Raw genomic sequence first — 55,537 nt, 5'->3', positions numbered from 1 at the left:
ATGCTGACGGAGAGCAGGATCGGGTAGACGATGATCACGGCCATCAGCAGCACCGCGGGCGCCAGCAGCAGGTAGCCGAACTTGGCACGGTGTCGCGGGGCGCTGAAATCGATGGTCGCGAACAGCCCGCCCGACGATCTGCCGCGATGGGGGGTGGTGGTGTCGGTCATGTGTCCATTTGCCCTTGTCTGGCCGGATGCGGCCGGATCTGGCCGGGCCCCGCGCGGGGGCCCGCACCGGTTGGCGGTCAGGTCAGTCCTTGATGCGCGTGACCTGCTCCTGCAGGCGCGCGGCGGCCTCTGCCGGGTCAAGATCCTGCAGGATCATCTGCTGGGCAACCTTGTAGAAGATCTTGACGACCTCGTTGTTCTCCAGCTCGAGCCCCTTGGGCAGGCGGTCGACATTGGCCGCCGCGGCATCCTCGGCCGCCTGCGCCAGCACTTCGAAGGACGGGTTGTCGGCCTTCAGCTGGGTATAGTCCACGCCCGGACGCGGCGCCGGGGTCTTGGACCACGACGCGAAGCGCTGCTGGTACTTGGGCGAGGCGGTCAGCGCGATGAAATCCCAGACCAGTTCCTTCTTCTCGTCCGACATCTCGGCCGACATGCCCAGCACGTTCGAGGTGCCGCCCAGCGGCGGCGAGAAGGGCGAGTTGGTGATCGCGAGGTTCTTCTGCACTTCCGGCGCGGCGCTGCGGAAGGTGTTGTTGATCCAGCCGCCATCGACGGTCATGGCCAGCCGGCCTTCCAGCAGCAGCTGGCGCACATCGGCCGAGCTCAGCTCTTTCGGGGTCAGGCCTTCGGTGAAGAGCTGCTTGTAGCGGGCCAGCCCCTCGATCACCTCGGGCCGGTCGAAGGCGGGCTCGCCATCCACGGTCCAGCTGCCGCCGGCATCCAGCACGAAGTTCAGCGCTTCCTGCATGACGCTGGCCGCGTCGTCGAAGGGCAGCGCGATGCCGTACTGGTCGATGATGCCGTCGCCGTCGGTGTCCTTCTTCAGCGCGCGCGCCGCTTCGAGGTAGCTGTCCCAGTCGGTCGGGATCTCGACGCCGGCCTCCTGGAAGATCCGTTCGTTATGCGCCAGCACGAAACCGGTATAGAGCAGCATGATGCAGACGGTGTCGCCGTTCCATTCGCAGGTGGACTGGCCGGCCCAGCCCTCGAGATCCAGGCCGGACTGCTCGATCCACGGGTCCAGCGGCTCCATCCAGCCTTCGTTGGCGAAGGGCTGGAACTCGAACGCGGCCAGGTGCACGATGTCGGGCGGGTTGCCGCCGGCGAACATGGTGAACATCGTGTCGGCATATTCGGCCCGCGCCACGCGGGACATGTTGATGGTCACGCCGGGATGGGTGTCCTCGAACTCGGCGATGATCTCGTTCCACCAATCGCCATAGCCCGGCTCGTCCTTCATCCAGCTGACGAAGGTCAGCTCCTCGGCGGCGGCCGGCAGGGCGGTCAGCAGGGTGCTGGCGGCCAGCATGGCGCCGATTGCGGTATTCCTCAGGGTTTTCATGGGGTCTCCTCCTCTTGAGACTTGAAGCGTCAGCAATGGTGTCAGATGGGCCATGCCGTCCGCATTGGGTGCGACGCCGTGGCCCGGGGTCTCGGGCACGTGGAAATGACCGTCCTCGCAGCGCGCCGCCCCCTCCAGCAGCGTGGCATTGGCGGGGTAGATCGTGTGCTGGAACTCATGTGCCTCGGCGCCGGCGGCCAGCGCGGCGCGGAAGCTGGCATTGGCGAAGATGCCCATCCCGATGGTCGCATGCGGCATGATCGCGGCGCCGGCCTCGCGCGCCAGCCCGGCGATGCGCATGAATTGGGTGATGCCGGTATGGCCCATCTCGGGCTGCACGATCCGCGCGGCCGCGCGACGGGGCAGGTAATCCCATGTCGTGCGCCATTCCTCTCCCAGCGCCAGCGAGCAGGCGATGCCCTGGCCGACCTCGATCTGGGCGGCGATGTCCTCGGCCGCGACCGGGGCCTCGATGAACCACGGATCAAAGGGCGCGATCTCCTGCCCCAGTGCGATGGCTGCCTCTGCCGTGCGCGTCCAGTGCACGTCGACGGCGATCTTCTGTACCTCGCCAAGGCCGCCGCGCAGGCTCTCGAACTCGCCGCGCACGTCGCCGCCGTCGCTGTGGCTGACCGGGATCTTGACCATGTCGAAACCCTTGGCCTGCCAGCCTTGGGCGAGTTCCAGCCGCGCCTGTTTGGTCGGCTCCGGCAGGCCCGAGACATAGGCAGGCACCTGCCCCGCCCCGGGCGTGCCCAGCGTCGCCTGCAGGCTTTCGCCACGGCTGCGCGCATGAAGATCCCAAAGCGCGATATCCAGCGCGGCCAGCGTGTCGGCCAGGTAGCCGCCCCAATAGCCGCGGACGCGCTGCAACTCGTACAGCTTGTCCCAGACCGCGTCGGGGCGCGCCGGGTCGAGCATCATCAGGTAGGGGCCCAGCAGATCCTCGATCAGCGCGGCGACGATCCCCGGCGCCACAAGGCCATAGGTCTCGCCCCAGCCGGTGGCACCGCTGCTGTCGGTCAGCCGCAGCACGACCGAGCGGTCCATGCGCGGATAGACCGTACCGTTGAATTTCCGCACGATGTGATGGCTGCCAAGCGCGAATTCACCGGCGCCGAGATTGCCGAGATAGCTCTCGCCCCGGCTGCGCTCGAAGGCAAAGACCTCGATCCGTGCGATGCGCTCATGCATCGGCCATCTCCGGCACCTGCACCGTGCGCTCGTAGAGCTCCAGAGCCAGCTCCTTCAGCTCGGCATCCATCTCGGGCAGCGGCTCGCGCACGTCGTCGCACTCGATCAGGCCGCGGCTCTTCAGGATCAGCTTGGTCAGCCGCATCCGGTAGGGCGCCTGGATCAGCAGCAGCGGCAGCGAGCGTTCGTAGAGGCGCAGCGCTTCCTTGCGGTCATGCGCGACATAGGCGCGATAGAGCGCCACGTGCAGCTCCAGCAGCTCGATGGCGGGCATGGTCGCGATCGCGCCGCGGTCCAGCTCTTCCAGCAGGTAGCGCGCCCCGCCGCCACCGATCACACCATCCAGATCCGGGCCGCAGCCGGCCACCAGCCTTGAGACCTTGGGCCCCGAGGGGATGCCCTCTTCCTTGACATAGCGGATCGCGGGCACCTCGGCGGCCAGCTTCAGCATCTCCTCGGCGCTCAGGTCTGCGCCGCGCGGCTTGAACAGGTTCTGCAGGATGATCGGACGGTCCGGCCCCAGCGCCTCGGCGATGCGGGCGAACCACGTGCCGGCCTGATCCGCCATCGCGGGCACGGCCATCGCCATGATGCCGTCGGCGCCATGCTCGACCGCCATGCGCGTGATCTCGACCATCTCGGCGGGGTCGGCAGAATTCACCCCCGCGATGACCGGCACCCGGCCGGCGGCCAGTCGCGTCACCAGGCCCAGGCAGCTGCGCCGCTCGTCGGCGCTCAGGAACAGGTCTTCGCTTGCCACGCCGGGATAGACCAGCGCCGCGGCCCCGGCCTCGATCGCGTGGACGGTGACCCGTTTCAGCGACGGCTCGTCGGCTTGGCCGTCGGCGCCGAACGGCGTCGGAACGATCGGCAGGATGCCCTTCAGGGGTCTATTCATCGTTTGTCCCATTATGTGCAACTAACGTTTCATAGTTGAAACATAAGATCAGGCGCCGTAGCCTGTCAACGCGTTTTCACAGGACAGGAGCCGGCACATGTCACGCATCGCCTTCATCGCGGTTGATTGGGGAAGCACCGCCTTCCGGGCCTGGGCGCTGGATCACGGCGGCGCCGTGCTGGCCACGCGCACCGGGCCGGACGGGTTGAAATCCATTGAGAACAGGGCATTTTCTGAGGTTCTCGACCGCCATTGCGGCGACTGGTGCGCCGCCGCGCCGGAGGCCCCCGTGCTCATGCAAGGCATGGTGGGCGCGCGCGGCGGCTGGGTCGAGGCGGCCTATGCCCCCTGCCCCGCGCGGTTCGGGCAACTGACGGCACAGGCCACGCGGTTCGAGGCGGATGGTCGGACCATCGTGATTCTCCCCGGCGCCACGGTGGCCGACGACAGCGGCGGTCATGACGTGATGCGCGGCGAGGAGGTGCAGATCTTCGGCGCGGCCGAGCTGACCGGGCGCGGGACCGCCCAGATCTGCATCCCCGGCACCCATTGCAAATGGGCCGAGCTGCGTGACGGCGTCCTGACCGGTTTCCGCACCTTCGTGACCGGCGAGATGTACCAGTTGCTGCTGCAACACTCGCTGGTGGGCGCCCTTTCCGAGGGCACGGACCTGCGGGACGGTGCCTTTCGCCGCGGGCTGGACCGGGGGGCCGCGCTGCCCCTCTCGCACGCGGTCTTCGCCGCGCGGGCCAGCACCCTGACCGGCAACATGGCGCCGGCCGAGGTGGCCTCGTTCCTGTCGGGCGTGCTGATCGGCGCGGAATGGGCCGCGCAGGACCAACCCCGGGACGTGCTGCTAATGGCCAGCGGCGTCCTGGCCGATCGTTACGCCGCCGCGCTGACGCATTTCGGCACGCCCTTCGAGAGCGTGGATGCGGACGCGGCGACGCTGGCCGGGCTGACCCGCGCGGCCCGCAGCCCCTGGCCCGAGCGGGTGGCGGCGTGACCGAAGCACCCGCGCTGACCCTCAACCATGTCGCCCTTGCCGCCCCCGACCCCGGGCGGAGCATGGCGTTCTACGCCGCCTTCGGCTTTCGTCCGGGGTTCCGACGCACCGATGACGCGGGGCGCATTGCCCTGCAGCAGATGTGGCGCGGCACCGTCTTCGTCGAACTGCTCGCAGACCGGACAGACCCCGCGCCGGGTCATTTCGGCCTGCACTGCCCTGACCTCGAAGCGGTGCTGGACCACCTCGCAGCGCAGGGCATCGCACCGCTTTACCCGCCCCGGCGCGGCCAGTCCGGCGTGCTCTGGACCTTCTTCGAGGATCCCGCCGGCAACCTGGTGGAGGTCACGGCCCCTTGCCCCGGCTGAGCCTCGATGACGGCCAGTCGCTTGCGCTGGTGGCGCTGTTCAGCGGCGTGGCCTCGGGCGTGGCGATCAAGGCGATCGGGCCGATGCCGCCGGGTCAGGCCATCGCGCTGCGCGCGGTGCCGGCCGTGCTGCTGATCGCGGCTTTTGTTGTGGTCCGGCGCAAGGGTCCGGCGCGGCTGGTCGGGCCACGGGGACTTGTCCGGGCCGGGCTGGACGCGGTGGCCGCGCTGACCTTCTCGCTGGCGATCTTCGAGCTGCCCCTGTCGCTTCTGGCCAGCATCCACGCCACCCTGCCGGTCCTGTCGGTGATCCTGTCGGGCGTGGTACTGAAGGAGCGTCTGCGCCCGGGCAACTGGGCGGCGCTGGCGCTGGCCTGCGCAGGCACGCTGCTGGTCCTGCAGCCGGGGCTGACCTTCTCGCCGCTGGGCATCGCCCTCGCGCTGGTCTCGACTCTGGCTTATGCGCTGCGCGACGTGACCACCCGGCAATTGCCGCGCCGGACCGACACGTTCCGCATCGCGCTGGTGTCGATGGTGCTGGTCGGCGCGGTATCGGCCCTTTTGCCCGCGGGCGGACGATGGGTGTGGCCAACCGCGTCCGATACGCTGCTGATCGGGCTGGCCGCGCTGGGGCTCGTCGGCGCCAATGTACTGATCATCGTCGCGCTGCGCTGGACCGAGCTCAGCCGCATCGCGCCCCTGCGCTATTCCAGCGTGCTCTGGTCGCTGGCCTTCGATGCCGCGCTTTGGGGCTACCTGCCCGATCCGCTGGCGGCCTGCGGCATCGCCCTGATCGTGGGCGCGGGGCTCCTTCAGCTTCACACCGCGTCCGACAACAGATTCAAGGACATGACATGAGTGCTCGACCCAATATCCTCTTCCTTCTGCCCGACCAGCTGCGACCGGATTTCCTTGGCTGTTACGGGGCGGAGTTCCTCAGGACCCCGGCCATCGACGCGTTGGCCGCACAGGGCACGCGCTGGCAGACCGCGATCTCGCCATCGCCGATCTGCGTGCCGGCCCGGGCGTCGATGCTGACCGGCCAGCACGCCCATGCCACCGGCATCATGCACAACCTGTGCTGGCTGCGCCCCGACCGGCACAAGATGGGCCTTCGCACCTGGCCCGAGATCCTGGCCACCGAGGGCTACCGGACCTCGGCGATCGGCAAGATGCATTTCTATCCGTGGGACCGCTCCGAAGGGTTCCAGCATCGCGTCATCGCCGAGGACAAGCGCCACATCCACGTGCGCGACGACTATCACCACGCGCTGGCGGCCGAGGGCTTTACCAAGCTGCACGGCAAGGAAATGGCGGGCTACCACGAGACCAAGGGCGCCTGCATCAACCCGCTGCCCGATCACCTGCAGCCCGACCGCTGGGTGGCGCAGCGCGCCGCCGATCACCTGCGCAGCCTGCGGGGCGACCAGCCCTTCGCCATGATGGTGGGCTTTCCCGGGCCGCATTGCCCCTATGATCCGCCGGCCGAGGCGCTGGACCGCGTCGACCCGTCCGCCCTGCCCGATCCGCTGCCCCGCACAGCCGAGAGCGAGACCCACATGGACGCGCATGTGGCAGCCTACAAGCGCGACTGGGCCGGGCTCGACTATTCCCGGCTGAGCGCGGCGCAGGTCCGGGCCATCCGGCATCACTATGCCGTTTCGGTCGAGCGGCTGGACGAGGACGTGGCCCTGCTGGTGGAGACCCTGCGTCAGACCGGTCGGCTGGAGAACACGATCATCGTCTTTGCCTCGGACCACGGCGATTACCTTGGCGATTTCGGGCTGATGGGTAAGGGGTTCTTCCACGAACCCTCGATCCGGGTGCCGCTGATCGTGGCCGATTTCCGCGCGCCGGCGGCGCGGGTCGAGACCGCGCCGGCCTCGCTGCTGGACCTGTTTCCGAGCTTCCTGCACTGGGCCGGGGCCGCGCCGGCGCCGCAGGCCCAGGGGCTCCGCCTATCCGAGCCTGACAGCGACCGCGCCATTGCGGGCGCCACATCCGGCGGCTTCATGCTGCGCACGCCGCGCTGGAAACTGGTGCGCTACGGCAACGGCACGCAGGCGCTGTTCGACCTCGAGGCCGATCCCGGTGAACAGGAGAACGTGATCGACGCCCACCCCGCGACCCGGGCCGAGCTGGACGCGGCCCTGACGCGCAGCCTGTTGCAGGGCTTTGCCACGGGCCATGCCGACAAGGCCGTGGCAGCGGCGAAATCTCCGCCCGAGGGGCCCTTTCACGACCCGTTCTGGCAACGCCCCTATCCCGCGCCGCCCGCGACGCAATAGGTGCCGGCGGGCTGGCCCGGCTCCTTAGATATTCTCGCTGCGGATGGCTTCGCAGACGGCGTCGGTGACCTCCTGTGTGGTGGCGGTGCCGTCCACATCGGGTGTCAGGATGCCGTCGGCGCAAACCTTTTCCACAGCGCGCATCAAGCGGGTGGCGGCGGCAGGTTCGCCGAGATGGTCCAACATCTGGCTGGCCGTCCAGAAGGTGGCGACCGGGTTCGCGATGCCCTTGCCGGTGATGTCGAAGGCCGAGCCATGGATCGGCTCGAACATCGAAGGATACCGTCGCTCGGGGTCGATATTGCCGGTGGGGGCCACGCCAAGGCTGCCCGCCAGCGCACCGGCGAGGTCGGACAGGATGTCGGCGTGAAGGTTGGTCGCGACGATGGTGTCGAGACTCTTGGGGTCCTTGACCATGCGCACGGTCATCGCGTCGACCAGCATCTTGTCCCAGGTCACGTCGGGAAAGTCCTTGGCCACCTCGGCGGCGATCTCGTCCCACATCACCATGCCGAACCGCTGGGCGTTGGATTTCGTGACCACCGTCAGGAGTTTCCGAGGCCGCGAGCGGGCCAGCTCGAACGCATAGCGCATGATGCGCGTGACGCCGGTGCGGGTGAAGATCGACACCTCGGTGCCCACTTCCTCGGGCATGCCCTGGTGGGCGCGCCCGCCATTGCCGGAATACTCCCCCTCGGAGTTCTCGCGCACGATGACCCAGTCGAGGTCACCCGGCCCGACACCGGCCAGCGGCGAGGTGATGCCCGGCAGGATCTTGGTCGGGCGCACATTGGCATACTGGTCGAAGCCCTGGCAGATCGGCAGGCGCAGGCCCCAGAGTGTCACGTGGTCGGGCACATCCGGCGCGCCCACCGCTCCGAAGAAGATCGCGTCAAAATCCTTGATCTGCTCGCGCCCGTCCTCGGGCATCAGCGCGCCGGTCGACTTGTAGCGCTCCGAGCCCCAGTCGAATTCGGCGACCTCGAAGGTGAAGCCGCCATCGCGGCGGGCCAGCACCTCGAGCGCCTGCAATCCTGCGGCGATCACCTCTGGGCCGATGCCGTCGGCCGGAATCGAGGCGATCCTGTAGCTCCGGGGGGCCTGCCTTGCCGCCGTGGCGTCTTTCGGGGTCGTCATGCTGTCTCCTCCTCGTGAACGCGCGGTCCCCGTTCGGGCCCGCGCCTGATCGCGTGCTGTCGGGCATCTCGCCTTTTCCCGGACCATATGCACCTTCGCACCAAAGGGGCGAGGGCCGTGTCAGCCATAAAGCCACCAGATCCCGGCGCAGGCCACGAGCCCGCAGACAAGGTTCATCGGCACCCCGATCCGCAGGAAATCGGCGAAACGGTAATTGCCGGCGCCATAGATCAACGTGTTCGTCTGGTAGCCGATCGGGGTCGCGAAGCTGGCCGAGGCGCCGAACATCACTGCCATGGTCAGCGCCCGGGGATCCATCCCGGTGCTGTCGGCAAGCCCGATGGCGATCGGCGTGTAGATGATCGCCACGGCATTGTTGGTGACCGTCTCGGTCAGGACCGAGGCCAGCAGGTAGACCGTCAACAGGGCAAGGAACGGCGGAAACCCCGCGATAGTGGGCGCCACCGCGTCCACCAGAATCGCGACGGCGCCAGTGTTCTGCAATCCCAAGCCAACGACGAGCATCGCGAAGATCAGCACGAGGATCGAGCCGTCGACAAGGCTCCAGGCCTCGTCGGAATCGATGCAGCGCGAGACGAGGATCGCCGCCACGGCGAGGATGGAGAGCGTGGCGATCTCGGAGATCCCGAGCGCTGCAAGCCCCACCACACCGGCCAGCGCGGCCAGCGCCAAGGGTGCGCGCCGGCGCCGGTAGGCGCGGCCCGTGGGGCGGCTGACAGAGACGAGCTGCGCCTCGTCCTCGAGCGCCTGGAAGGCGTTGCCCGGCCCCTCGAGCAGCAGCTTGTCGGCCGGGCGCAGGCGGAGCGCGCCCAGCTCGCTGCCCAGGCCCTGGCCGTGGCGACGCGCGCCCAGCACCCGCACGCCGTAGCGGCGCCCCAACCCCATGCGGCTGAGCGGCCGCCCGATATTGGACTTCCGCGGCGAGACCACGACCTCGACCGTGACAAGATCCTCCTTGGGCAGCTGCCGACCGCCGAGGCCCACCCGGAGACCGTCATCCTCGTGCATGGTCAGAAGCTCGGAGGTCGGCGCGCTGAAGATGACCCGATCGCCCTCTTCCAGCTCCAGCTCGGCCAAGGGGCCGCGCAGGGTCTTGTTGCCGCGCCGCACCGCGATCACGCTGACCTGGCTGCGCCCGAACGAGGCGGCCTCCTCCAGCGTCTTGCCGACATGCGTGTCCCCGGTGATCTCGGCCTCGGACAGGAAGGCCATCGTGCCGGTCATGCCCTCGGGCGCCTGTGCCCCGCGCGCGGGCAAAAACCATCGGCCTAGAAGCGCCAGCGTGGCACCGCCCGCCACCGCCACCATCAGCCCGACCGGCGTGATCTCGAAGATGCTGAACGGCGCGAGCCCCTGTTCCCGCGCCACGCCGTCCACCAGCAGGTTGGTCGAGGTGCCGATCAGCGTGCAGGACCCGCCCAGGATCGCGACATAGGAGAGCGGCATCAGCAGGCGGGTCGGCGCGGTGCCCATGGCCGAGGCCAGCCGCAGGATAACCGGGATCAGCACCAGCACGACGGCCGTGTTGTTGACGAAGCCCGAGGCAACGAGCGTCGCGCAGAGCACCAGGCCCAGGGCGAGGACCGGTCGTTCCTTGGCATGCGCCACCACCCGGTCCGAGAGCGCCTCGAGCACGCCGGTTCGCACCAGCGCCCCCGACAGCACGAACATCGCCCCGATCGTCAGCGGCGCCGGGTTGGAGAAGACCGACAGCAGCTCCTCGGTGCTGACGAACTCCAGCGCGACGAAGATCGCGGCGAGGCCCGCGGCGGGCACCTCGGGCGGGTAGCGTTCCAGAAGGAAGATCCCGAACAGCGCAACCAGCAATGCCAGCGAGATCGCCGCATCATATGTCTCGAAGAGTTCGAGCAATCCCGCCATGCATCCGTGCCCCTGCCCGATCCTGACTGCCGACCGAGCCTAGGCGGTTTTGCCCCGGACAGAAACCGGATCGCTTCGGACCGGCGCGCCGGTCCGCAGGGCCCATCTCAGGGGACCAAGGCCTCCAGCAAGCGCGCCGAGGACAGGCTCATCGCCTGCGGGACGATGTCGCTTTGCGTCCGGCCGGCACGCAGGCAGTCCTGCACATGCATCGCTTCGTGGGCGTAGCCGTTGCCGATGTAAGGCAGATGGATCTCTTCCGGCGACCCGCCCCCGGTCAGGACCAGCCGGTCCGGGCAGTGGAAATCCTGCGGGATGGCCAGCGTGCCCGCATCGCCCGTGACCAGAACCGAGACGGGCATTTCCGCCCGAAACCCGAAGGAGAGCTGCGAGACGGCATCGCCCTCGTGCCGCGCGGCGACCACGACCATTTCATCGACGCCCGTCGGGCCCGTGACGATCTCGGCCCGGCTGCTGGCGATCGGCCCGGCCAGAAGCTGCGCGACGGTGAAGGGGTAGACGCCAAGATCCAGCGTCGCGCCGCCGCCAAGCGCCGGGTCGAACAAGTTGGGAAAGTGCTGCGGGTCGCGCGCGCTGACAAATTGCGCCGACAGGTGACGGGGCGTGCCGATGGCGCCTTCGCCGATCAGCGCCTGCGCCCGCCGCATCGCCGGGAAGAAGGCGGTCCACATCGCCTCCATCAGGAAGAGGCCTGCGGCGCGGGCCGCCTCGATACAGTCCTGCGTGTCGGCGGCCGAGGTTGTCAGGGGCTTTTCGCAGAGAACATGCTTGCCCGCCGCCAGCGCGTCGAGGATGTTCTGCTTGTGCGCCGCATTGGGCGTGGCGACATAGACGATGTCGATATCGGGGTCGGCCAAAAGCGCCGCGTGAGAGGGGTAGGCGCGCGGCACCTCCCATGTGCTGGCGAACCGGTCTGCCGAGGCCTGGCTGCGCGAAGCGACGGCGAGCAGTTCGGCCTCCGGCACATGGCGCAGCGCGGCGGCCATCGACCCCGCGATGTTCCCGGTGGCAAGGATGCCCCAGCGGAATGCGGTCATGACTGGATGCCCTTCTGCGCAGCGACGAGGCTGGCCACCTGGTCCCGGTTCGCCGGTTTCATCTGCCTATCAGGGCGCCCGTCAAGGATGGCCTGCACGTCATGCAGGATCATGTCGCCGATCAACTGCCGCCCGCCGGGCACGGCGGCGGCGCGGTGCGGTGACAGGATGACATTCGGCGCGCGGCGCAGGGGGTCGTCGAGACGCAGCGGCTCGGTCGGGAAGACATCGGTGGCCAGCGTGATGTGGCCGGCCTCGGCGGCGGCGACCAGCGCCGGGAAATCCACGCACCAGGCGCGGCTGATGACGACGACCAGCGCGCCCTTCGGCAGTTGCGCGATCAGCTCGGCATTCAACAAGTTGCGGGTCTCTTCCGAGGGCACCGCGGCCATCACGACGACGCGGGAACGCCTGACCAGTGTTTCGAGATCGCAAAGCGCGACCCCCGGCCCGGCATCTTTCAGGAACGGATCGAAGGCCAGCACTTCCGGCGCGAAAGGCGCCATCAGGCGGGTGCATTCCCGCGCGATCTGGCCGAAGCCGATATAGCCGACCGTCGCACCGAACAGCGTGAAGTCGGTCTCTGGGCGGTCGTCCAGCCAATGCTCGGACCCTGTGCGGAAGGCCTCGTGCTCGCGCACCAGCCCGCGGCCGCCGGCCAGTGCCATGGCCAGCGTCATCTCGGCCACCGACTGGCGGAAGCCAGGGGCGCAGGACAGCACCTCGATGCCCTTGTCGAAACAGGCATCATAGGCGAGGCCCTCGTTGATCGCGCCGGCGACCTCCATCACCGCGCGCAGATTCCCGGCCCGGCCGATCTGCGCGGCCGAAAGCCTGGGGAAGGCAGCCACATGAAAGGCCGCCTCCTCGATCAGGTCATCGACGCGCGCGGGGTCCATCGGCCAGTTGCGGCCACCTTCGATCCGGCAAATGTCGGACAGCGCGTCGAAGGTTTCGGGGCGGAACAGCTCTTCCAGCTGGCGGAAGTGCTGATCCAGGATCATCAATGGTTTGTCCGTCATGCCGCCGTCTGGGCCGCCTCTTTTTCCTGGTCGCTGGCGGGCGCAAAGAGATGCGCCCTGTCATGGTCGAAATCGAGGTGGATGGTCTCACCAGGTTCGAACACCCGGTCCTCGCCCAGCGAGGCCAGCACGCGCTGCCCGTCGGACAGGCGGATATCGACCACCGTCTCGGTGCCCAGCCGTTCGGCCAGCGTCACCGTGCCCTGAAGGATCCCCCCCTCGGTCACGGGGCGCAGGTCCTGCGGGCGGAGGCCCAGCGTCGCGCGGGGTGTCTGACCCACGCCCTCACGCCAGACCGGGGCGGCGAACTCGGCCACGACAGACGAGCGTACCTTGGCCGAATTCGCATCCTGCGCCACGATGTCCACGTCTAGGAAGTTCATCGACGGCGCGCCGATGAAGCCCGCGACAAACAGGTTTTCCGGGCGGTGGTAGAGATCCATGGGCGCGCCCATCTGCTGCACGTAGCCGTCCTTGAGGACGACGATCTTGTCGGCCAGGGTCATCGCCTCGACCTGGTCATGGGTGACGTAGATCATCGTGGCATCCAGCGACTTGTGCAGCTTGCCGATCTCCATCCGCATATCCAGCCGCAGCGCGGCGTCGAGGTTGGACAGCGGCTCGTCGAAGAGGAAGACCTCGGGGTTGCGGGTGATGGCGCGGCCGATGGCGACACGCTGGCGCTGCCCGCCCGACAGCTGGCTGGGGCGGCGGTCGAGTAGGTGCTCCATCTGCAGGATGCGCGCGGCCTCGGCTACCTTAGCTTCCTTCTCGGCCTTGGGGGTCTTGGCGATGGTTAGCCCGAAGGCGATGTTCTCGCGCACCGTCATGTGCGGGAAGATCGCGTAGGACTGGAACACCATGGCGATGCCGCGCTCCGAGGCGGGCACCTCGTTCACCACCTTGCTGCCGATTTCCAGCGTGCCGCCGGTGATGTCCTCGAGCCCCGCGATCATCCGCAGCAGCGTGGACTTGCCGCAGCCCGAGGGGCCGACGAAGACGACGAACTCGCCGTTCTTGATGTCGATGTCGACGCCCTTGATGACCTGCACCTCGCCATAGCTCTTCTTGAGGCCCTTCAGCTTTACGTCAGCCATCGTCTCTCACTCCGCTGCTTGTCGTGTGGGGGCCACGTGCAGGTGGCCTTCGGCGTCGACGATCACCGGTTCGGGGTCCATGACAAGGCCCTGGAAACCGGTGCCGTCCGGGTGATCGGCAAAGCCCATGATGACCAGCCCGTCATCGGTGGACAGGATGCGCGAGGCATAGCGGCGGCAGGGCAGCGCGCCATCCAGAAAGCCCGGCGCGATGGACCATGGCCCGCGCGGGCTGTCCCCGACCAGGTAATGCGAACCGGTGACCGGCCCGCCCTCGGTGCCCTCGGCCTGCGCCTTGGAGAAATGCTGCGCGGCCGTGCAGAACAGGCAGTACCAGCGCCCGCCGGCCTCGAAGACCTGCGGCACCTCCAGCTGGCCATAACCACCGACGAAGACCGGCGGCTGCAGCGTCCAGGTTTGCAGGTCGGGCGAGGTGGCAAAGCCGATAGCACCCCCGGCATTGGCCTCGGCGATGCCCGAGGCGCGGGCGGTGAAATACATCAGCCAGCCGTCACCCTCGGGGTCGCGCATCACCCAGGGGTCGCGCATCGCCCGGTCGTGCCAGAAACCGGTCATGAAGTCCTTTTCATAGGCCTCGGCCGCGGGGCCCTCGATATCGAGGCAGAAGCCGTCGCCGACCCGATCCCAGTTGTGCATGTCGGTCGAGGTCGCATGGCCGATGCGCTGCACCATCCCCTCATCGGCGCGGCTGGTGCCGGTGTAGAACAGGTGCCACAGCCCGTCATCATCCTGCACCACCGAGCCTGTCCAGGTGGTGTAGTCGTCCCAGGCCGGCCCCTCCGCCGGTGCCAGCCCGACGCCCAGATGCTCCCAGGTGACGAGGTCGTCCGAGACGGCATGGCCCTGGCTGACATTGAAGTGGCGCAGTTCCGGGTCGCCAAGCGATTTGGGCGCCTGCAGGAACCAGGCGTGCCAGCGCTGCCCGTCATGGGCGTACCAGCTGTCCCAGATCCAGTGGTTTTCGAGTGCGATGACCATCGCGATTATCCTTTCACGCCCGTTGAGGCGACCGAAGAAATGAAGACACGCTGCAGCGAGAGGTAGAAGCCCAGGACCGGGACCGTGATGATGGTCAGGTAGGCCATGACCTCGCCCCAGGGCACGTTGAGCTGGTCGGTGAAGTAGCCAAGCCCCACCATGACCGGGCGGATCGCCTCTTCCTGCACCACCATCAGCGGCCAGAGGTACTGGTTGTACATGAACAGGAACTTGAGGATCGCGGCCGTGGCGATGACCGGGCCCGAGAGCGGCATGACCACCCGGCGGTAGATCGACCACCACGAGGCGCCCTCGACCCGGCTGGCCTCGATCAGCTCCTTCGGCAGGTCCTTGAAGAACTGCACGAAGAGGAAGATGGACAGCGCATCCGCGATGAAGGGCGCGATCTGCACCCGGTAGGTGTTCAGCCAGCCCAGCTCGAACCCGTCCGCGCCGATCCACGGCAGCTGCGACACCATCAGCAACAGCGGGATGAAGATCGTCTCGTAGGGGATGATCAGCGTCGCCAGCAGGACCGAGAAGATCACCGCCTTGCCGCCCCAGTCGATGAAGACGAAGGCAAAGGCCGCCAGCGAGCAGACGAAGAGGCAGAGCAGCACTGTGATGCCGGTGACCAGCACCGAGTTGAACACGAACACCCCGATCGGCGCGCGGGCGAAGGCGTCGGTGTAGTTCTGGAAGGACAGGTCCCCCACGGGCAGGAAGGCACGCAGGCTCTTGGTGTCCAGCAGCAGCTGCGCCGAGGGTTTCAGCGAGGACATCACCATGAACAGCAGCGGGAAGACGAAGATGATCGCGACAAGGATCAGGACGGCATAGCGCGATGCAAGGCGCATCCCGTGATTGTCGGCTTTGACGGCGGCCATGTTATCTCTCCCTCGTCAGGTAGCGCTGGATCAGCGAGATGGTGAGCACGATCACGAAGAGGATCGCGCTGATGGTCGACCCGCCGGAGATGTCCTGCTTGCCATAGCCGCGTTCGACGGCCTGGAAGACCAGCACCTGCGTGCTGTCCAGCGGCCCGCCCTGGGTCATCACGTCGATCTGGGCAAAGAGCGCAAAGGCCTGCATGGTGATGACGATCAGGATCAGCACCGCGGTGTTCCGCAGCCCCGGCCACGTGATGTAGCGGAAGGTCTGCCACTTGCCGGCGCCCTCGATCTCGCCGGCCTCGTAGAGCGTGGGCGAGATGTTCTGCAGCCCGGCCAGCCAGATCACCATGTGAAACCCGACCCCCTGCCAGATCGACATCGCCATGATCGAGGGCAGCGCGGTATCGGTGCGCCCCAGCCAGTCGATGCCCTCGAAGGCGCCGAAGGTCAGCCAGCCCAAGACATTGTTCAACAGCCCCTCGCCGGGCGAATAGATGAACTGCCACAGAAGCGAGACGACCACGATCGAGACCACCACAGGCATGAAGTAGATCGTCCGGAAGATATTGATCCCGCGCAGTTTCTGGTTGATGAGCAGCGCCAGGCACAGCGCCAGCCCGGCCTGGATCGGCGCCACGAAGAGCACGAAGGTGAAGGTGTTCACCAGCGCCTTCATGAAGACCACGTCCGAGGCCAGCACGACGGTGCGGTTCTCGCCCGATTGCCAGGAGAACCATTCCCGCTTGCCGGCAAGATTGGGATAGTCCGGGTTGTTGCGGGTGAAGCCGCGCAGCCGGGGATACTCGATCTCGCCATCCTCGTCGCGGATCACGGCGCCGCTGTCGTCGCGCTCGGGCTCCAAGGTGAAGACCGCGACCCCGAGCAGGTCGGAGTAGTTCTTGAAACCCACGTATTCGGCGGCATTTGGTGAGGCGAGCCGCTGGTTGGTCAGGGAATAGGCGAAGGCCAGGAAGAAGGGCACGATGATGAACAGGGTCATCAGGGCCACGCCCGGAAACGCCATCAGCCAGCCGGCACGGTTCGCTCGGGTCAGTTTGGACGCCATGGTCCCCTCCCCTACGATGCTGGAGTGGTGGGCGCGGCGGACGGGCCGCCGCGCCGGGAACGGTCAGGAACCCGGGATCAGTGGCCGTAGCCCTGGTTGTTCTCGATATCCTCGTTGATCTCGTCGACCGCCGCGTCCAGCGTGTCGATCACGTCGGCGCCGTTGGCGATGTCGGCCAGCGCCTTCTCGAACACCTTGGCCTGCACGATGTAGCCCGGGGTCACCGGGCGCAGCTTGGCCTGGTTCTCCGACAGCTCGTAGAACACTTCCAGCGCGCCGCCCGCGTTGTAGTTGGCCGTGTCCGCCGCGGCATCCGCGGTCGAGGGGATCAGCCCGGTCCCGTCCGAGAAGGCCGAGAGGTATTTTGGCTGAATCGCGAACTCGATGAAGGCGCGGGCGCCCTCGGGATGTTCCGAGGTCTTGGCGATGCCGAATTGCCACGAGGCGCCGCCGATCACCGGGCCTTCGCCGAAATCGGGGGCCGGCAGGAACAGCGCGTCATCGCCGAATTTCTCGACCACCGGCAGCGCGGCCCAGTTGCCGTTCCACGACAGGGCGTACTTGCCTTCAAGGAACCCGGTTTCACGGTCGGCCGCATCCTGGCTGGTGCCCGGCGCCATGTCGTTCTCGAACAGGCCCTGCCACCATTCGCCGAACTCGATCGCCGCGTCGCCGTTCAGCACGCCCTCGGCGGTCTGGTAGCCGTCGCGATCCACGATGTCGCCGCCAAAGCTCTGCAGGAAGGGCGAGAAGGCGTAGGGATACCATTCGCCCTTCCACGCCATGCCCAGATCCAGCGGATAGTCGAACTCGCCGGTATCCTTCAGCGTCTGCAGCACGCCGTCGAATTCCTCGCGCGTCCAGGGCTCTTCCAGCGTGGGGATGCGGATGCCGTTTTCCTCCAGCACCGAGCGACGCGCCATCATCGCCACCGCGGCATCCCAGAGACCCACCGAGTAGATCTCGCCGTTCCAGCGCCCGATTGTGCCCGGCAGGAAGCCCTCCAGCTTGGCCTCGTCGATGCCCAGCGGCTGCATGTAGCCGGCCCAGGCCCAGTTCGGCATCACCGGCCCGTCGACGTCGAGGATGTCGGGCAGCTCGTCCGCGAGCGCCGCGGCGCCGACCGCGTCATTGTAGGCCAGCTGCGGGAAGGTCTCGAGCACCACCTTCCAGTCGGACTGGCTGGCGTTGAAATCCGCCACAACCTGGTTGACCAGCGCCTCTTCGGCATTGGCGCTGCCGGCGCCGTGATACCACAGGCTCAGCTCGGTCTGGGCCTGCGCCATTCCGGCACAGGCGATTGCGGCAAGCGCGGTTGCATGTCTCAGGTTTTTCAAGGTTCTCTCCTCCCTTTGAGTTGGTAGACGGTTCCGGCGAGCGGCGGCGCTTTCAGCGACGCGCGCTCGACGACTTGCCCCCGGACGGCGATCGGCTGCGTCGGCGTCTCGCTGTCGGGCTGTGCAATCATGTTCAGCAAAAGGTCCGCGGCGCGGGCCCCCATGGCGTTGTAGGGCAGCTCGGCCGTGGTCAGCGCGGGATATAGCGTCTCCGAGACCAGCCTGTGATCGTCGTAGCCCACCACCGAGATCTGGTCGGGCACGCTGACACCCCGGTCGCGCAGGATGCCGTAGACCGCCATCGCCAGCCGGTCATTGCCGCAACAGATCGCGGTGGGCGGGTTGGCGCCCGTCAGCAGACGGTCCAGCGCGTCCCAGATCATCTGGTGCTCGCCCTTGGTGCCGAAAAGCTCGGAGGCGGCGACGAGCGCGGGATCGAAGGCGATCCCCGCCTCGTCCAGAGCCTGCCTGTAGCCCGCCACGCGCGCCTCGGTCGCCAGCACCGCGCGGCCCAGTGTCAGGTAGGCGATCCGCCGGTGCCCGGCCGCGATGACCCTGCGGGTCAGCGCCAGCTGGCCGCTCTCGTCATCCGGCACCACCGCGGGCGTGCCGCGCGCGTCGATGCAATTGACCAGCACGACCTTCATCGCGCCCTCGGGCAGGTCCAGATCGACCCGCTTGTAGTGATCCGCGACGTAGAGCAGCCCCTCGACCCGGTGCTGCCGAAAGGTGCGGATCAGGTGCGGCACCCGCTCCGACTTGCCGCCTGTGTCCGAGATCAGCAGGGTCTTGCCGGAGGTTTCGAAGACGTTCTGCGCGCCCTGCACGATGTGGATCTCGGGCAGGCCCGCATCGGCCGGCGCATCGGCGGCGGTGCTGATCGCGCCGGTGATCAGACCGATCAGGCCGGATTTCTGCGACTTCATCGACCGCGCCGCGAAGGAGGGGATGTACTCGAGTTCGGCCATCGCGCGCTCGACCGCGTCGCGGGTCTTCTGCGCCACCGGGGCATCGCCGTTCAGCACACGGCTGACCGTTTTCGTCGATACGCCCGCGCGCCGTGCGACGTCGTAGATCGATGCCATTCTCTCCTCCCACCAGCTTGCGAATCCATGTCCGCCCGCTTATGACACCAGTGTCATGACACCAGTGTCATTGTCAATTCCTTTTGCCCCGGCACCCCTGCCGGGCAGAGGAACGGATCATGGCGACACCGCCCCGGTGGTCGCGAGGGAAGGAAGACGGATGATGAAAGATGAACCGCTGAAGATACCCGCCACGGTGTCCATGGGCCCGTTCGAGGTGAGCACGATCGCTTTCGGCTGCATGCGGTTCGACGGTGCCGCGCTCGACCAGATCGAGGCGCTCCTGCGCGGGACGCTTGACCTGGGCGTGAACCTCTTCGACACGGCGCCGATCTATGGCCACGACACGGTGGGGTATGGCGATGCCGAGGCGCGGATGGGCCAGGTTCTGGCGCGCGCACCGGAGCTGCGCGACCGCATGGTGCTGGTGACAAAGGCCGGGATCACCATCGAGACGGTGGACGGCCAGACACGGGGCCTGCCCTATGACAGCTCCGGATCGACCATCGTCGAGACCTGCGAGGCATCCCTGCGCCGACTGCAGACGGACCGTATCGACGTGTTCCTGATCCACCGCCCCGACCTTCTGGGCGATTACGGCGAGATTGCCGAGGCGCTGACCACGCTGCGGGATGCGGGCAAGATCCTGCATGCGGGGGTGTCGAATTTCTCGCCGTTCCAGCTGCGCGCCCTGCAGTCGAAACTCGACTTTCCGCTGGTGGCCAGCCAGCCCGAGTTCTCCCTGCTCTATCCCGACCCGCTCTTCGACGGCGTGCTCGACAGCAGCCAGGAGTTCAACCTGGCGACCATGGCGCATTCGCCACTGGGCGGCGGACAGCTGGCGACCGGTGTCGCCACGCCGGAGCATCGCGAGCGAATGGACCGGCTTCGCCCGGTGCTGGAGGCGATGTCGGAAAAGCACGGGACGGACAATGCGTCCATCGCCCTTGCCTGGGTGCTGAGCCATCCCGCGCGGCTGATCCCCATCGTCGGATCGCAGAAGCTGACCCGCGTCGAAGAGGCCGTGAAAGCGCGTGATATCCGGCTGACCCGCTCGGATTGGTACCGCCTGCTGGAGGCCAGCATCGGCGCGCCGATGCCGTGACATTTTTGGGGCCCTGCCTGTCCATCTGATCTGCCCGGGCGCCGTATCGGCAAACTCGGAGGCGATGCCGCCGGAGACGGCCGACCAGCTACGTCGCGCTCTCCAGCTCGGACCAGAGCGCATCGGGAAGCTCTGCCGAGAATTGCGCGACGTTGCGGGTCAGGGAACTGACCTTCCCGGTGCCGATCAGGGTCGAGACCACCAACGGATGGCGGTCGGGATATTGCAGCGCGGCGCTGGCCAGCGGCACGCCATGGGCGGCGCAGATCGCCTCCAGCCGGGCGGTGCGGGCCAGCACCTCCGGCGGGGCGGGCGCATAGTTGTAATGCGCCCCCTCGACCGGCCCCGTGGCCAGGATGCCCGAGTTGAATACCCCGCCGATGACGAAGCGCACGCCATGCGCCTCGGCCAGCGGAAACAGCCGCGCGGTGGCGGACCGGTCCAGCAGCGTGTAGCGCCCGGCCAGCAGGATCAGGTCCATCGGCATGCGGCCGATCAGTTCTTCGCAGATCTCGACCGTGTTCACGCCGAGACCCACGGCGCCGATGGTGCCCGAGGCTTTCAGCGCCTCCAGCGCGCGCACGCCACTGTCCAGCAGTTGCGCGCGATGCTCTGCCGTGTCGGTGCCCGCGCCCGGATCGCCGATGTCATGCACATAGAGGATGTCGATCCGGTTGAGCCCGAGGCGCTGGTGACTGTCCTCGACCGAGCGCATGATCCCGTCATAGGTGAAGTCGAAATGCTGCCGGAAGGGCAGCGCGCTGTGAAAGCCGTTGACCACCTTTGGCGGATCGGCCTCTGGCGTCAGGAGGCGCCCGACCTTGGTGGATAGACGCCAGCCCTCCCGGTCCCGCAGAAACCGGCCCAGCCGATGTTCGGACATGCCATGGCCGTAATGCGGCGCGGTGTCGAAATAGCGGATGCCGGCATCCCATGCGGCCTCCAGCACCGCCTCGGCCTCGGCCTCGCCGACCGGGCGATAAAGCCCGCCCAGCCCGCCACACCCGAAGGCCAGTCGATGTTCCTGCGTCAGCATTGGGTCTCCTCGGACATGGATGTGGGGCGCGAAGCCGTGGGCTGTTTTGCGGGTCGGATCGCGAGCTGCATGGCACGGGGTGTCAACGCCGGTCTGCCCCGCCCCGGCGCGAAGATCCGGTCGTGAGTTTGGCGCAAGAGCGCGCCAGTCGCTCCGCCGGTCTGGTCACTCAAGATCCGCCCACACTCGAAATGTGTTAATTGCATAAAGGACCGTTGACAAGGTGCGAGTCCGTTCTTTACCGATTTAGGACATTCATCGCCGTGGCATGAGGCGGCAGCCTGGAGGTTTGGGAGAACCGGCATGACACCATATCCCGTCCCGAAGGCCCGAGGGATCTCGAAGCATTCCCGCGGCATCGGGGCGCTTGGGACGGGCGGCCTGTCGACGGGGTCGATCCGTGCCGTCGTCGGCGTCTCGGTGGGAAGCCTTCTGCCCTTCCTCACCGGCGAAGAGGCCGCGGCCGTGGTGCCGACCGACACCGTGACCGCGCACCAGTAACCTGCCACCACACCCAAGGGAGCCCGCATGAAAAGCCTCGCCATCGACCGGATCGGTCACACCACCTTCCTTGACCGCCCCGCACCGACGCCCGGCCCGGGCGAGGTGCTTGTCGACGTGCGCGTCGTCGGGCTGTGCGGCAGCGACCTGAGCACCTTCAACGGGGCCAACCCGCTGGTCGAGCTGCCCCGGGTGCCCGGGCACGAGATCGGCGGCGTGGTGCTGGAGACCGGCGCGGGCGTGGGCGACGAGATCCGGCCCGGCGCCCATGTCGTGGTCATCCCCTACACCGCCTGCGGCACCTGCCCGGCCTGCCGGCGGGGGCGGCCCAACGCCTGCCAGTTCAACCAGACGCTGGGCGTGCAACGCGATGGCGGGCTCTGCGACCGCATCGTCGTGCCGGCCGACCGGCTGATCGTGAACGACCGCCTGTCCCTGCAGCAGCTCGCGCTGGTCGAGCCGCTCTCGGTCGGCTTCCACGCCGTCGCCCGCGGACAGGTGGCGCCCGAAGATACCGTGCTCGTCCTCGGCGGCGGCATGATCGGCGTCGGCGCCGTGCTGGGCGCGCTCGCCCGCGGCGCCCGGGTCATCGTCAGCGAGATCTCGGCGGCCAAGGCCGAGATCCTGGGCCAACTCGGGGCAACCGCGGTCATCAACCCGCAGGCCGAGACCCTCGAGGACAGGCTGTCCGAGCTGACCGAGGGCCGCGGCGCCGATGTCATCATCGAGGCGGCCGGCGTTGCGCAGACCTTCCGACAGGCGGTGGATATCGCGCCCTTCACCGGGCGGATCGTCTATATCGGCTATACCAAGACCGAGGTCGCCTACGAGACCAAGCTCTTCAACCTCAAGGAGCTGGACATCCGCGGCTCGCGCAACGCCACCGGTGCGGATTTCGACGCGGTGATCGCCTTCCTCGAGACCCGCCCGGGGCTGGAGGATCTGCTGGTTTCGCGCATCTTTCCCTGGGCCGAGGCCGAGGGCGCCTTCGAACACTGGACCGCGCATCGCGACGAGACCTTCAAGATCATGATCGATTTCGGAAAGGACGACTGAATGGCCAGCGACATCCTGAAGCAGACCTACGGGCTGGACGGCCGGACCGCGCTTGTCACCGGCGGCGGATCGGGCATCGGCAAGGCCATCGCCGGCTACCTTGCCCAGAGCGGCGCCAAGGTCATCATTGCCGGCCGGCGCGCCGACGTGCTGGAGGCGGCGGCGGCCGAGATCGGCCATGGCTGTGTGGCCGCGCCGCTGGATGTGACCGACATCGCAGGCCTGCCCGCCGCCGAGGCCACCATCGCCGAGCGTTTCGGGACGATCGACCTGCTGGTGAACAACGCGGGCAACACGCTCAAGAAGCCGTTCGAAGACAGCGACATGGCCGATTTCGACCAGGTCTTCGACGTGCATGTGCGCGGCGCGCTGGAGCTGACCCGCTGCGTCATCAAGCGGCTGCTGGCCGAGGATCGACCCGGGTCCATCACCTTCATCTCCTCCATGACTGCCTATATCGGCCAGCCGCTGGTGCATGGCTACACGATCTCGAAAACCGCGATCGACGGGGTCATCCGCGGGTTGTCGGCGGAATTCGCGTCGCGCGGCATCCGCGTCAACGGCGTGGCCCCCGGCTGGATCGACACCGACATCTTCCGCAAGGCGACCGATGGCGATCCGGCCCGCAAGCAGAAGATCATGGGGCGCATCCCGATGCAGACCCTCGGCACGCCCGAGGATATCGGCTGGGCCTGCGCCTTCCTCGCGGCCCCGGCTGCCAAATACATCAACGGCCAGGTCATCCTGGTGGATGGCGGCGGCGCGACCGGGTTCTGAGCGGGTCCGGCGCGGCCTGACGCCGTGTGACGGCCACCGGCTGGCTCAGAGTGCGCCAGGCGCCGCTCTGGACTTGGCCGTGGACCGGCTGCGATAAGACGCGTCGGGATCGAAAGGGGCCTGCCATGTCGCGCGACAGCAGCACGTTCAAGGAAAGCTACAACCAGGCCCTCGACCTGATCCGCGATACCGGCCTGCCCGGCGCCCTGCCGACCGAAACCGCCCTGTCCAGGACCCTGTCGGTCTCGCGCACCACGGTGCGCGCCATCCTCGCACGGCTGGACGAGGCCGGCATCATCACGTGGGAGGGGCGAAGCAAGACGATCCTGCGGCAGCCGGGACAGGCGGACTACTTCGGCAAGGCGGAGACCGCCTCGGCCACCGAGAAGGTCTCGTCCAGGTTCATGGAATACGTGCTGAACAGCGACCTCGCCCCGGGCAGCGCGCTAAACGAATCCGACCTCAAGAAGCGCTTTGGCACCAGTTCGTCGGTGATCCGCGAGTTCATGATCAAGTTCTCGCGCTTCGGGCTGATCACCAAGGAGCGCAACCATTCCTGGGTGCTGCGGGGCTTCACGCGCGATTTCGCCGAAGAGCTGTTCGAGGTTCGCGAGATGTTCGAGCTGCGCGCCTTCGACGCCGCGCTGGCGGCCGGGCCCGACGCGCCGGCGCAATCCGCGCTTGTCGCGCTCGGCCCCCGGCACGAGGCACTACTGGCGCGGATCGAGGAGGACTACCTGGCCTTCCCGCGCCTGGACGAGGCCTTTCACAGGGCAACCATCGAAGCCCATGACAACCGCTTCATGACCGATTTCTTCGAGGTCGTCTCGATGGTCTTCCACTACCATTACCGCTGGAACCGGAGCGACGAGCTGCAGCGCAACCGGGATGCGATCCATGAACATCTGCGCATCATCCGCGCGCTGGAGGCGGGCGATGCGCAGGAGGCCGCGGCGGCCTATCGCGACCACCTTGCCAATGCGCGGCGCACGATGCGGGCCTCGGCCCTCTGGGAGTGAGCGGGCGCCTGACCCTCAGGCGCTGATCGCAGTGGTGCGGTCGAGGATGTCGACCCCTTGGGTCTTCCAGAAATGCAGCAGGTCGATGAAGATCCAGTTCTCGGCCAGCTTGTCGCCCTCGCGGCGATAGATGTCGATGACGCGGAACTCGCCCGTCTGCCCGGTCCCCGGCATGCCCATGAAGCCACCCACATGACGCGCGGTGAAATTCGGCCAGCCGAAGAAGCCGCCATAATTGCCCTCGGCGATGCGGCAGAGATGCCGGGTCTTGGACCGCTCGGTGAAGGCGGCGCGGAAGGGGCCGGCATGCTGCTTCGCGTAGCGCTCGATCGTGTAGGTCGAGCCGATCCCGGTCGGCCCCCACCAGAGCATGTCCCGCGTCCAAGTCCGAGCCAATTCGTCCTCCAGCGACAGGTCGGACTGCCACTGGCCCAGATCCGCAAGCATCGCCTCGATCGCGGCGAGGGTCCTGCGGCCCTCCTCGGGCGGTTGTGCCTGAAACAGCAGCGCGTCATGGGGCAGCGGGCCGGGTTGCACCAGCTGCGCGCCGGTCTGGGGCGGGAACGGGTTCTGGCCGGCCTGCACCATCAGGTGCGGGATGTCGAAGAACATCGCGGACTCGGTGATGCGGCCATTCTCGACCCGGTTGAACTCGCAATAGCGCAGTGCCGCGATCTTGCCGGTGGGGCGGATGCCCAGCCAGGGCGCGTCGAACAGGCCCATCAGGTGGCCCATCGAGACCACCCAGACGCTGTCGTTGCCGTCCATCGCGTTGGCGCCGGCCATGAACACGTCCTCGCGGCGCTGCAGCGAGGTCAGCGCGGATTTGAGCGGCGCCCAGAACCGCTCGGCCACGGCCTGTGCACCGCGAATTTCGTTGAACGGGTGATAGCCGCGCCACAGGTAGTCGGGGCTGGTGAACTCGGCCATGATTCCGGCGGTCTCGTCGCCGGACGCGGCGTCGAGCGCCGCGTAATACGCCCGCACGACCGCCTTCTCTGCCTGAAAATCTTCCATCTTTTCGCGGCCCTCACCAGAATTTTGCATTCGTTTGCAAGATAAGCTTGCTTGAATCGCGCAGCCGTGTCTACCCTTCTTGCATTCGCATGCAATGGGGCGTGCTTCCAACAGGGAGGTGGCCGGGATGGCCGAAATCCAACTGCGCGGTGTGTCCAAGCGATGGGGCGGCTTTGTCGGCGTCGACAATTTCGATCTGACCATTGCGGATCGTGAGTTTCTCGTGCTGCTTGGCCCCTCGGGCTGCGGCAAGACCACGACCATGCGGATGATCGCGGGGCTCGAAGATCCGACGGATGGCGAGATCACCATCGGCGGAAGGGTCATCAACGACCTCGAGCCCAAGGAGCGCGACGTGGCAATGGTGTTCCAGAGCTACGCGCTCTACCCCAACATGAATGTCTACGAGAACATCCGCTTCCCGCTGAAGGTGCGCGGCGTCGACCCGGCCACCCATGACGAGCGCGTCCGCCGGGCCAGCGCCATGGTCGAGCTGGACGACTTCCTGCACCGCAAGCCGGCCGAGCTGTCGGGCGGGCAGCGCCAGCGCGTGGCGCTGGCCCGCGCCATCGTGCGCGAACCCACCGTCTTTTTGATGGACGAGCCGCTGTCCAACCTCGACGCCAAGCTGCGCGTGTCGACCCGGGCGCAGATCAAGAACCTGTCGCACGAGCTGGCCACCACCACCATCTACGTCACGCATGACCAGATCGAGGCGATGACCCTGGCCGACCGCGTCGTGGTGATGGAGCGCGGGATCGTGCAGCAGGTCGGTAGCCCGACCGAGATCTACGACCGGCCGGCCAACACTTTCGTCGCCGGGTTCATCGGCTCTCCGGCCATGAACCTGATCGCGGGACATTGCGCGGGCGGCACCTTCACCACCGACAGGACCGAGATCTCCGGGCTGGACGTGGCCGACGGGCCGGTAACGCTGGGCTTCCGGGCCGAGGATGCCGAGGTGCGCGCCGAGGGCGGGCAGATCACCGCGCCGATCTACACGCTCGAGCTGCTGGGCGACGCGACCATGGTCAGCGTCCGCATCGGCAGCTCGCTGGTCTCGGCCAAGGCCGACAAGACGTTCCGGGCCGAGATCGGCGACACCGTCTCGATCCACATTCCGCAGGAACATTGCCACCTGTTCGACGCCGAGACCGGGACACGGCTCGAGACCTGACACCCATCACCAAGCGGGCCGGATCAACGGATGCCCTGCAAACCAAAGGGAGAAAGACGATGAAATTCAGGACGATCCTCATGGCAGGCGCCATGACGGCCATTGCCGGCGCTGCCACCGCCGAATGCGCCTTCGAGAACGAGGTCGAGCTGCGCTCGCTCACCGCCGGGTTCGAGGCCTGGAAGGCCGTGACCGACGCGATGGCCGAATGCGGCAACTTCACCGCCAATCTCGACCAGGAATTCCGCGAGAAGCAGCCCGAGGCCTTCGCCGCCGATCCCTCGCTCTACCATATCGGCGGCGTGGCCAACGCGACGCTGATCCCGCTGCTCAATGCCGGCACGATCCGCCCGCTGAACGACCTGGTCGAGAAATACGGCCAGCACCTCAAGCCCAACCAGCTGATCACCGTGGATGGCGACATCATGGCGATCGCCATGATGGTCAACAACCAGCACCTGATGTACCGCGAGGACATCCTCGAACAGCTCGATCTCGAGGTGCCCACCACCTATGACGAGATGCTCGAGGCGGCCGCCGTCATCGCCGAGGCCGACGTGGTGCAGTACCCGCTGGGCGGCACCTTCAAGGCCGGCTGGAACCTGGGCGAGGAATTCGTGAACATGTTCCTCGCGCATGGCGGCAATTTCGTCGACGACGCCAACATGCCGACGATCAACAACGAGATGGGCCTCGCCGCGCTGGAGAAGCTGAAAGCCACGACCGAGTATCTCGACCCCGAGTACCTGGCATCCGACTCCACCTATGTGCAGCAGCAGTTCCAGCAGGGCCAGATCGCCATGGCGAACCTCTGGGCCAGCCGCGCCGGCGCGATGGACGACCCCGAGGAAAGCCAGGTCGTGGGCAAGGTCAAGATGGCCGCCGCCCCCATGGGCCCGGCCGCGCCGGTCTCGTCGATCTGGTGGGACGGCATCGTGATCGCGTCCAACATCACCGATGAAGAGGCCGAGGCCGCCTTCCGCGTCGCGATGGAAGGCATCGACACCGAGACGGTCGAGGCCCACCCGACCGCCGCGATCTGGCTGATCGACGGCTACGAGCCGGGCGCCCTCGCCGCCGGTGCCGCGGCCACCGCCGCCAAGGGTGCTCGCCCCTACCCCGCCTCCTCGGCCATGGGCATCATGCATACCGTGCTGGGCAACGGCATCGCCGCCTACCTGAACGGCGAGAAGGATGCCGAGACCACGCTGGCCGATATCGAGGCCGCCTACATGACCTCGGCGCAGGAAGCCGGGCTCATCGAGTAAGGCGCAGGCCTGCCGGGGCCGCCACGCGCGGCCCCGGCCCTGACCGACCTGCACGCGCCTGCCGCGTGTCGCGGGACAGCCGGGCACATCGTGCCGACGAGGCCGGGCCTCGAGACCCCAACCCACGAGAGGATCCATGAAGCCACGCGTATTCGCCGCCTTCGTCGGCCCGTCCATACTCATGATGCTGCTGTTCATCGCCTTTCCGCTGCTGTCGGTGTTCTGGAACAGCTTCAACGTCACCCAGCCCGTCTACGAGACGGTCGAGGTCGAAAGCTGCACGGCCGGGTTCCTCGAACAGACCTGCACGACCGAGATGAAGACCCGGCCCATCCTGGACGAGGCGGGCGAGATCGTCCGCCAGACCGAGTTCGTGGGCCTTCAGACCTACCGCAACGTGCTGGAGCTCGACCGCCTGGGCGAGGCGCTGACCTCCGGGTCCTGGGCCGCGATTCAGAACATCGATTTCTGGAAGGCGTTGCGCTTCACCATCATGTTCACGCTGGTGACCCTGCCGCTGGTGGTGGGCTTCGGGCTGGGCATCGCGATGCTGATCAACAACGCCTCGAAACTCATCCGCGGGCCGGTCATCTTCGTGTCGCTGCTGCCCTTCATCATCACGCCGGTGATCGGCGCGCTGTCGATCAACTGGCTGTTCCGCGGCGACGGCATCCTGACCGCCTTCCTAGAATGGTGGCTGGCGCGGGATCTCGCGCTCTTCGCGCAGGCCTGGACCATCGAACTGCTGATGATGGTCTACCGTGTCTGGCACGTCGCCCCCTTCGCCGCGATCATCTTCTATGCCGGTCTGCAGACGGTGAACCAGGACTCGATCGAAAGCGCGGTGATCGACGGGGCCAGCCGCTGGCAGCGGCTGCGGCTGATCATCATCCCGCACCTGATGCCGCTGATCATCTTCGTGGCGATGATCCACCTGATGGATTCCTACCGGGTCTTCGAGGAGGTCGTGGGCTTCCGCGCCGAGGGCTACGTGATCTCGCTGCAGTGGCTGACCTACGACTTCCTGAAACCCGACCAGGCCGGGAACCGCTCGATCTCCCGCGCCTCGGCCTCGGCCATGCTGACCATGATCGGCATCGCCATCCTGCTGGTGCCGCTGCTCAAGCGCACGTGGCGCGACCACAAGGGAACCCGCTGATGACCTCGAAAGCCCTGCGCCAACCCGCCTCGCTGCGCATCGCCTCCGGCGCCTTCCTGGCCCTGTGGTGCCTGATCGCGGCCTTCCCCATCGCCTGGATCACGGTGATGAGCTTCAAGTCGCCGGTGGATGCCTTCGACTCCAACCCGCTCAACGTGATCTTCGGGCCCGCCACCCGCGCCGGCGGATCCGGCTGGTCGATCCTCGAGATCGTGCTGGGCCTTGCGGTGATCTACATCGCCGCGCGGCTGACCGTGCGGCGGGTGCCCACGCTGGTGGCCAGCTACAGCCCCGGCGGCTACGTCGCCCTGGGCTGGGTGGTGACCGCGGCGCTGGTGGGCGTGGCCTTCGTGCTGGCCTTCTTCGGGCTGCTGCCGATCGTGACCGACCTGCTGACCCCGCTTGTCGGGCCGCTGGGCCGCGACATCATCGGGGCCACGACCGAACATTACCAGACGGTCTGGGTCGATCGCGGCTTCTCGAACAACTTCGCGAACTCGCTGATCGTGACCGCCGGCGTGGTGACCATCTCGCTGTCGGTCGGCACGCTGGCGGGCTATGGCCTGGCGCGGTCGGGCTCGACGCTGGCCTTCTGGATCCTGATCGTCGCGCTGATCTTCCGCGCGCTGCCGCATTCGGTGCTGGTGGCCGGCTACCTGCCCGTCTTCATCAACTCGGCCGAGTGGCTCTCGCCGATCCTGGGTGAGAACGCGCCCACGCTCTACGGCAAGCCCGCGGCGGTGATCGCGGTGCTGGTGGCGATCAACCAGCCCTTCACCATCTGGATGCTGCGCAGCTTCTTCTCGAACATCCCCGCCGATCTGGACGAGGCGGCGCGGGTGGATGGCTGCTCGCATTTCAAGGCCTTCCGGCTGGTCATCATGCCGGTCATGTGGCCGGGCGTCATCACCACGGGGCTGTTCAGCTTCCTGCTGGCCTATAACGACTTCCTCGTGACCTCGCTGCTGCTCGATGCTTCGAACCAGACGATGGTCCCGGCCATCGCGGGCATGTTCAACCGCGAGACCACGACCACCGACCAGGTGGTCGCCGTGGCCGCCGCCGTGTCGATTACCGCGCCGCTCTTCCTGCTGGTCATGGTGTTCCAGCGCCAGATCGTCAGCGGCCTGACCGCGGGGGCGGTGAAGGGATGAGCGCCGCGGCCCGTCATGGCGCGCTGATGCGCCACCCCGCCCTGAACCGGATGCCCCGGGATTTCCTGACCCGTCACGCGACGGCTCTCAGGACTTCCCAAGGCAATCTGAAAGGACGAAAGACATGAAGGGTTCCCGCCCCGAACAGGCCGTGCTGACGCGTGACACGGACATGAGCAAGACCGACGAGACCCGCGCCGTGATCGAGGGCATGGTCGACGGTCTCAACGACCACCGCATCGACGATATCGGCCAGTTCTTCGCGACAGGCTTCCGCTGGATGGGCAACCAGGGTTGCGGCACCAAGACCGGGCTGCAGGAGTTCCAGGACAACTGGCAACGCCCGTTCCAGGCGGCCTTCTCGGACAAGACCTGCGTTGACGAGGCGCGCCTCTACATGGGCGAATGGGCCGCCGCCTTCGGCCGGCAGGAGGCCACCCATTCGGGCCCCTTCATGGGCGTCGCCCCCACCGGCAAGCGAGTCCAGATCCGGTACATGGATTTCTGGAAGGTCGAGGACGGCAAGATCACCGACAACTGGGTGATGGTGGATTTCCCGCATGTCCTGGCCCAGCTGGGCGTGGACGTGTTCGACGGTCACGGCTGGGAAGCATTTGACCGGGGCGAGAAAACCCCGCCCCGACCCGACACGGAAGGATGACCGCATGACGATCGAGCATCTCAAGACCAGCAAGCCCGAGGCCGAGCGCGTCGAGGATGACAGCAAGGTCCGCGCCGCGGTCGAAGCCACGCTGAAGGATATCGAGACGCGCGGCGATGCCGCGGTGCGCGAGCTGTCGCGGAAATTCGACAATTACGCGCCCGAGCGCTTTCGCCTTTCCGCCTCCGAGATCGAGGCGGCGATGCAGAAGGTCAGCGCGCGTGACATGGAGGATATCCGCTTCGCGCAGGACCAGATCCGCCGCTTTGCCGAGGCGCAGCGCGCCTCGATGACGGATATCGAGGTCGAGACCCTGCCCGGCGTGATCCTCGGGCATCGCAACATTCCCGTGCAGTCGGTCGGCTGCTACGTGCCCGGGGGCAAGTTTCCCATGGTGGCCTCGGCGCATATGTCGGTGCTGACGGCCAATGTCGCGGGGGTGCCCCGCATCGTGGCCTCGGCCCCGCCGGTGAATGGCGAGCCGCACCCGGCGATCGTCGCGGCCATGCATATGGGCGGCGCGCACGAGATCTACGTGCTGGGCGGCATCCAGGCCGTCGGCGCCATGGCGATCGGGACCGAGACGATCGACCCGGTGCACATGCTGGTCGGACCCGGCAACGCCTTCGTGGCCGAGGCCAAGCGCCAGCTCTTCGGGCGCGTCGGCATCGACCTCTTTGCCGGCCCGACCGAGACCATGGTCATCGCCGACGAGACGGTGGATGCCGAGCTCTGCGCCACCGACCTGCTGGGTCAGGCCGAGCATGGCTACAACTCGCCCGCCTGCCTGATCACCAACTCGCGCAAGCTGGCCGAGGATACGCTGGCCGAGATCGACCGGCTGCTGGCCATCCTGCCCACCGCCGAGACCGCGCGCACCAGCTGGGAGGATTACGGCGACGTGATCCTCTGCGACAGTTACGACGAGATGCTGCAGGTGGCCAATGACATGGCCTACGAGCACGTGCAGGTGATGACCGACCGCGACGACTGGTTCCTCGAGCACATGCACAGCTATGGCGCGCTGTTCCTCGGGCCCCGGACCAACGTCGCCAATGGTGACAAGGTGATCGGCACCAACCACACGCTGCCGACCAAGAAGGCCGGCCGCTATACCGGCGGGCTCTGGGTCGGCAAGTTCCTGAAAACCCACAGCTATCAAAAGGTGACCACCGACGAGGCGGCGGCGCAGATCGGCGCCTATGGCTCGCGGCTCTGCATGCTCGAAGGCTTCGTGGGCCATGCCGAGCAGTGCAATGTCCGCGTGCGCCGCTATGGCGGGCAGAACGTCCCCTACGGAGAGGCCGCGCAATGACCCATGCATCGAACAAGGCAGCGCTCGCCCCGCTGCGCGCCGCGCAATACGACTGGGACGAGGCCGCGATCCGCGCCGCGCTGGACGCGCTCTGCGCGCCCGAGGCCGTGTTCCGGCTGGCCCATCCCTTCGGCGAGATGACCGGCGGACAGGCCTTTCACGACACCGCGCTCGCCGTGCTGCGGGCGGCCTGGCCGGACGTGGAGCGGCGCGACTGGATCGTCATGGCCGGCACCGACGATTTCGGCGGCGACTGGGTCGGCTGCGGGGGGCATTTCATCGGCACCTTCGTCGCCCCGTTCCTCGACATCCCGCCGACCGGGCACCTCGCCCATATGCGCTTTCACGAATTCTACCGCTTCAAGGATGGCAAGGTCGTCGAGTACCAGGCGCTCTGGGACATCCCGGAGGTCATGATGCAGGCCAATGCCTGGCCCATGGCCCCGTCGCTGGGGCGCGAGTTCTGCATCCCCGGGCCCGCCACCGGCGACGGGCTGATCCGGCCCGATCGCGATGACGCGCACAGCCGCGAAAGCCAGCGGATCATCGTCGAGATGCTCGACCACCTGAAGAAGCATCCCAGCCAGGGCGGCGCCGAGGTGATGGAGATGCCGCGCTTCTGGCATGACACGATGAACTGGTACGGGCCCGCCGGCATCGGCACCGGGCGCGGCATCGCGGGGTTCCGCAACTGGCACCAGATCCCGTTCCTCGCGGGCATGCCCGATCGCGGCCAGTACGTGGACGAGATCACCTATCACTTCTTCGGCGACAACGATTACGTCGCCGTCACCGGGTGGCCCAACATGATTCAGACCGTCACCCATGACGGCTGGATGGGCATCGCGCCGTCGGGCAAGCGGATCACCATGCGCAGTCTCGATTTCTGGCGTCTCGAACAGGGCCGCATCCGCGAGAACTGGGTCATGGTCGACATTCTCGATGCCTATCGGCAGCTGGGCGTCGACGTGTTTGCCCGCCTGCGCGAGTTCAACAAGGCCCGCGTGCCCGGGTCGGTGCCCTTCCCGGTGGGTGACACGTGATGGACCTGCCCCGCACACCGTCCTTCCGGCTGGACGGCCGGCGCGCATTGGTCACCGGTGCCTCGTCCGGTATCGGGCTGGGCGCGGCAGTCGCGCTGGCCGAGGCCGGGGCGCATGTGGTCTGTGCCGCCCGGGGTGCCGAGCGGCTGGAGCAGGCCGTCGCGGCAATGACCGAGGCCGGGCTGAGCGCCGAGGCGCATGTGCTGGACGTGGCTGACACCGCAGCCGTGCGCGCGCTCTGCGCCGCGGCGCCCTTCGACGTGGTGGTCAACGCCGCCGGGCTGGCCCGGCATGGCCCCGCGCTGAAGACCGATCCCGCCGACTACGACGCGGTCATGGCGGTGAACCTGCGCGGCGCCTATTTCCTGTCGGCCGAGGCGGCACGCGCGATGCAGGCGGCCGGACAGGGCGGCTCGATCATCCACATCTCCAGCCAGATGGCCCATGTCGGCGGCATCGACCGCGCGGTCTACTGCGCCTCGAAACACGGGCTGGACGGCATGATCAAGGCCATGTCCATCGAGTGGGGCCGCGCGGGCATCCGCATCAACGCGATCTGCCCCACCTTCATCCGCACGCCCCTGACCGAGCAGACCTTCGACAATCCCGAGCGCGTCAAGTGGATTGAGGAGAAGATCAAGCTGGGCCGCGTCGGCGCCGTCGAGGATGTCATGGGCGCGGTGGTCTACCTGGCCGGCGCGGCCTCGGCGCTGGTCACCGGCACGTCGCTGCTGGTGGATGGAGGCTGGACGGCGGATTGATGGAACGCGGCAAGGTCACATCGGCACAGGTTGCGGCGCGGGCGGGTGTCAGCCAGTCGGCGGTCAGCCGGGTGTTCACGCCCGGCGCCTCCGCCTCGCGCAAGACGATCGAGAAGGTGCGCCTTGCCGCGGCCGAGCTGGGCTATCGCCCCAACGTGCTGGCCCGGGCCATGGTCTCGGGCAAGAGTCGGATCATCGGCGTCGTGGTGGCCTATCTTGAAAACCAGTTCTACCCGCTGGCGCTGGAGCGTCTGTCCGTCGCGCTGCAGGCGCGCGGCTATCACATCCTGATCTTCACCGCCTACAACTCGATCGGCGAGGCGGATGCGGTGGTCGAGGAGATGATGGACTACCAGGTGGACGGGATCATCACCGCCTCGGTCGCGATCAGCTCCACCCTCGCCAACCGCGCCAAGACCGCGCAGATCCCCGTCGTGCTGTTCAACCGCGGCCAGAATGACAGCGGCCTGCCCTCGGTCACCTCGGCCAATGTAGCGGGCGGGCGCAAGGCGGCCGAGTTCCTGCTGGCCGGCGGGCATGACCGCATCGCCCATATCGCGGGCTGGCAGGGCAGCTCCACCGGGCGCGACCGGCAGGCCGGTTTCCTGTCGGCGCTGCAAGAGGCCGGGGTCGCGCCCTTCGCGCTGATCGACGGCATGTACAAGCGCGACATCGCCATGGACTGCGCGCGCGACCTGATCGCCGGCCCCACCCGGCCCGACGCGATCTTCGTGGGCAATGATCACATGGCCTTTGCCGTAATGGACGTGTTGCGAGAGGCCGGGCTGGTGCCGGGGCGGGACATCTCGGTCGTGGGTTATGACGACGTGCCGCTGTCCAGCTGGGGCGCCTATGACCTGACCACGATCCGCCAGCCGGTGAACCGCATGGTGGACGCGACGGTCGAGATGATCATCGACCATATCGAGACGCCCGGCGCCACACCGCAACAGATCGAAATCGACAGCGAACTGCAGATCCGCAGTTCGGCAAGAATTCCGGAAGGATGGAAGAAATGAAGGGGTTCGACCCGAAATTCGCCGATTTTCCCGACTATATCATCGGCATCACCAAGGAGATCTGGGAAGATCGCGGCATCGCCACGCTGCATCACTACTATGCGCCCGAAATCGTGGTGCGCTCGCCGGCATCGGTCGTGGTGGGCAACCAGGGCGTGATCGCGGCCACCATGGCCACGCTGGCGGAATTTCCCGACCGGGAATTGCTGGGCGAGGATGTCATCTGGTCCGGCACGCCCGAAGAGGGGATGCTCTCCTCGCACCGGATCATCTCGACCGCGACCCATGCGCGCGACGGGGTCTATGGCGCCGCCTCGGGCGCCAAGCTGCAGTACCGCATCCTGGCCGATTGCCATGCCAGGGACAACGCCATCGACGACGAGTGGCTGATCCGCGACCAGACCGCCATCGTGCGGCAGATCGGCTGGGAGCCGAAGGACTATGCCCGCGACCTGATCGCGCGCGAGGGCGGGCCGCAATCCTGCGTGCGGCCGCTGACCCCCGCCACCGACCGGGCGGGCCCCTATACCGGGCGCGGCAATGACAATGCCTGGGGCCAGCGCCACGCGGATCTACTACAGCGGCTGATGGGCGCCGACATGGCCGCGATCGAAGCCGAGTATGATCGCGCCGCGCAGCTGGAATACCCTGGCGGCGAGACGGGCCATGGCTGGGCCGCCGCCGACGGGTTCTGGATGGGGCTGCGCGCGGCCTTCCCGGACGCGACCTTCACCATCGATCACCAGATCGGCCGCGAGGATCCCAACATGCCGCCGCGCTCGGCCATCCGCTGGTCGCTGCATGGCCGGCACAGCGGATGGGGGGCCTTCGGTGCGCCCACCGGGGCCGAGGTCTACGTGCTGGGCATCTCGCAGGCCGAGTGGGGCGAGCTGATCTCGGGCCAGGTCAAGCTGCGCCGGGAATGGACGCTGTTCGACGAAACCGCGATCTGGAAGCAGATCCTGCTGCACACGGGCGAGCTCTGATGACCCAGTCCGAGGCTGCACGGCGGCTGCACATGCTGTTCCAGGCGCGTCGCGCGGAACGGCTGAACCCGCATCCCCCGGGGCGTGATGTCTGAACCCTGACATTCAGACATCACATCCCGAAAGGACCTGACAGATGACACCGCAAGAGATGGAACAACGCATCGTCCGCTATGGCGAGCTGATCCCCTGCAAGACTGCCTTCATCGACGCCCACACGCCGGGCAGCGACCAGAAGGAGAATTTCACGATCATCGGCGGCGGCGTGTCCGAAAGCCCCGACCAGCATGTCCACATCACCATCCCGCACGGGTTCAATATCGGCGCGGCCGGCCAGCCGCCGCGCGTCCGCAACTCGCTGCACGACCACAACACCGCCGAGGTGTTCTTTGTCCTGTCCGGGCGCTGGCGCTTCTTCTGGGGCCGCTGGGGCACGGCCGGCGAGGTCACGCTGGAGCCCGGCGACATCTTCAACATCCCCACCGGGATCTTCCGCGGTTTCGAGAATATCGGCACCGAGTACGGGATGATCATGGCCATCCTGGGCGGCGACGATGCCGGCGGCGGCGTCAACTGGGCGCCGCAGGTGATCGAGGATGCCGCCGATCACGGGCTGGTGCTGGCCGAGACGGGCAAGCTCTACGACACCAAGAAGGGCGAGCGCCTGCCCGCAGGCGTGGCGCCGATGCCGCTGATGTCCGAGGCCGAACTGGCAAAGCGCGGCGAGCCCACCACCGCCGAGGTCCTGCCCAACCACGTGGCGCGCTACTGGGACATGGTGGCGCTGGCCGACCGCGCGCCCTGCAAGGTCATCGGCGAGACCGGGCTGCTGCGCGACCGGCCGGGCTTCGAGGTGGATTTCATCACGCCCGACTCGGCCACCAAGGCCAAGCACAGCCATGACCGGCCCAGCGTGCTGATGCCGGTCAAGGGCCATTGGCGCGTCGACTGGGATGGCGGGCGCGCCACGCTCGCCCCCGGTGACACCATGTCGGTGCCCGAAGGGCTGGCGCATAGCGCGGTGCCCTCGATGACCGGCGAGGCGGCGCTCTACCACATCGTGGGGACCGACGATGTCCCCGGGCCGACATGGAAGGGATGACCGCCGCGCCCGAGGATATCCGCGACGTCTATGAGCGGCAGGCCGCGATCTACGACGCGCAACGCTCGCGCGAGCTCTTCGAGGCGCGCTGGCTGGCGCGGTTCGCGGCCTGCCTGCCCGCGGGCGGGCGGGTCCTCGATCTCGGCTGCGGCACCGGCACGCCCATCGCGCGTTGGTTCATCGCCGAGGGGTTTGCCGTGACGGGGCTGGACATCGCCGAGGCGATGCTGGCCTTCGCGCGCGAGCGCTGGCCCGAGGGCGACTGGCGGCAGGGCGACATGCGCGATTTCGAACTGCCCGAGCGGTTCGATGGGATCGTGGCGTGGAACAGCTTCTTCCACCTCACCCCCGCGGCGCAGCGCGACTGCATCGCGCGCATGGCCCGCCATCTTGCCCCCGGCGGGTCGCTGCTGACGACGGTCGGCCCGCGGGCGGGCGAGGTCACCGGGGCCGTGGGCGACGAGACGGTCTATCACGCCTCGCTCTCGCCGGCCGAGTACGCCGCCTGCCTCGAAGAGAACGGCCTGCGCCTGACCGGCTTCCTCGCCGAGGACCCCGAGACCCAGGATCACAGCGTCATGATGGCGCGCAAGGATGCCTGAGCCGGCCATGGCTTGCGGCCACCGCGTCGCCCAAACCCGGGACGCCCCCCGGGCGACGACGCAAGCCGGCCGGATGTAGACATGGCAGGCCCGGAGCGTCCGGGCCGCCACCCCAGACCCGACACGCCCCCGACAGGAGGACCCAAGATGACCCGCATTCTGACCACCCATGTCGGATCGCTTCCCCGCAGCCAGGAGGTGGTCGACTTCATCTTCGCGCGAGAGCATGGCAAGGAGTACGACGCGGAGGCGTTTGATGCCTGCATGACACGGGCCGTCAACGAAACCGTGCAGAAGCAGAGGGCCGCCGGCATCGACATCGTGTCGGATGGCGAGACCTCCAAGATCAGCTACGCGACCTATGTGAAGGACCGCTATACCGGTTTCGACGGGGACAGCCCGCGCAACGCACCGGCCGATCTCAAGCTGTTCCCCAGCTTCCTGAAACGGCTGGCCGATGACGGCGGCACGCCGAAATATGCCCGGCCCATGTGCGTGGGCGAAGTCCGCTCGAAGGGGCAGGGAGAGCTGCAGAAGGACATCGCCAACCTCAAGGCCGCGATGGCCGAACAGGGCGTCGAGCGCGGCTTCATGAACGCGGCCTCGCCGGGCGTGATCTCGCTGTTCCTGCAGAACGACCACTACCCCTCGCGCGAGGCATATCTTGCCGCGCTGGCCGATGCGATGAAGGAGGAATACGAGACCATCATCGCCGCCGGGCTCGACCTGCAGCTGGACTGCCCCGACCTCGCGCTGTCGCGGCACATGCTGTTCAACGATCTCGGCGATGACGACTTCCTGAAGATCGCCAATTCCCATGTCGAGGCGCTGAACCATGCGCTGGCCGACGTGCCCATGGACCGGGTCCGCGTGCATATCTGCTGGGGCAATTACGAGGGCCCGCATGTCTGCGACATTCCCATGGCCAAGATGTTCGACACGCTGATGGCGACCAAGGCGCGCTACGTGCTGTTCGAGACGTCGAACCCCCGCCACGGCCATGAATGGACCGTGTTCCGCGACCGCCGTGCCGACATCCCCGACGACAAGGTGCTGGTGCCCGGCGTCGTGGACACGACCACGAATTTCGTCGAGCACCCCGAGCTGGTCGCGCAGAGGATCCGGCGTTTCGTCGAGATCGCGGGCGCCGAGCGGGTGATCGCCGGCTCCGATTGCGGCTTCGGCACCTTCGCGGGCTTCGGCGCGGTGGATCCCGAGATCGCCTATGCCAAGCTGGGCGCGCTCGCCGAAGGCGCGTCGCTGGTCTGATGGGCGCGCCGCTGATCCTGCTGCCGGGCATGATGTGCGATGCCCGGCTGTTCGCGCCGCAGACCGACGCGCTGCCCGCGCAGGTGCTGCCGATCACCTCGGCCGATACCGTGCAGGCGCTGGCGGCCGAGGTGCTGGCGCAGGCGCCCGCGCGCTTTGCCCTGGCCGGCCTGTCCATGGGCGGCATCGTCGCGATGGAGGTGCTGCGCCAGGCGCCCGGCCGCGTGGCGGGGCTGGCGCTGCTGGACACCAACCCGCTGGCCGAGGCCGAGGCCGTCAAGGCGCGGCGCGCGCCGCAGATGGAAAAGGCCGCCGCCGGGCAGCTGCATGCGGTGATGCGCGACGAGATGAAGCCCAATTATCTGACCGACGGCCCGGACCGGGACGCGATCCTCGCGCTCTGCATGGAGATGGCCCTGTCGCTGGGCCCCGACGTGTTCATCCGCCAGTCGCTGGCGCTGCGCGACCGGCCCGACCAATGCGACACGCTGCGCGCCTATTTCGGGCCGGCTCTGGTGCTGTGCGGGCGCGATGACCGCCTCTGCCCCGTCGCCCGGCATGAGCTGATGCACGACCTTCTGTCGAACTCGGTGCTCGAGGTGATCGACGGCGCGGGCCACCTGCCCACGCTGGAACAGCCCGACCGGACGACCGAGGCCCTGCGCCGCTGGCTGCAGCTGACCTGAGCGACGACGCCCCCCCGCCGCAGGCCATGCCGGCGGGGGCGTATCCCTTGCGGCGACAAGGCCGAAAACCCGGAAATTCCGACCGCTCGTGTCAGCAAACTGTCGCAGAGCGATGTTAGAGCGCCCCTGATCGAAACGACAACTCGGGGACCCTCATGCGTTCTGTCCTTCCGGCGCTTGCCGCCGTTCTTCTCTCCTCCACCGCCGTGGCCGCCGATGTCTCGGGCAAGCTGGTGCTCTACACCTCGCAGCCCAATGCCGACGCCCAGCAGACGGTCGACGCCTTCGAGGCGAAATATCCGGATGTCGAGGTCGAATGGATCCGCGACGGCACCACCAAGGTGATGGCCAAGCTGCGCGCCGAGTTCGAAGCCGGTGCGCCGCAGCCCGACGTGCTGCTGATCGCCGACATGGTCACCATGGAAGGGCTGGAAGCCGAAGGCCGGCTGATGCCCTATCCCGAGGCCGACACCTCGGCCTATGATCCCGCGCTGATGGACGATGAGGGCCATTACTTCTCGACCAAGCTGATCACCACGGGCATCGTCTACAACACCGGCGCCGAGATGGTGCCGACCTCCTACAAGGACCTGCTGGCCGAAGACGCCGCCGGCAAGCTGGCAATGCCCTCGCCGCTGACCTCCGGCGCGGCCACGATCCACATGGCCGCGATCACCGCGCACCCGGACCTGGGCTGGGACTATTACGAAGGCCTGGCCGAGCAGGGCGCCAACCCGCAAGGCGGCAATGGTGGCACCTACAAGGCGATCGCCGGCGGCGAGAAGCTTTATGGTTTCGTCGTGGATTTCCTGCCGATCCGCGAGATGGCCAAGGGCGCGCCCGTGGCCTTCGTCTTCCCCGAGGAAGGCGTCTCGGCCGTGACCGAGCCGGCGGCGATCCTGTCGACCGCGCAGAACCCCGATGCCGCCAAGGCCTTTGTCGATTTCCTGATCTCCGAGGAAGGCCAGCAACTGGCCACGGACATGGGCTATCTGCCCGCGCATCCCGGCGTCACCCCGCCCGAGGGTTTCCCGGCGCTGAGCGACATCAAGCTGCTGGATTTCGACCCGGCGCAGGCGCTGGAAAACGACATGGACAACAAGATGAAGTTCACCGAGATCTTCGGCGGCTGACCTCTTGAAAGTCCTCGGAAAGCTGTGCGGCGGCGAGGGGGTGACCCTCGCCGCCATCACGTTTGTCGCCATCGCGCTGTTTGTCTTCCCGCTGGGTCTTCTGGCCCGGATCGGGCTGACGGAGGGCGGCGCGCTGTCACTCGGCCCGCTGAGCGAGGCGCTGTCCAGCCGGTCGGTCCTGCGCGCGCTCACCCATTCGCTGGTCACCGCGTTCTTTTCCTCGGCGCTGTCGCTGGTCGCCGGCACCTGCATCGCGCTGGTGCTGGGGCTGACCGATATCCGATGGAAGGGCAGTTTTGCCTTCCTGCTGCTGATCCCGATGATGATCCCGCCGCATGTGACCGCTATCGCCTGGATCCAGGCGATGGGGCCGTCCTCGCCGATCCTGCGCACGCTGGGCCTTGCACCCGAGCTGGGCGCGACCCATCCGCTCTACTCCGCCGGCGGCATGATCTTCCTGCTGGGCGTCCAGCACACGCCGCTGGTCTTCCTCGTCGTGCTGGCCGCGCTGCGCGCGCTGCCGCGCGAGATGAGCGATGCCGCCCGCATCGCCGGGGCCACGCCGCTCTACCTGTTGCGCCGCATCCTGCTGCCATTGCTGGCGCCGACGCTGATCGCCGGTTTCGCGCTGGCCTTCGTCTCGGCGCTGGGGAATTTCGGGATCCAGGCGCTTCTGGGCATCCCGGCGCGCTACATCACGCTGCCGGTGCTGATCTGGCAGAGGCTGGCCAGTTTCGGCCCCTCGGTGCTGACCGACGTGGCGGTGATAGCCGCGGTGCTGGCGCTGGTCTCGGTGGGGATCATCCTGGCACAGACGACGCTTCTGGCGCGCAGCCGCGCCCGGCTGATCGGCCCGCCGCAACCGCCGCTGCATATCGCGCTGGGGCCGCTTCGGCCCTGGACCGAGGCCGGGCTGGTCCTGCTGATCGTGGCGACACTCGTGTTGCCGATCACGGCGCTCGTGGCCACGGCGCTGGTCTCGACCTACGGGCTGCCGCTGACTGCCGAGACGGTCACGTTCGACAATTTCACCGAGATCCTGTTCCGCCAGTCGGCCACCGCACGGGCCTTCCTGAACTCGACGCTCACCGCCGGGGCGGCGGCCCTTCTGATCGCGCTTGGCTGCATCTTCCTTGCCCGCTTCATGACCTCGCCGCGCCGGCCGGCCCGGCGGCTGGCAACCGGGCTCGCCACGCTGGCCGAGATGACCTATGCCATTCCCGGCCTCGTGATCTCGATCGCCTTCATCCTGGCCTTCATCAAGCCGCTGCCACTGATCGAGGTCTCGCTGTACAACACGCTGGGCATCATCTTCCTCGCCTATCTCTGCGCCTTCTTCGCGATCGCGCTCAAGCCGGTCTCGGCCGCCTATGTGCAGCTGGACCCCGCGCTGGACGAGGCCGCGCGCATCGCGGGCGCACCGTTCCTGATGCGGATGCGGCGGATTTTCCTGCCGCTCATCGCGCCGGCGGCCGCCTCGGGGGCGATCCTGGTCTTTCTGACCGCCTATAACGAGGTCACGGTGTCGGCGCTGCTCTGGTCGACGGGCAACGAGACCATCGGCACCACGATCTACAATTACGAGGATGGCGGCTATACCACGCTGGCCGCGGCCATGTCCTCGGTCACCGTGCTGGCCACGATCGTTCTGATGGTCCTGCTGGACCGGCTGGGCCGCCGCGCGCCGCCGGGCGTCATTCCGTGGCGGATCTGAGCGGCGCAGCGAGACACGGCCCGAACTCGGCCTCGATGGCCATGAAATCCGGCCGAGCCTCTTCCATCGCCGCCAGAAGCGCGGCGTTGCCGGCATGGCGTACCGCGATCTCGGCCAACCGCTCGGACTGGGACAGGCGCTCGCCCCGCGGGCCCGAGCGGAGGTCGCAGAAGGTCAGCGCGCGGCTGAGCGCCGTGTCCATCATCCGGCAAACCGGGCCATAGTGCGCCACCAGGTCGGGGCGGCTGCGCTGCGCCAGTGCCCGCGCGCCGGAATGGTGCAGGACCGCATCCACGATCTCGGTATCGAGCCCGTCGCGCCGCGCCACCAGCGCGCCGTCGACCGGGTGGAAGCCGGTCACGACCAGCGAAGGGGCGTAGCCGATATCGTGATAGGCGGCTGCCAGGACGAGCCGGCCGCCGAAGCACCGGCGCGCCTCCAACGCGCGGGCGGTCTGCATGACCCGCCGGATATGGGCAAGCCGGTCGGCACCGGCCGGGAAGAGGCGCTCGGGGTCCCGCATACCCTAGCCCGGCAGGATCCAGCCGTGGCGGATGCGCACGCAGACCCCCTGCCCCGGCACCAGCGGCGCGCCATGCGACAGAGTCAGGACCGCCCCGCCGGCCAGCTCCAGCTCGGCCTCCCACGTGCCGCCCCGATAGAAGGTCTCGCGCACGGTGCCGGTCAGCGCCCCGGGCTCTGCCCCGGGCAGGATCTCGATCGCCTCGGGGCGCAGGATCGCCAGCGCATCGCCAGGCGCCTGCCCCGCGGTGGCCTCTGCCGGGAAGCGCACGCCGTCCAGCTCCGCCATGTGATCGCCGTAGCGCACCGGCACCACCGCGCCATGGCCGATGAACTCGGCCACCTCGCGCGAGCGCGGCCGGTCATAGATCTCCTGCGGGGTGCCGACCTGCAGGAACCGGCCATTGCGCATCACCGCCATACGATCGGCCAGCGCCATCGCCTCGCGCTGGTCATGGGTGATGTAGATCGTCGTCGCGCCCGAGGAGCGGTGGAAGCCCAGCAACTCCCGCTCCATCGTGGCGCGCAGATGCGGGTCGAGATTGGCCAGCGGCTCGTCCATCAGGATCGTCCGCGCCCCGCCGGCAAGGCAGCGTGCCAAGGCCACCCGCTGCCGCTGCCCGCCCGACAGCGCTTCGGGCCGGCGCTCGGCCAGCCCGTCGAGCGACACCGTCCGCAGATGCGGCTCGGCCGCCTCGGCCGCGGCCTTGCGGGCCATGCCGGCCGCCTGCAGCGGAAAGGCCACGTTGTCCCGCACGCTCATATGCGGCCAGAGCGCATAGGACTGGAAGACGAACCCCGTCTCACGCGCCTCGGGCGAGACCATGACACCCGCGCCGGCAACGGTTTCGCCATGCAGCCGGATCGTGCCCCGGTCGGGCGCGTCGAGCCCCGCGATCAGGCGCAGAAGCGTGCTCTTGCCGCAGCCGGATTCGCCGACGATCACGAAAAGCTCGCGCGGCGCGATGTGAAAGCTCACACCATCCACGGCGGGCGTGCCCGCATATGTCTTGCCAAGCTCGTGGACCTCGATCCCGCCGTCCATTCCGGTGCTGCCTCCTGATACCTGTCCTGTTTCGTGCGCCGCTTCTGTCGCATTCCCGTGACAGGCCCATGACAGGTGCCCCGCCCCGGTTGCGGGGTGCATGGCCGCGCCCGCCGGGTCACGCAAGCCGATTGCGACCGCGCCGGCGATCACGACACGGGCACGGCGGAAAAATTCCGCCTGTCCGGGGGCATCGGCGCTTGCAATCGCGGCCCTGACATAGTTGGGCTGGGCGCGCGGATGCCTGGCCCAAGGGTGCCGCGGACACAGACCCGAATGCCGCGAGGTCCCGAAATGACAGTCATCCTGCACGTTTGGGCCCTGCTATTCGGCGTGCTCCTCATCATGATCGGCAACGGCATGCAGTCCACGCTGATGGGCGTGCGCGGCGGGCTGGAGGGATTCTCGACATTCGAGCTGTCGGTCGTGACCTCGGCCTATTTCGCGGGTTTCCTGATCGGCTCGCGCCTGGCGTCGAGCTTCATCCGAAGCGTAGGTCACGTGCGCGTCTTCGCGGCGCTCGGCTCGTTCATGTCGGCCGGGCTGATCGCCTTCCCGATCTTCGTCGAACCCTGGGCCTGGGCGGTCATCCGCCTGCTGCTGGGGTTCTGCCTGTCGGGCGTCTACGTCTCGGCCGAGAGCTGGCTGAACGACAAGGCGACCAACACGACCCGCGGCACCATCCTGTCGGCCTACATGCTGGCCCAGACCTTCGGGCTTGTCGGCGCGCAGGTGCTGGTCGGCGTGACCCCGGTCGACACCTTTGCCGTCTTCGCGGTGGCCTCGATCCTCGTCTCGCTCTCCTTCGCGCCGATCCTGCTGTCGGCCAGCCCGGTGCCGCTGGCCGAGAACATCAAGCCGATGAGCCTCAAGCGCCTCTACCAGACCTCGCCGCTTGCCACGGTGGGCACGCTGCTGCTGGGCGGCGTGTTCGCGGCCCAGCTTGGCATGGCCTCGGTCTATGGCAGCGAGATCGGCCTGTCGACGGGCCGGATCACGCTGTTCGTCGCCGCCATCTTCCTCGGCTCCATCGTCTTCCAGGTCCCGGTGGGCTGGCTGTCGGACATCTTCGACCGGCGCCTGCTGATCCTGGGCGTCGCGGTGATCGGCGGCGCTGCCAGCCTGACGCCCTGGGTCCTGGGCCCCGCCTTTCCGGTGCTGCTGGGCACGGGCTTCATGATGGGCGGCATGGCCTCGCCGCTCTATTCCCTGCTGATCGCCTATTGCAACGACTACCTCGAGCTCGAGGACATGCCCGCCGCCTCCGGCGGCATGATCTTCATCTACGGGCTTGGCGCCATTGCCGGCCCGCTCATCACAGGGCAGATGATGGATGTGATCGGGGATGACGGGTTCTGGCTGTTCATCGCCGGCACCTTCCTGGCGATTGCCGCCTGGTGCGCCTACCGCATGACCGTGCGCTCGGCGCCGCCCTCGGGTGAGGCAAGCGACTACGTCTCGCTCTCGCCGACCGCGTCGCAGGTGGCCGTCACCGCGGTGACCGAGTGGACCTCGGAGCAGGAGAGCGAGGACGAGAGCGAATGAGCTTCCGTGGCGGCGGCAACCGACTGTGAGGTCGGACCTGGATCTGGCGTCAAGTGCGGCTCAAGGCTGACCGCGCCGACCGGCACCTCCCGGCCATAGACGACGGCGCGCAGGTTCGGCACCGGCACGTCGTCCATGATGCCGGACAGGCCCGCCCGGCAGACCCGCACCGGTTACATCTGCGGTAGCTTTCGGCCCTCGCGCGTCGCGGCCGCGACCGTGTCGATCCGCTTGCGCCGCGTTGCCTCGGTCTTGGCAAGCTTGATCCATCGCAGCATGTTGCGCCGGTAGGACGGGGCAAGCGCATCCCATTTCCCGTGATCAAGCACGGCCGCAAGATCCTCGGGCACAATCAGCGCATCGACATCGTCGTAGAAGTTCCACAGCCCCGAGGCCCGGCCAGCCTCGATCGCGGCCTCGCCGGCCGCGTGCATCCGACCCTCGCGCCTCAGGCGTTCGGCACGGTCCTTGTAGCTCTTCGACCATGCCTGCTGCTTGCGCGGCGAGATGAGTTGCGCGGTGCGATCGGCGTCCACGACGAACCGGCGCCCGTCGATCCACCCATGCGCGATCAGCGCGTCGAGCACCTCTTCGCGCCCGACATGTTTCTCGCGATGCGCGGCTTTCCAGGTGACCAGACGCAGGCTGTTCGGCGATGCGTGGTTCTCGGCCAGCCAGGCCCAAAGCTGTTCGGAGGTCTGGATCTCGAGGTCTTGCATATCGCTTAGATAGGCGCCGTGTTGCCGTCGTCACCTGTCAGGTCAGTCGGAAACAGCATCGGACGGGCCCGCGCGCCTGTCCCGGATGCGACCGCTCGCGCGTGGCTTGAACACCCTGCCGACCCGGCCGCAAGAGCGCGCCACCGACCAAGAGGAACCAGGCGATGGCGCCAAGGCCGAATGCGGCGCCGGCGCTCTCTGAAAGTGGCGGAAACACCGTCAGCAGCCCGGCGACCCCGGTCAGCAGCCCGAGCCAGGCGATGGGCTTGCCGAAGACGCCGCTTGCCCGTCCGGCGAGGCTGACCATCCCGATCCAAGCGCCGCCGGCGATCTCGTTGCCGCCGCCGAGACCCAGCTCGACCGCGTGCAGCACCTGCCACAGGGCGGCCGCGGCCTCGGGGTCGGCGACCAGCGTGTGGGCGCGTTCCACGGCGACATTGGCAATCATCCCGGCGCCCAGCACGAGCGTGGCCCAGACCAGGCCGAGCGCCCCGGTTAGCGCCGCGGCATCGGGCCTGGTTGACGCAATCCGCTGGCGCAGCGCCACGACCAGCACCACGAGCGCCAGCGCGTTCACGACATAGATCACCGTATTCCAGGCGATCAGCACAGCGGGCCGCTCCGCGATGAAGGCAACGACCGCGGCGGCGTCGATCCGATCCGTGCCGAACCCCAGCGGAGCGAGCACGGTGAGCAGCAGGGCGAAACCTGCAAGGTAGGTCGCGGCGCAGGTCAGCGCGGCGAGCCCTCCGGCCTTGGCAAATGTCATGGATGGCCCCCTTCCGGCGCATGAGCAGACCCGGCAACCAATTCCGCGAAATGATCAGCCAGATGCCGCGTGCCGAACCGCGGCGCGACCATGTCCTGCCCCAGCGCGGTCAGGAAGAAGCGCGCCGGGCCGCCGATCCGCCGCGGCAGGATCGGCAGGAGGGCCAAAGCGGCACGGCGCAACACGTCCGGCAGATACGTGATGCGCGGCGCGGTCCCCAGCGCGGCAAAGGCGGCGCGGGCGATCTCGGCCTGCGTCATCACGTCGGGGCCGCCGATCTCGACCCAGCCGCGCCCCGCCTCGGTCGCCTCGGCGGTCGCGACCGCGAGGTCGGCACCGTGAATGGGGTTCAGGCGCCGCGTTCCGTCCCCGAACAACCAGACGCGGCCGCTCTGCGCCATCGCCAGGATCTCGCCCATGTCCGAGAAATAGCCGGTGGGCGCGATCACCGTCGCGGCCATGTCCGAGGCATGTAGCGCCGCGACGAAGGCGGATTTCGCTTCGACCAGCGGCACGCCCGCCATGGCCTCGGCGTTCAGCACATGCACATAGGCAAAGCGGCCGACTCCGGCGGCCTCGGCCGCGCGCAGCAGGTTCAGGTTGGCCTGGTAGTCGACCTCGCGGTAGCCGAGCCCATCGGCCTGCCGCGTGATGCCGAGCGACGAGACGACGAGATCCACCCCGTCCATGAGCCCCTTGAGGGTTTCCGGCCGTGTGGCCTCGGCCTCGACCAGCAGGTCGGCCAGCCCCTCTGCCCGGGCCGCATCGCGGACCAGCGCGGTGACATGGTGGCCGCGCCGAGCATATTCGGCGCAGAGATAGCGCCCGAGATAGCCGGTCGCGCCGGCAACGAGAACGTTCATGGAGCGTCTCCGGGTCAGAGGAAGCCGACGCCAAGCGCGGCGGCGGCCATGAGGGACAGGACAGGCGTCCAGAGCAGCCGCTCCGGGCGCGAGGGGCTGGCGGCATTCGCGACCAGCGACAGGATCGTCAGGGTCAGCGCCGGCCAGAAGAGCGGGGCCAGCGGCGCGGCGCCGAGGCCGGCCCGCGCCAGCACCGCACCGGCCATGGTGACCAGCAGCCCGGCCTGCACCAGCGCCAGTACGCGCCAGGCGGGTGGCAGGGTGCGGGGAAACCGCCCGCCCACGGTCAGCCGGCCCAGCGGGGCGCCTGCCGTGACGGCGAGGTGCATGACCACGGGCAGCGCGGCCAGGCCGGCATAGCAAAGGGCAAGTGTCGTGGTCATGTCGCGCCCTCCGAGCGGTCGGCGGGACGCGCCGGCCGGGTCCGCAATGATCCGGCAGCCTGGGGCCGGCCGGTCAGCAGGCGATGGAGACCGTGCATGCGGGTGCGGTTGTACGGCATGGCGCCCTCCCTCAGTTCACCACCGCGTGGCCGCGGCCGCGCAGGCAGTTCAGCACGATGGTCTTGCGGGTCTCGCTGGCCTCGGACGCGCCGGCGGCGGCCCCGGCCAGCGCGCCGACAACGGCGCCTTCCAGCGCGTCGCCCTCGTCATCGACCTCGCCCAGCACGCCGCCGATCCCGGCGCCAAGCGCCGCGGCCGCCATGGTCTGGCGGTCGAGCTGCGACTGGTTGCGGGCAAGACCCCGGCAGGCGGCAAGGTCGCTCTGGAACTGCGCGGTCGGGGCGCCATCGAGGATCGGGTTCACATCTGCGCCGGAATGGGCACAGGCCCCAAGCAGGGCGGCCAGGGCAAGCGGGGTCATCAGCATCGGTTTCATGTCATGTCTCCTTCGACGAGTGGTGATGTCGAAGGCGTCTCTACGCTGACATGCGGCACCGCGGCATGACCGGAGCGCTCAACGGGTTGACCCTGGACATCAATCGGCGCGCCACGCGGTCGGGCTGACCCCGGTCCAGCGGCGGAAGGCGCGCACGAAAGCCGAGGCCTCGGAAAAGCCCAGCAGGTAGGCCGTCTCTCCGACCGAGACCTTGCGCGCGCCGAGGTAGTCCATCGCCATCCGCCGGCGCAGATCGTCATGGACCTGTGCAAAGGTCACGCCCTCGTCCTTGAGCCGCCGGTAGAGCGTCTGACGGCTCATCCCGAGATCGCGGGCGATGCGGTCCATCGATAGCGTGCCTTCGTGCAGGTCGGCCAGCATCCGGGTCTCGACCGCGGCCCGCACCGTGTCGCGCGTGGCAAGATCCGCCAGCAGCGCATCGGCATGGCGCGTGAAGATGCCGAAGACATAGTCCTTGCCGCCATCGAAGGCCGCGTCGAGCCAGACCGGGTTGATGCGCAGCGCGTTGCGCGGCGCGCGGAACGTCACCGGCACCCGGAAGAGATCGGGGTAGCGGTTCGCGTGCGGTGGCGGGGCGTAGGTCACTTCCAGCGCCTGCTCGAACGGGTGCTCCGGCGCAGAGCGGCGGAATTCCGAGATGAAGCGCGCAAAGCCCGCCTCGGTCGCCATCCAGCTGCCGTCGCAGGGGCGGTGATCGACCAGCCAGACCGCCTCGCCCTCGCGCGTGAGGTCGAACCGCTCCCGCCCGCCGGGGATCGGCACATCGGCCATCAGCCGCGCGTAGCGGTTCAGCTGGCCCAGGCTGTGCGGGAAGGAGGTCGAGGCATGCACGATCTGGCCCACGATCGACATCGTCTCGAGCCGCGTCTCGAGCACGTGGCGCAGCAGCAGCGAGGTGTCGCCTGTCGCCTCGATCGCCGCGCCGATCAGCGCCTGGTAGGCGGCGATCGGGATGCGGGTGTCCTGGTCGGCCAGATCGCCCGGGCTGAGCTTTGAGGCCGCGAGCAGACCGTCCCGCGGCGCCCCTTCGGCTACCGCGTAGTCAAGGAACGCGGTCGCGAAACCGGCGGCCATGGTCTGGTCGGACATGCGGCAGTCCCTTTGGGTCAAGATCATGATGCGCCCGGTCATGCCCTTGCCCAAGCGGCGCGTGCAGAATGTCCCAGGACATGACGCAAGGACAACCCCTATGCTGCCCCCCATGCTTGCCCTGCTTGCCACGCTGCTCGGTCTGCTCGTCCTGCTGCTCTGGATCACGCGGGGGCCGCCGCAGGTCCCGGCCACGGTGATCGACGACCCCAGCTTGCCGCGTCTTGCCGGAGACGGTGTCCGGTTGCACGGGCGCATCGCCGGAGCCGATGGCGCGCCGCTGGTCATCGTCCTGCATGGCGGGCCGGGGGGCGATCATCGTTCGCTGCGGGCTCTGGAGGGGCTGAGCGACATTTACCGCGTCCTGTTCTACGACCAGCGCGGGGCAGGCCTGTCGGAGAGGGTCACGGAAGACCGCCTGGGCATGCAAGACCACCTTGCCGATCTCGATGCGCTGATCGCGGCGCATGGCGGCGGCCCTGTCGTGCTGGTCGGCCATTCATGGGGTGCGATGCTGGCGACGGCCTATCTGGGGCATCGTCCTGAGGCCGTATCGCAGGCCGTGCTGATCGAGCCCGGCTTCCTTGACGCAGCCGGTCTTGCCGCCTTCGAGAGCCGGCGCGCCAGGCTGTCGCGCAGCCCGCGCGTGCTCTGGGCCGGGCTGCTGGCGGGGTTCCGTGCCCGCGGCGTGACAGGCGATGCCGATGCGGCGCGGGACAGCATCGTCGGGACCGTCATCCATGCCTTCGCCAACCACCCGGCCAACCCCTATCACTGCCGCGGTCGTGCCTATGACGCCCCCGCCTGGCGCTTCGGCAGCCGGGCGAGCGATGCGTTCTGGTGCGATCCCTCGACCGTGCTTGACGCCATGGCACCGGGCTTGACCTTCTCCGGCCCCGTCCTGATCGTCGCCGGAGGCTGCAATGACTGGACCGGCGCGCCGCTTCAGGCCCGGCACATCGGACTCTTCCCGGATGCGCGAATGGAAGTGATCGAGGGCGCAGGGCATGATACCACCTGGGACCGGCCCGAGGCGACGCTGAGCGCAATCCGGTCCTTCCTTGCCCGGCCGCCGGGTGGGTCCTAGCCCGGAGGCCGCGCCCCCATACGCTCAGCGACCGGGGGGTTCGTGGCGTGGTCCGGATTCCGGTGCCTTGCCCTGTGCCGCCTCCACGACCTTCAGCAGCGCGGCGAGATAGGCAATCGTGTCGCCGGTCCCGTCCTGCAGGTCGGTGGCCGCGTCCCGTGTCACCGAAAGGCGGCCACCGGGGCGGCGCGCCACCCATCCTTTTTCCTGCAGTAGGGCCACTTTCCGCCGGACCGTCTCGCGCGGGATGCCGGAATAATCGGCGACCGACTGGATGTTGATCGGCAGGGGCGTGTCGTCCTCCTCCCCGTGGGTGAGGCGGTCGAGCTCGGCCAGCTGCGGGGCCCACTGCGCGCTCTGCGTGCGGCTCGCGATCACCGCAAGGACCAGAACAAGGTCGAGGTCCCCGTCGAAGCGCGCGCGCAGCTGCACGAGCAGGTGGGTGAACCCCTCGAGATGCGCGGGCCAGATCGTCTGGAAATGATCCCGGATAAAGGCGCCCTGCCGAGTATTTCGCATCGGCATGAAATCTCCTGTTCAATTTCGCCCAATCTGGGCGAGGCGCGCCTTTCCGGCCACCGAAATCCTGCTAGTTTCAAACGAAATAATATTAGGCCCAGATGATGCAATTCGAAACTTCCCTTCGTCAAGCGCGGCGCACCCGCCAATCCACCGGCCCGGGACAGGATGTTGCCGCGCAGGGATCTGGCCGTGACCGCAAGCGGTTGGCAGCCTGTGCCATGCTTCTGGCCTGCTGGGGCGCGATGCCGGCACAGGCGCAGGAGCGCGATCCGATGCTGTTCCACCAGCAGGGCGGGCTGACCGTGCGCGGACACCTGCAATTCGGCCTGAACGTTGTGGCCGAGCGCAACCTGTTCTGGGACCTCGCGGCGACGACCAACCCGGGCAGCGGCTTTGATCCCGACACGAACTGGCTGGAAGCCTATATCAAGCCCGGTCTCAGCTTCGTCTACCAGCTTGATGCCGGGTCCGAGTTTTACGGCAAGCTGTCCGCCGTCTCGTCCTACACCCTGGGCACGGACGCGTTCGACACGGGCGATACCGGTGCCTCGACGCTGGAAGAGGCCTATCTGGGCCTCCGGGGCCGGCTGGGATCGGGCCTGTCCTATGACCTGTCGCTGGGTCGGCGCGAGCTGACGCTGGGCACGGGCATGCTGATCGCCAATGGCGCGACCAGCGGGTTCGAGCGCGGCGCGCTGAAATTCGGCCCGCGCAAGGCATGGGAACGGGCCGCGATCGGGCGGCTCTCCTATGCGAACGTGACGGGGACGGTGTTCTATCTCGATCCGAACGAGTTGCCCTCGACCGATGGCGAGAACGCGCTGGCGGGTATCGACCTGCGGTATGACGACCGCGGGGGCGGCTATCTGGGCATGACCTATGTGGACGTGCTCCGCTCCAACTCGCCCTACCCGCAGGCGGCCCCCGGCGGCGTCGGCGCGCCGACGGTGACCCCGGGCGCGCGGGAGGGCACGCGCACGCTTGGGCTGTATGGCCGAACGCCTTCGTTCGACGGTGCGCTGGAGAACTGGGTCTTTACCGGCGAGGTCGCCCTGCAGAGGAACGACCGGATCGACCTGAGGGCCTGGGCCGGGCGGGTGACGGCGGGCTACACCTTCGCAGGCCTGCCGTGGCGCCCGAACGTGACGCTGGGCTACCAGACCTTCTCGGGCGACGATCCCGACACCACGACGCTGGAACGGTTCGACCCGCTCTACTACCAGGGCAGCCCCAGCGCCTGGGCGACGGGGTCGAAATCCGCCTCGACCTTCATCAATTCGAACGTGAACGCGCTGTCGCTGGCCGTACAGGTCAAGCCCACGCGGCAGGACACATGGACGCTGCGCTATGCCCATATCCGGGCAAACGAGCTGAACAGCCCCGTCCAGTTCGGCCAGGCGACCCGGGTCAACGTGAACGGGAACGTGGTCTCCGGCGTCACCGAGGCGCACCTGGCCGATGACCTGTTCGTCGAATACAGCCGCATCATCAATCGCAACACGTTTCTGACAGCCGGTGTCTCGGCCTCCTTCCCGGGGGCCGCGATCGACAATGTGGTCAGCGGCAGCGCTGCCCCGTGGACAGGAGGATTCATCAATGTCGTCGTCAATTACTAGGCGCGCCGCATCGGCGCTGGCCCTCGCCGTGACGCTTGCGTCCGGCTCGACCGCGCTGGCGCAAACCGCCCCGTTGTCGGCCGAGGACTCCGACCCCAATGTCATGGGGTGGATGCAGGGGTTCCCGCCGCCGCCGGACAGGATGATCACCCAGCCCGACAGCGTCTATTTCAGCTTTCCGCGGCTGCGCTGGTCGTTCTGCCACCTGCGGGAGTTCCTGCCGACCGAGGAAATCAGCCGCGGACTCGGCGCGCCCATCCCGCTCGATTACGTGGCGCCGGCCGAGTTCGCCGACCTGCGCCAACAGATCGACGCCGTCACCTTCACGCCGCAGAACAGCGACGAGGCGATGACGTGGGAGGAGTCGCTCTTCGCCAACTACACCGACGGCATGCTGATCCTGCACAGGGGGCAGGTCGTCTACGAACGCTATTTCGGCTGTCTCGAAGAGGACGGCAAGCACGCCATCATGTCGATGACCAAGTCCTTCACCGGGCTTCTGGCCGAGATCATGGTGGTCGAGGGCACGCTGGACGACACGGCGCTGGTGCGCGACGTGATCCCCGAGATCGGCGACAGCGCCTTCGCCACCGCCACGGTCCGGCAGGTGATGGACATGACCACGGGCGTGAAATACTCCGAGGATTATTCCGATCCGAATGCCGATATCTGGCTCTATTCCCGCGCCGCCAGCCCCTTGCCCAAGCCCGAAGGCTATGACGGCCCCGACGGCTACTGGGAATATCTTCAGCAGGTGGCGCCCGAGGGCACTCACGGCGACACATTCCACTACAAGACCATCAACTCGGACATGCTGGGCTGGATCATCAGCCGCGTCTCCGGCAAGGCGGTAACCGAGCTGGCCTCGGACCGGCTCTGGCGCCCGATGGGGGTGGAGCAGGCCGCCTACCAGACGGTCGACGGCAAGGGCGTGCCCTTCGCAGGCGGCGGCATCACCGCGGGGCTGCGCGATCTGGGCCGGCTGGGCCAGCTGATGCTGAACGAGGGCGAGCTGAACGGCACCCGCCTGTTCCCCGCCGAGGTCGCCCGGAACATCGCCGCCGGCGGCGACCGGTCGAAATTCGGCGACGGATTCCCAACCTTCGGCGCCGGCAGCTATACCAGCCAATGGTGGGTCACGCACAACGATCACGGCGCCTATGCGGCCCGCGGCGTGCACGGGCAGACGATCTATGTCGACCCGACGGCCGAGATGGTGCTGGTGCGACTGGCCTCCTACCCGCGGGCGCAGAACGGCTTCATCGACCCGACCTCGCTGCCGGCCTACCAGGCGGTGGCGGAGTTCCTGATGGCGCGATGAGCGGTCGCGGCGCCGACGCGGCGCGGGGCTGGGGGCGGCTGGACAAGGCCGCCTTCGGCATCATCTACGGCGCGATCATGGTTCTGGCCATCCTTCTGGCGCAAGGCAGCCACCCGGCGCCGCCCCAGGAGACGGCGGTGGTGCTGTTCGGGTCGGTGCTGGCCATCACGCTGGCCAAGGCCTTTGCCGAGTTCCTCGGCCACGCGCTCGAGACCACCGAACGCCTGACCCGGCAGGGCTGGCGCGCGGCGTGGGCCCACAGCACGCCGACGCTCGCGGTGGCCAATGTGCCGACGGCGCTGTTCTTGGCGGCCTGGGCCGGGTGGATCGGCCCGCAGACCGCGCTGGTGGCGTCACAGCTGCACTGTGTCGCCCTGCTGGCCGTGCTGGGGGCCCGGGCGGGGTGGGTTCTGGACCACCGCGTTGTCCCGGCGCTCCTCGGGGCGCTGTTTGTCGGCGGGATCGGGGGGCTGTTGTCGATCGTGAAATATCTCATCCATTGATCGCGTGCGCCGCTTACTCTCCCGCCCCCAGATGCCACAGCGTGTCGCCCTGCTGCACCGTGCCGCTGCGCGCCGCGGCCGGCAGATCCCGGTTCAGCAGCTGCTGCAAGTCCGCACCTACAGCGGGGCTGTAGATGTGATAGAGATGCCCCGTCGGCCCCTCGCTGGGCAGGGCGCTGAGGTCGATCACCTCGACCCCGGCAAGCCGCGAGACATCGTTGCCCGCCTCGCCCAGCCGCGGATAGCCGTGCAGCTGCGCCGACAGCGCCAGCGGCCTGTCGCCGGAGGTGACATAGACGGTCAGGCTTTGCGCGATCGGACGGATCCGCGGCAGGATGCGCTCGAAGATCGCGAAATCCACGTCCGGCGCCAGCAGCACCACATGGCCCAGCCGCGTGTCGGGATGCCGGTTGGCCACCTCGGCCAGCGCCAGCATGACACCGCGCGCGCCAAGGCTGTGCCCGATCACGTCCACCTTCCCCGGCCCGAAGCGCCGCTCGAGCTTCAGGATCATCTGCGCCAGATCCGGCAGGCTCCAGTAAAGATCCGCCTCGTCATGGGTGTAGTAGGCCGCGGCACCATCGGACGGCCAGCTGAACCACAAGAACCGCT

55 protein-coding genes (2 of these 55 running past the window's edge) are annotated in these 55,537 nt (G+C 67.9%); 30 read left to right on the top strand and 25 right to left on the bottom strand.

Annotation, left to right across the window (positions count from 1 at the left end; all coding sequences use genetic code 11):
* From AVJ23_RS10475 to AVJ23_RS10465, 3 genes are all read right to left on the bottom strand, one after another.
* Positions 1–170, bottom strand: the beginning of a protein-coding gene (locus AVJ23_RS10475; protein WP_058862138.1) for a carbohydrate ABC transporter permease. The gene continues 778 nt to the left of window position 1, outside the view; only the first 170 of its 948 coding nucleotides appear in the window; the start codon lies at positions 168–170; its stop codon lies beyond the left edge, outside the window.
* A gap of 82 nt (positions 171–252) precedes the next feature.
* Positions 253–2,709: an extracellular solute-binding protein gene (locus tag AVJ23_RS23175; RefSeq protein WP_205626851.1), complete on the bottom strand. Its 2,457-nt coding sequence runs from the start codon at positions 2,707–2,709 to the stop codon at positions 253–255.
* Positions 2,702–3,607, bottom strand: coding sequence for a dihydrodipicolinate synthase family protein (locus AVJ23_RS10465; RefSeq protein ID WP_157772658.1), 906 nt, complete (start codon positions 3,605–3,607; stop codon positions 2,702–2,704). The genes AVJ23_RS23175 and AVJ23_RS10465 overlap by 8 nt, the downstream gene beginning before the upstream one ends.
* Positions 3,608–3,704: 97 nt before the next feature.
* Here AVJ23_RS10465 and AVJ23_RS10460 point away from each other — a divergent pair, with 97 nt between their 5' ends.
* Genes AVJ23_RS10460 through AVJ23_RS10445 form a run of 4 tightly spaced genes read left to right on the top strand, consistent with a single transcriptional unit; the run spans position 3,705 to position 7,268 of the window.
* Positions 3,705–4,613 carry a 2-dehydro-3-deoxygalactonokinase gene (locus tag AVJ23_RS10460; RefSeq protein ID WP_058862136.1) on the top strand — a complete coding sequence of 303 codons (909 nt, stop codon included), beginning with the start codon at positions 3,705–3,707 and terminating at the stop codon, positions 4,611–4,613.
* Complete coding sequence (locus AVJ23_RS10455) at positions 4,610–4,981, top strand: VOC family protein (RefSeq protein WP_058862135.1); 372 nt, start codon at positions 4,610–4,612, stop codon at positions 4,979–4,981. The genes AVJ23_RS10460 and AVJ23_RS10455 overlap by 4 nt, the downstream gene beginning before the upstream one ends.
* On the top strand, positions 4,969–5,838 hold the full coding sequence (locus AVJ23_RS10450; RefSeq protein ID WP_058862134.1) for a DMT family transporter: 870 nt from the start codon (positions 4,969–4,971) through the stop codon (positions 5,836–5,838). Before AVJ23_RS10455 ends, AVJ23_RS10450 begins: the two co-directional genes overlap by 13 nt.
* The gene (locus AVJ23_RS10445; protein ID WP_084794460.1) at positions 5,835–7,268 is read left to right on the top strand and encodes a sulfatase family protein; all 1,434 of its coding nucleotides are present in this window, start codon (positions 5,835–5,837) and stop codon (positions 7,266–7,268) included. Before AVJ23_RS10450 ends, AVJ23_RS10445 begins: the two co-directional genes overlap by 4 nt.
* Before the next feature lie 24 nt (positions 7,269–7,292).
* Here the strand turns inward: AVJ23_RS10445 and AVJ23_RS10440 are convergent, their stop codons facing one another.
* The 10 genes from AVJ23_RS10440 to AVJ23_RS10395 form a co-directional block, all read right to left on the bottom strand.
* Complete coding sequence (locus tag AVJ23_RS10440) at positions 7,293–8,405, bottom strand: tartrate dehydrogenase (RefSeq protein WP_058862132.1); 1,113 nt, start codon at positions 8,403–8,405, stop codon at positions 7,293–7,295.
* Between the two features lie 120 nt (positions 8,406–8,525).
* On the bottom strand, positions 8,526–10,307 hold the full coding sequence (locus AVJ23_RS10435) for an SLC13 family permease (RefSeq protein WP_058862131.1): 1,782 nt from the start codon (positions 10,305–10,307) through the stop codon (positions 8,526–8,528).
* A gap of 107 nt (positions 10,308–10,414) precedes the next feature.
* Positions 10,415–11,365, bottom strand: coding sequence for a Gfo/Idh/MocA family protein (locus AVJ23_RS10430; protein ID WP_058862130.1), 951 nt, complete (start codon positions 11,363–11,365; stop codon positions 10,415–10,417).
* Positions 11,362–12,369, bottom strand: a complete 1,008-nt coding sequence (locus AVJ23_RS10425) for an NAD(P)-dependent oxidoreductase (protein ID WP_205626850.1) — start codon at positions 12,367–12,369, stop codon at positions 11,362–11,364. The genes AVJ23_RS10430 and AVJ23_RS10425 overlap by 4 nt, the downstream gene beginning before the upstream one ends.
* Before the next feature lie 14 nt (positions 12,370–12,383).
* Positions 12,384–13,484 carry an ABC transporter ATP-binding protein gene (locus AVJ23_RS10420; protein WP_058862128.1) on the bottom strand — a complete coding sequence of 367 codons (1,101 nt, stop codon included), beginning with the start codon at positions 13,482–13,484 and terminating at the stop codon, positions 12,384–12,386.
* Positions 13,485–13,490: 6 nt separating this feature from the next.
* Positions 13,491–14,483: a glycoside hydrolase family protein gene (locus AVJ23_RS10415; protein ID WP_058862127.1), complete on the bottom strand. Its 993-nt coding sequence runs from the start codon at positions 14,481–14,483 to the stop codon at positions 13,491–13,493.
* Between the two features lie 5 nt (positions 14,484–14,488).
* Positions 14,489–15,370 carry a carbohydrate ABC transporter permease gene (locus AVJ23_RS10410; RefSeq protein WP_058862126.1) on the bottom strand — a complete coding sequence of 294 codons (882 nt, stop codon included), beginning with the start codon at positions 15,368–15,370 and terminating at the stop codon, positions 14,489–14,491.
* A 1-nt stretch (position 15,371) separates the two neighbouring features.
* Positions 15,372–16,442, bottom strand: a complete 1,071-nt coding sequence (locus AVJ23_RS10405; protein ID WP_058862125.1) for a carbohydrate ABC transporter permease — start codon at positions 16,440–16,442, stop codon at positions 15,372–15,374.
* 77 nt (positions 16,443–16,519) lie between these two features.
* On the bottom strand, positions 16,520–17,728 hold the full coding sequence (locus tag AVJ23_RS10400; RefSeq protein ID WP_058862124.1) for a sugar ABC transporter substrate-binding protein: 1,209 nt from the start codon (positions 17,726–17,728) through the stop codon (positions 16,520–16,522).
* 47 nt (positions 17,729–17,775) lie between these two features.
* Positions 17,776–18,864 (bottom strand): LacI family DNA-binding transcriptional regulator, encoded by a 1,089-nt coding sequence (locus AVJ23_RS10395; RefSeq protein ID WP_058862123.1) that lies wholly within the window; start codon positions 18,862–18,864, stop codon positions 17,776–17,778.
* A gap of 163 nt (positions 18,865–19,027) precedes the next feature.
* On the opposite strand from AVJ23_RS10395, the gene AVJ23_RS10390 reads away from it, so the two are divergent.
* Positions 19,028–19,969 carry an aldo/keto reductase gene (locus tag AVJ23_RS10390; RefSeq protein WP_205626849.1) on the top strand — a complete coding sequence of 314 codons (942 nt, stop codon included), beginning with the start codon at positions 19,028–19,030 and terminating at the stop codon, positions 19,967–19,969.
* A gap of 88 nt (positions 19,970–20,057) precedes the next feature.
* On the opposite strand, the gene AVJ23_RS10385 is transcribed toward AVJ23_RS10390, so the two are convergent.
* On the bottom strand, positions 20,058–21,005 hold the full coding sequence (locus AVJ23_RS10385) for an aldo/keto reductase (protein ID WP_058862121.1): 948 nt from the start codon (positions 21,003–21,005) through the stop codon (positions 20,058–20,060).
* Positions 21,006–21,308: 303 nt separating this feature from the next.
* Here AVJ23_RS10385 and AVJ23_RS10380 point away from each other — a divergent pair, with 303 nt between their 5' ends.
* The 4 genes from AVJ23_RS10380 (at position 21,309) to AVJ23_RS10365 (ending at position 24,358) form a co-directional block, all read left to right on the top strand.
* A complete protein-coding gene (locus AVJ23_RS10380) occupies positions 21,309–21,506 on the top strand; it encodes a hypothetical protein (protein ID WP_058862120.1) in 198 nt (65 codons plus the stop codon).
* Between the two features lie 27 nt (positions 21,507–21,533).
* Complete coding sequence (locus AVJ23_RS10375) at positions 21,534–22,562, top strand: zinc-binding alcohol dehydrogenase family protein (RefSeq protein ID WP_058862119.1); 1,029 nt, start codon at positions 21,534–21,536, stop codon at positions 22,560–22,562.
* On the top strand, positions 22,563–23,339 hold the full coding sequence (locus AVJ23_RS10370) for an SDR family NAD(P)-dependent oxidoreductase (protein WP_058862118.1): 777 nt from the start codon (positions 22,563–22,565) through the stop codon (positions 23,337–23,339).
* Positions 23,340–23,464: 125 nt separating this feature from the next.
* Positions 23,465–24,358 carry a GntR family transcriptional regulator gene (locus AVJ23_RS10365; protein WP_058862117.1) on the top strand — a complete coding sequence of 298 codons (894 nt, stop codon included), beginning with the start codon at positions 23,465–23,467 and terminating at the stop codon, positions 24,356–24,358.
* A 15-nt stretch (positions 24,359–24,373) separates the two neighbouring features.
* Here AVJ23_RS10365 and AVJ23_RS10360 read toward each other — a convergent pair whose 3' ends face one another.
* Positions 24,374–25,375, bottom strand: a complete 1,002-nt coding sequence (locus tag AVJ23_RS10360) for an ester cyclase (protein WP_058862116.1) — start codon at positions 25,373–25,375, stop codon at positions 24,374–24,376.
* Positions 25,376–25,502: 127 nt separating this feature from the next.
* Here AVJ23_RS10360 and AVJ23_RS10355 point away from each other — a divergent pair, with 127 nt between their 5' ends.
* From AVJ23_RS10355 to AVJ23_RS10280, 16 genes are all read left to right on the top strand, one after another.
* Complete coding sequence (locus AVJ23_RS10355) at positions 25,503–26,552, top strand: ABC transporter ATP-binding protein (protein WP_058862115.1); 1,050 nt, start codon at positions 25,503–25,505, stop codon at positions 26,550–26,552.
* 59 nt (positions 26,553–26,611) lie between these two features.
* On the top strand, positions 26,612–27,820 hold the full coding sequence (locus AVJ23_RS10350) for an ABC transporter substrate-binding protein (RefSeq protein WP_058862114.1): 1,209 nt from the start codon (positions 26,612–26,614) through the stop codon (positions 27,818–27,820).
* Positions 27,821–27,956: 136 nt separating this feature from the next.
* Entirely contained in the window at positions 27,957–28,979 is a 1,023-nt protein-coding gene (locus AVJ23_RS10345; protein ID WP_058862113.1) for a carbohydrate ABC transporter permease, read from the top strand.
* Positions 28,979–30,133 carry a carbohydrate ABC transporter permease gene (locus tag AVJ23_RS10340; protein WP_205626848.1) on the top strand — a complete coding sequence of 385 codons (1,155 nt, stop codon included), beginning with the start codon at positions 28,979–28,981 and terminating at the stop codon, positions 30,131–30,133. Before AVJ23_RS10345 ends, AVJ23_RS10340 begins: the two co-directional genes overlap by 1 nt.
* 124 nt (positions 30,134–30,257) lie before the next feature.
* A complete protein-coding gene (locus tag AVJ23_RS10335; protein ID WP_058862112.1) occupies positions 30,258–30,794 on the top strand; it encodes an ester cyclase in 537 nt (178 codons plus the stop codon).
* A 4-nt stretch (positions 30,795–30,798) separates the two neighbouring features.
* Positions 30,799–32,109 carry a histidinol dehydrogenase gene (gene hisD / locus AVJ23_RS10330; protein ID WP_058862111.1) on the top strand — a complete coding sequence of 437 codons (1,311 nt, stop codon included), beginning with the start codon at positions 30,799–30,801 and terminating at the stop codon, positions 32,107–32,109.
* Complete coding sequence (locus AVJ23_RS10325) at positions 32,106–33,152, top strand: ester cyclase (protein ID WP_058862110.1); 1,047 nt, start codon at positions 32,106–32,108, stop codon at positions 33,150–33,152. Before hisD ends, AVJ23_RS10325 begins: the two co-directional genes overlap by 4 nt.
* Entirely contained in the window at positions 33,152–33,913 is a 762-nt protein-coding gene (locus AVJ23_RS10320) for an SDR family NAD(P)-dependent oxidoreductase (protein WP_058862109.1), read from the top strand. Before AVJ23_RS10325 ends, AVJ23_RS10320 begins: the two co-directional genes overlap by 1 nt.
* A complete protein-coding gene (locus AVJ23_RS10315) occupies positions 33,913–34,932 on the top strand; it encodes a LacI family DNA-binding transcriptional regulator (RefSeq protein WP_058862108.1) in 1,020 nt (339 codons plus the stop codon). The genes AVJ23_RS10320 and AVJ23_RS10315 overlap by 1 nt, the downstream gene beginning before the upstream one ends.
* The gene (locus tag AVJ23_RS10310; RefSeq protein WP_058862107.1) at positions 34,929–35,918 is read left to right on the top strand and encodes a nuclear transport factor 2 family protein; all 990 of its coding nucleotides are present in this window, start codon (positions 34,929–34,931) and stop codon (positions 35,916–35,918) included. The genes AVJ23_RS10315 and AVJ23_RS10310 overlap by 4 nt, the downstream gene beginning before the upstream one ends.
* 136 nt (positions 35,919–36,054) lie before the next feature.
* The gene (locus AVJ23_RS10305) at positions 36,055–37,020 is read left to right on the top strand and encodes a cupin domain-containing protein (RefSeq protein WP_058862106.1); all 966 of its coding nucleotides are present in this window, start codon (positions 36,055–36,057) and stop codon (positions 37,018–37,020) included.
* A complete protein-coding gene (locus AVJ23_RS10300) occupies positions 37,008–37,622 on the top strand; it encodes a class I SAM-dependent DNA methyltransferase (RefSeq protein ID WP_099045493.1) in 615 nt (204 codons plus the stop codon). The genes AVJ23_RS10305 and AVJ23_RS10300 overlap by 13 nt, the downstream gene beginning before the upstream one ends.
* A 147-nt stretch (positions 37,623–37,769) precedes the next feature.
* Positions 37,770–38,891 (top strand): cobalamin-independent methionine synthase II family protein, encoded by a 1,122-nt coding sequence (locus AVJ23_RS10295; RefSeq protein WP_058862104.1) that lies wholly within the window; start codon positions 37,770–37,772, stop codon positions 38,889–38,891.
* Entirely contained in the window at positions 38,891–39,577 is a 687-nt protein-coding gene (locus AVJ23_RS10290; RefSeq protein WP_240484600.1) for an alpha/beta fold hydrolase, read from the top strand. Before AVJ23_RS10295 ends, AVJ23_RS10290 begins: the two co-directional genes overlap by 1 nt.
* A 155-nt stretch (positions 39,578–39,732) precedes the next feature.
* A complete protein-coding gene (locus AVJ23_RS10285; RefSeq protein WP_058862103.1) occupies positions 39,733–40,710 on the top strand; it encodes an ABC transporter substrate-binding protein in 978 nt (325 codons plus the stop codon).
* Positions 40,711–40,714: 4 nt separating this feature from the next.
* Positions 40,715–42,424, top strand: a complete 1,710-nt coding sequence (locus AVJ23_RS10280; RefSeq protein ID WP_058862102.1) for an ABC transporter permease — start codon at positions 40,715–40,717, stop codon at positions 42,422–42,424.
* Here the strand turns inward: AVJ23_RS10280 and AVJ23_RS10275 are convergent.
* Together AVJ23_RS10275 and AVJ23_RS10270 are read right to left on the bottom strand one after the other, a co-directional pair.
* Complete coding sequence (locus AVJ23_RS10275; RefSeq protein ID WP_058862101.1) at positions 42,405–42,947, bottom strand: HD domain-containing protein; 543 nt, start codon at positions 42,945–42,947, stop codon at positions 42,405–42,407. The two genes, AVJ23_RS10280 and AVJ23_RS10275, sit on opposite strands and share 20 nt — an antisense overlap.
* A gap of 3 nt (positions 42,948–42,950) precedes the next feature.
* Positions 42,951–43,991, bottom strand: a complete 1,041-nt coding sequence (locus AVJ23_RS10270; protein WP_058862100.1) for an ABC transporter ATP-binding protein — start codon at positions 43,989–43,991, stop codon at positions 42,951–42,953.
* Positions 43,992–44,285: 294 nt separating this feature from the next.
* Between AVJ23_RS10270 and AVJ23_RS10265 the strand changes: the two genes are divergently transcribed.
* A complete protein-coding gene (locus tag AVJ23_RS10265) occupies positions 44,286–45,536 on the top strand; it encodes an MFS transporter (protein WP_058862099.1) in 1,251 nt (416 codons plus the stop codon).
* Between the two features lie 173 nt (positions 45,537–45,709).
* On the opposite strand, the gene AVJ23_RS10260 is transcribed toward AVJ23_RS10265, so the two are convergent.
* From AVJ23_RS10260 to AVJ23_RS10235, 6 genes are all read right to left on the bottom strand, one after another.
* Positions 45,710–46,255, bottom strand: a complete 546-nt coding sequence (locus tag AVJ23_RS10260; RefSeq protein ID WP_058862098.1) for a YdeI/OmpD-associated family protein — start codon at positions 46,253–46,255, stop codon at positions 45,710–45,712.
* Positions 46,256–46,292: 37 nt separating this feature from the next.
* A complete protein-coding gene (locus AVJ23_RS10255) occupies positions 46,293–47,024 on the bottom strand; it encodes a DUF4386 family protein (RefSeq protein ID WP_084794455.1) in 732 nt (243 codons plus the stop codon).
* The gene (locus tag AVJ23_RS10250; RefSeq protein WP_058862097.1) at positions 47,021–47,887 is read right to left on the bottom strand and encodes an SDR family oxidoreductase; all 867 of its coding nucleotides are present in this window, start codon (positions 47,885–47,887) and stop codon (positions 47,021–47,023) included. The genes AVJ23_RS10255 and AVJ23_RS10250 overlap by 4 nt, the downstream gene beginning before the upstream one ends.
* Before the next feature lie 14 nt (positions 47,888–47,901).
* A complete protein-coding gene (locus AVJ23_RS10245; RefSeq protein ID WP_058862096.1) occupies positions 47,902–48,270 on the bottom strand; it encodes a hypothetical protein in 369 nt (122 codons plus the stop codon).
* Between the two features lie 130 nt (positions 48,271–48,400).
* Positions 48,401–48,766, bottom strand: coding sequence for a glycine zipper family protein (locus AVJ23_RS10240; RefSeq protein ID WP_058862095.1), 366 nt, complete (start codon positions 48,764–48,766; stop codon positions 48,401–48,403).
* A 99-nt stretch (positions 48,767–48,865) separates the two neighbouring features.
* Positions 48,866–49,876, bottom strand: coding sequence for an AraC family transcriptional regulator (locus AVJ23_RS10235; RefSeq protein ID WP_058862094.1), 1,011 nt, complete (start codon positions 49,874–49,876; stop codon positions 48,866–48,868).
* A gap of 112 nt (positions 49,877–49,988) precedes the next feature.
* On the opposite strand from AVJ23_RS10235, the gene AVJ23_RS10230 reads away from it, so the two are divergent.
* Complete coding sequence (locus AVJ23_RS10230; protein ID WP_157772657.1) at positions 49,989–50,963, top strand: alpha/beta fold hydrolase; 975 nt, start codon at positions 49,989–49,991, stop codon at positions 50,961–50,963.
* Between the two features lie 24 nt (positions 50,964–50,987).
* On the opposite strand, the gene AVJ23_RS10225 is transcribed toward AVJ23_RS10230, so the two are convergent.
* Complete coding sequence (locus AVJ23_RS10225; protein ID WP_058862092.1) at positions 50,988–51,488, bottom strand: helix-turn-helix domain-containing protein; 501 nt, start codon at positions 51,486–51,488, stop codon at positions 50,988–50,990.
* Positions 51,489–51,703: 215 nt separating this feature from the next.
* Here AVJ23_RS10225 and AVJ23_RS10220 point away from each other — a divergent pair, with 215 nt between their 5' ends.
* From AVJ23_RS10220 to AVJ23_RS10210, 3 genes are read left to right on the top strand one after another with little or no spacing between them, the layout of a single operon-like run.
* Positions 51,704–53,101 (top strand): alginate export family protein, encoded by a 1,398-nt coding sequence (locus AVJ23_RS10220; RefSeq protein WP_058862091.1) that lies wholly within the window; start codon positions 51,704–51,706, stop codon positions 53,099–53,101.
* A 28-nt stretch (positions 53,102–53,129) separates the two neighbouring features.
* The gene (locus AVJ23_RS10215) at positions 53,130–54,422 is read left to right on the top strand and encodes a serine hydrolase domain-containing protein (RefSeq protein WP_240484598.1); all 1,293 of its coding nucleotides are present in this window, start codon (positions 53,130–53,132) and stop codon (positions 54,420–54,422) included.
* Positions 54,419–54,925: a hypothetical protein gene (locus tag AVJ23_RS10210; protein WP_058862089.1), complete on the top strand. Its 507-nt coding sequence runs from the start codon at positions 54,419–54,421 to the stop codon at positions 54,923–54,925. The genes AVJ23_RS10215 and AVJ23_RS10210 overlap by 4 nt, the downstream gene beginning before the upstream one ends.
* Before the next feature lie 13 nt (positions 54,926–54,938).
* On the opposite strand, the gene AVJ23_RS10205 is transcribed toward AVJ23_RS10210, so the two are convergent.
* Positions 54,939–55,537: the 3' portion of an alpha/beta hydrolase gene (locus AVJ23_RS10205; RefSeq protein ID WP_099045492.1), read on the bottom strand. 451 nt of this gene lie beyond the right edge of the window; only the last 599 of its 1,050 coding nucleotides appear in the window; its start codon lies off the right edge, out of view; the stop codon is at positions 54,939–54,941.

The sequence above is a fragment of the Pseudoponticoccus marisrubri genome, assembly GCF_001482405.1.
Classification (GTDB): domain Bacteria; phylum Pseudomonadota; class Alphaproteobacteria; order Rhodobacterales; family Rhodobacteraceae; genus Pseudoponticoccus; species Pseudoponticoccus marisrubri.
This window is presented reverse-complemented; position numbering and strand designations above follow the sequence as displayed.

What these genes read in the sequence shown, in the direction of transcription:
- AVJ23_RS23175 (WP_205626851.1), bottom strand. Translation starts at nt 2,709, where the DNA reads ATGCATGAGCGCATCGCACGGATCGAGGTCTTTGCCTTCGAGCGCAGC.
- AVJ23_RS10465 (WP_157772658.1), bottom strand. Translation starts at nt 3,607, where the DNA reads ATGAATAGACCCCTGAAGGGCATCCTGCCGATCGTTCCGACGCCGTTC.
- AVJ23_RS10460 (WP_058862136.1), top strand. Translation starts at nt 3,705, where the DNA reads ATGTCACGCATCGCCTTCATCGCGGTTGATTGGGGAAGCACCGCCTTC.
- AVJ23_RS10445 (WP_084794460.1), top strand. Translation starts at nt 5,835, where the DNA reads ATGAGTGCTCGACCCAATATCCTCTTCCTTCTGCCCGACCAGCTGCGA.
- AVJ23_RS10440 (WP_058862132.1), bottom strand. Translation starts at nt 8,405, where the DNA reads ATGACGACCCCGAAAGACGCCACGGCGGCAAGGCAGGCCCCCCGGAGC.
- AVJ23_RS10435 (WP_058862131.1), bottom strand. Translation starts at nt 10,307, where the DNA reads ATGGCGGGATTGCTCGAACTCTTCGAGACATATGATGCGGCGATCTCG.
- AVJ23_RS10430 (WP_058862130.1), bottom strand. Translation starts at nt 11,365, where the DNA reads ATGACCGCATTCCGCTGGGGCATCCTTGCCACCGGGAACATCGCGGGG.
- AVJ23_RS10425 (WP_205626850.1), bottom strand. Translation starts at nt 12,369, where the DNA reads ATGATCCTGGATCAGCACTTCCGCCAGCTGGAAGAGCTGTTCCGCCCC.
- AVJ23_RS10420 (WP_058862128.1), bottom strand. Translation starts at nt 13,484, where the DNA reads ATGGCTGACGTAAAGCTGAAGGGCCTCAAGAAGAGCTATGGCGAGGTG.
- AVJ23_RS10415 (WP_058862127.1), bottom strand. Translation starts at nt 14,483, where the DNA reads ATGGTCATCGCACTCGAAAACCACTGGATCTGGGACAGCTGGTACGCC.
- AVJ23_RS10410 (WP_058862126.1), bottom strand. Translation starts at nt 15,370, where the DNA reads ATGGCCGCCGTCAAAGCCGACAATCACGGGATGCGCCTTGCATCGCGC.
- AVJ23_RS10405 (WP_058862125.1), bottom strand. Translation starts at nt 16,442, where the DNA reads ATGGCGTCCAAACTGACCCGAGCGAACCGTGCCGGCTGGCTGATGGCG.
- AVJ23_RS10400 (WP_058862124.1), bottom strand. Translation starts at nt 17,728, where the DNA reads ATGGCGCAGGCCCAGACCGAGCTGAGCCTGTGGTATCACGGCGCCGGC.
- AVJ23_RS10395 (WP_058862123.1), bottom strand. Translation starts at nt 18,864, where the DNA reads ATGGCATCGATCTACGACGTCGCACGGCGCGCGGGCGTATCGACGAAA.
- AVJ23_RS10390 (WP_205626849.1), top strand. Translation starts at nt 19,028, where the DNA reads ATGAAAGATGAACCGCTGAAGATACCCGCCACGGTGTCCATGGGCCCG.
- AVJ23_RS10385 (WP_058862121.1), bottom strand. Translation starts at nt 21,005, where the DNA reads ATGCTGACGCAGGAACATCGACTGGCCTTCGGGTGTGGCGGGCTGGGC.
- AVJ23_RS10380 (WP_058862120.1), top strand. Translation starts at nt 21,309, where the DNA reads ATGACACCATATCCCGTCCCGAAGGCCCGAGGGATCTCGAAGCATTCC.
- AVJ23_RS10375 (WP_058862119.1), top strand. Translation starts at nt 21,534, where the DNA reads ATGAAAAGCCTCGCCATCGACCGGATCGGTCACACCACCTTCCTTGAC.
- AVJ23_RS10370 (WP_058862118.1), top strand. Translation starts at nt 22,563, where the DNA reads ATGGCCAGCGACATCCTGAAGCAGACCTACGGGCTGGACGGCCGGACC.
- AVJ23_RS10365 (WP_058862117.1), top strand. Translation starts at nt 23,465, where the DNA reads ATGTCGCGCGACAGCAGCACGTTCAAGGAAAGCTACAACCAGGCCCTC.
- AVJ23_RS10360 (WP_058862116.1), bottom strand. Translation starts at nt 25,375, where the DNA reads ATGGAAGATTTTCAGGCAGAGAAGGCGGTCGTGCGGGCGTATTACGCG.
- AVJ23_RS10355 (WP_058862115.1), top strand. Translation starts at nt 25,503, where the DNA reads ATGGCCGAAATCCAACTGCGCGGTGTGTCCAAGCGATGGGGCGGCTTT.
- AVJ23_RS10350 (WP_058862114.1), top strand. Translation starts at nt 26,612, where the DNA reads ATGAAATTCAGGACGATCCTCATGGCAGGCGCCATGACGGCCATTGCC.
- AVJ23_RS10345 (WP_058862113.1), top strand. Translation starts at nt 27,957, where the DNA reads ATGAAGCCACGCGTATTCGCCGCCTTCGTCGGCCCGTCCATACTCATG.
- AVJ23_RS10340 (WP_205626848.1), top strand. Translation starts at nt 28,979, where the DNA reads ATGACCTCGAAAGCCCTGCGCCAACCCGCCTCGCTGCGCATCGCCTCC.
- AVJ23_RS10335 (WP_058862112.1), top strand. Translation starts at nt 30,258, where the DNA reads ATGAAGGGTTCCCGCCCCGAACAGGCCGTGCTGACGCGTGACACGGAC.
- hisD (WP_058862111.1), top strand. Translation starts at nt 30,799, where the DNA reads ATGACGATCGAGCATCTCAAGACCAGCAAGCCCGAGGCCGAGCGCGTC.
- AVJ23_RS10325 (WP_058862110.1), top strand. Translation starts at nt 32,106, where the DNA reads ATGACCCATGCATCGAACAAGGCAGCGCTCGCCCCGCTGCGCGCCGCG.
- AVJ23_RS10320 (WP_058862109.1), top strand. Translation starts at nt 33,152, where the DNA reads ATGGACCTGCCCCGCACACCGTCCTTCCGGCTGGACGGCCGGCGCGCA.
- AVJ23_RS10315 (WP_058862108.1), top strand. Translation starts at nt 33,913, where the DNA reads ATGGAACGCGGCAAGGTCACATCGGCACAGGTTGCGGCGCGGGCGGGT.
- AVJ23_RS10310 (WP_058862107.1), top strand. Translation starts at nt 34,929, where the DNA reads ATGAAGGGGTTCGACCCGAAATTCGCCGATTTTCCCGACTATATCATC.
- AVJ23_RS10305 (WP_058862106.1), top strand. Translation starts at nt 36,055, where the DNA reads ATGACACCGCAAGAGATGGAACAACGCATCGTCCGCTATGGCGAGCTG.
- AVJ23_RS10300 (WP_099045493.1), top strand. Translation starts at nt 37,008, where the DNA reads ATGGAAGGGATGACCGCCGCGCCCGAGGATATCCGCGACGTCTATGAG.
- AVJ23_RS10295 (WP_058862104.1), top strand. Translation starts at nt 37,770, where the DNA reads ATGACCCGCATTCTGACCACCCATGTCGGATCGCTTCCCCGCAGCCAG.
- AVJ23_RS10290 (WP_240484600.1), top strand. Translation starts at nt 38,891, where the DNA reads ATGGGCGCGCCGCTGATCCTGCTGCCGGGCATGATGTGCGATGCCCGG.
- AVJ23_RS10285 (WP_058862103.1), top strand. Translation starts at nt 39,733, where the DNA reads ATGCGTTCTGTCCTTCCGGCGCTTGCCGCCGTTCTTCTCTCCTCCACC.
- AVJ23_RS10275 (WP_058862101.1), bottom strand. Translation starts at nt 42,947, where the DNA reads ATGCGGGACCCCGAGCGCCTCTTCCCGGCCGGTGCCGACCGGCTTGCC.
- AVJ23_RS10270 (WP_058862100.1), bottom strand. Translation starts at nt 43,991, where the DNA reads ATGGACGGCGGGATCGAGGTCCACGAGCTTGGCAAGACATATGCGGGC.
- AVJ23_RS10265 (WP_058862099.1), top strand. Translation starts at nt 44,286, where the DNA reads ATGACAGTCATCCTGCACGTTTGGGCCCTGCTATTCGGCGTGCTCCTC.
- AVJ23_RS10260 (WP_058862098.1), bottom strand. Translation starts at nt 46,255, where the DNA reads ATGCAAGACCTCGAGATCCAGACCTCCGAACAGCTTTGGGCCTGGCTG.
- AVJ23_RS10255 (WP_084794455.1), bottom strand. Translation starts at nt 47,024, where the DNA reads ATGACATTTGCCAAGGCCGGAGGGCTCGCCGCGCTGACCTGCGCCGCG.
- AVJ23_RS10250 (WP_058862097.1), bottom strand. Translation starts at nt 47,887, where the DNA reads ATGAACGTTCTCGTTGCCGGCGCGACCGGCTATCTCGGGCGCTATCTC.
- AVJ23_RS10245 (WP_058862096.1), bottom strand. Translation starts at nt 48,270, where the DNA reads ATGACCACGACACTTGCCCTTTGCTATGCCGGCCTGGCCGCGCTGCCC.
- AVJ23_RS10240 (WP_058862095.1), bottom strand. Translation starts at nt 48,766, where the DNA reads ATGAAACCGATGCTGATGACCCCGCTTGCCCTGGCCGCCCTGCTTGGG.
- AVJ23_RS10235 (WP_058862094.1), bottom strand. Translation starts at nt 49,876, where the DNA reads ATGTCCGACCAGACCATGGCCGCCGGTTTCGCGACCGCGTTCCTTGAC.
- AVJ23_RS10230 (WP_157772657.1), top strand. Translation starts at nt 49,989, where the DNA reads ATGCTTGCCCTGCTTGCCACGCTGCTCGGTCTGCTCGTCCTGCTGCTC.
- AVJ23_RS10225 (WP_058862092.1), bottom strand. Translation starts at nt 51,488, where the DNA reads ATGCCGATGCGAAATACTCGGCAGGGCGCCTTTATCCGGGATCATTTC.
- AVJ23_RS10220 (WP_058862091.1), top strand. Translation starts at nt 51,704, where the DNA reads ATGCTTCTGGCCTGCTGGGGCGCGATGCCGGCACAGGCGCAGGAGCGC.
- AVJ23_RS10210 (WP_058862089.1), top strand. Translation starts at nt 54,419, where the DNA reads ATGAGCGGTCGCGGCGCCGACGCGGCGCGGGGCTGGGGGCGGCTGGAC.